Source organism: Streptomyces sp. NBC_01476, assembly GCF_036227265.1.
GTDB lineage: Bacteria > Actinomycetota > Actinomycetes > Streptomycetales > Streptomycetaceae > Actinacidiphila.
Genome location: NZ_CP109446.1, coordinates 1,053,394 through 1,111,064, shown reverse-complemented (window position 1 = coordinate 1,111,064; position 57,671 = coordinate 1,053,394). Strand labels below are relative to the sequence as shown.

At 71.3% G+C, this 57,671-nt stretch carries 43 protein-coding genes (2 of these 43 only partly in view); 15 read left to right on the top strand and 28 right to left on the bottom strand.

Translation table 11 applies throughout. The features are described from left to right. From OG552_RS04885 to OG552_RS04875, 3 genes are all read right to left on the bottom strand, one after another. On the bottom strand, positions 1-544 hold the 5' end (the start) of the coding sequence (locus OG552_RS04885; protein WP_329129903.1) for an ABC transporter substrate-binding protein. Its footprint begins 1,016 nt before the window's first position; only the first 544 of its 1,560 coding nucleotides appear in the window; the start codon lies at positions 542-544; its stop codon lies off the left edge, out of view. 424 nt (positions 545-968) lie between these two features. Next, entirely contained in the window at positions 969-1,928 is a 960-nt protein-coding gene (locus tag OG552_RS04880; RefSeq protein WP_329129901.1) for a DsbA family oxidoreductase, read from the bottom strand. Further along, positions 1,925-2,392 carry an RrF2 family transcriptional regulator gene (locus OG552_RS04875; RefSeq protein WP_329129899.1) on the bottom strand — a complete coding sequence of 156 codons (468 nt, stop codon included), beginning with the start codon at positions 2,390-2,392 and terminating at the stop codon, positions 1,925-1,927. Before OG552_RS04875 ends, OG552_RS04880 begins: the two co-directional genes overlap by 4 nt. Before the next feature lie 138 nt (positions 2,393-2,530). Here OG552_RS04875 and OG552_RS04870 point away from each other — a divergent pair, with 138 nt between their 5' ends. Beyond that, positions 2,531-3,046 carry a cupin domain-containing protein gene (locus tag OG552_RS04870; RefSeq protein WP_329129897.1) on the top strand — a complete coding sequence of 172 codons (516 nt, stop codon included), beginning with the start codon at positions 2,531-2,533 and terminating at the stop codon, positions 3,044-3,046. Positions 3,047-3,155: 109 nt separating this feature from the next. On the opposite strand, the gene OG552_RS04865 is transcribed toward OG552_RS04870, so the two are convergent. From OG552_RS04865 to OG552_RS04795, 15 genes are all read right to left on the bottom strand, one after another. Beyond that, positions 3,156-6,125, bottom strand: coding sequence for a glycoside hydrolase family 3 C-terminal domain-containing protein (locus OG552_RS04865; RefSeq protein ID WP_329129896.1), 2,970 nt, complete (start codon positions 6,123-6,125; stop codon positions 3,156-3,158). A 354-nt stretch (positions 6,126-6,479) separates the two neighbouring features. Further along, complete coding sequence (locus OG552_RS04860; RefSeq protein WP_443070867.1) at positions 6,480-9,125, bottom strand: discoidin domain-containing protein; 2,646 nt, start codon at positions 9,123-9,125, stop codon at positions 6,480-6,482. A 403-nt stretch (positions 9,126-9,528) separates the two neighbouring features. Next, positions 9,529-11,451 (bottom strand): alkaline phosphatase family protein, encoded by a 1,923-nt coding sequence (locus OG552_RS04855; RefSeq protein WP_329129894.1) that lies wholly within the window; start codon positions 11,449-11,451, stop codon positions 9,529-9,531. 233 nt (positions 11,452-11,684) lie between these two features. After that, positions 11,685-12,959, bottom strand: a complete 1,275-nt coding sequence (gene efeB / locus OG552_RS04850) for an iron uptake transporter deferrochelatase/peroxidase subunit (RefSeq protein WP_329129892.1) — start codon at positions 12,957-12,959, stop codon at positions 11,685-11,687. Next, positions 12,956-14,302: an EfeM/EfeO family lipoprotein gene (locus OG552_RS04845; RefSeq protein ID WP_329129890.1), complete on the bottom strand. Its 1,347-nt coding sequence runs from the start codon at positions 14,300-14,302 to the stop codon at positions 12,956-12,958. Before OG552_RS04845 ends, efeB begins: the two co-directional genes overlap by 4 nt. Positions 14,303-14,503: 201 nt before the next feature. After that, on the bottom strand, positions 14,504-15,511 hold the full coding sequence (locus tag OG552_RS04840; protein WP_329129889.1) for a cupin domain-containing protein: 1,008 nt from the start codon (positions 15,509-15,511) through the stop codon (positions 14,504-14,506). Positions 15,512-15,646: 135 nt separating this feature from the next. Then, positions 15,647-16,402 carry an SDR family NAD(P)-dependent oxidoreductase gene (locus OG552_RS04835; protein ID WP_329129887.1) on the bottom strand — a complete coding sequence of 252 codons (756 nt, stop codon included), beginning with the start codon at positions 16,400-16,402 and terminating at the stop codon, positions 15,647-15,649. Further along, entirely contained in the window at positions 16,399-18,192 is a 1,794-nt protein-coding gene (locus OG552_RS04830; RefSeq protein ID WP_329129885.1) for a hydantoinase B/oxoprolinase family protein, read from the bottom strand. The genes OG552_RS04835 and OG552_RS04830 overlap by 4 nt, the downstream gene beginning before the upstream one ends. Next, positions 18,189-20,267: a hydantoinase/oxoprolinase family protein gene (locus tag OG552_RS04825; RefSeq protein ID WP_329129883.1), complete on the bottom strand. Its 2,079-nt coding sequence runs from the start codon at positions 20,265-20,267 to the stop codon at positions 18,189-18,191. The genes OG552_RS04830 and OG552_RS04825 overlap by 4 nt, the downstream gene beginning before the upstream one ends. After that, positions 20,267-21,247, bottom strand: a complete 981-nt coding sequence (locus OG552_RS04820) for an NAD(P)-dependent oxidoreductase (RefSeq protein ID WP_329140536.1) — start codon at positions 21,245-21,247, stop codon at positions 20,267-20,269. Before OG552_RS04820 ends, OG552_RS04825 begins: the two co-directional genes overlap by 1 nt. 91 nt (positions 21,248-21,338) lie before the next feature. Continuing rightward, on the bottom strand, positions 21,339-22,178 hold the full coding sequence (locus tag OG552_RS04815) for an ABC transporter permease (RefSeq protein WP_329129881.1): 840 nt from the start codon (positions 22,176-22,178) through the stop codon (positions 21,339-21,341). Beyond that, positions 22,162-23,094 carry an ABC transporter ATP-binding protein gene (locus tag OG552_RS04810; protein WP_329129880.1) on the bottom strand — a complete coding sequence of 311 codons (933 nt, stop codon included), beginning with the start codon at positions 23,092-23,094 and terminating at the stop codon, positions 22,162-22,164. The genes OG552_RS04815 and OG552_RS04810 overlap by 17 nt, the downstream gene beginning before the upstream one ends. A gap of 96 nt (positions 23,095-23,190) precedes the next feature. Next, complete coding sequence (locus tag OG552_RS04805; RefSeq protein WP_329129878.1) at positions 23,191-24,216, bottom strand: ABC transporter substrate-binding protein; 1,026 nt, start codon at positions 24,214-24,216, stop codon at positions 23,191-23,193. A 424-nt stretch (positions 24,217-24,640) separates the two neighbouring features. Next, positions 24,641-25,999 (bottom strand): glycoside hydrolase family 3 N-terminal domain-containing protein, encoded by a 1,359-nt coding sequence (locus OG552_RS04800; RefSeq protein WP_329129876.1) that lies wholly within the window; start codon positions 25,997-25,999, stop codon positions 24,641-24,643. Positions 26,000-26,311: 312 nt separating this feature from the next. Beyond that, on the bottom strand, positions 26,312-27,274 hold the full coding sequence (locus tag OG552_RS04795) for a zinc-binding dehydrogenase (protein ID WP_329129874.1): 963 nt from the start codon (positions 27,272-27,274) through the stop codon (positions 26,312-26,314). A 258-nt stretch (positions 27,275-27,532) separates the two neighbouring features. Here OG552_RS04795 and OG552_RS04790 point away from each other — a divergent pair, with 258 nt between their 5' ends. After that, positions 27,533-28,057, top strand: a complete 525-nt coding sequence (locus OG552_RS04790) for a TetR/AcrR family transcriptional regulator (protein WP_443071140.1) — start codon at positions 27,533-27,535, stop codon at positions 28,055-28,057. A gap of 162 nt (positions 28,058-28,219) precedes the next feature. Here the strand turns inward: OG552_RS04790 and OG552_RS04785 are convergent, their stop codons facing one another. The 3 genes from OG552_RS04785 to OG552_RS04775 form a co-directional block, all read right to left on the bottom strand. Next, positions 28,220-29,449 (bottom strand): RNA polymerase sigma factor, encoded by a 1,230-nt coding sequence (locus OG552_RS04785; RefSeq protein ID WP_329129871.1) that lies wholly within the window; start codon positions 29,447-29,449, stop codon positions 28,220-28,222. Between the two features lie 77 nt (positions 29,450-29,526). Beyond that, entirely contained in the window at positions 29,527-29,856 is a 330-nt protein-coding gene (locus tag OG552_RS04780; protein WP_329129869.1) for a YciI family protein, read from the bottom strand. 169 nt (positions 29,857-30,025) lie between these two features. Then, positions 30,026-30,766 (bottom strand): YoaK family protein, encoded by a 741-nt coding sequence (locus OG552_RS04775; RefSeq protein WP_329129867.1) that lies wholly within the window; start codon positions 30,764-30,766, stop codon positions 30,026-30,028. Between the two features lie 164 nt (positions 30,767-30,930). Between OG552_RS04775 and OG552_RS04770 the strand changes: the two genes are divergently transcribed. The 7 genes from OG552_RS04770 to OG552_RS04740 all read left to right on the top strand — a co-directional run bounded on the left by OG552_RS04770 (position 30,931) and on the right by OG552_RS04740 (position 40,804). Then, entirely contained in the window at positions 30,931-32,484 is a 1,554-nt protein-coding gene (locus tag OG552_RS04770; protein WP_329129865.1) for an MFS transporter, read from the top strand. 173 nt (positions 32,485-32,657) lie between these two features. Further along, positions 32,658-33,671, top strand: coding sequence for a LacI family DNA-binding transcriptional regulator (locus tag OG552_RS04765; RefSeq protein ID WP_329129864.1), 1,014 nt, complete (start codon positions 32,658-32,660; stop codon positions 33,669-33,671). 107 nt (positions 33,672-33,778) lie between these two features. Continuing rightward, complete coding sequence (locus tag OG552_RS04760; RefSeq protein ID WP_329129862.1) at positions 33,779-35,029, top strand: sugar ABC transporter substrate-binding protein; 1,251 nt, start codon at positions 33,779-33,781, stop codon at positions 35,027-35,029. Between the two features lie 10 nt (positions 35,030-35,039). Continuing rightward, the gene (locus OG552_RS04755; RefSeq protein ID WP_329129860.1) at positions 35,040-36,014 is read left to right on the top strand and encodes a carbohydrate ABC transporter permease; all 975 of its coding nucleotides are present in this window, start codon (positions 35,040-35,042) and stop codon (positions 36,012-36,014) included. A gap of 116 nt (positions 36,015-36,130) precedes the next feature. Beyond that, entirely contained in the window at positions 36,131-36,892 is a 762-nt protein-coding gene (locus tag OG552_RS04750) for a carbohydrate ABC transporter permease (RefSeq protein WP_329140534.1), read from the top strand. Beyond that, the gene (locus OG552_RS04745) at positions 36,852-38,975 is read left to right on the top strand and encodes a glycoside hydrolase family 31 protein (protein WP_443070866.1); all 2,124 of its coding nucleotides are present in this window, start codon (positions 36,852-36,854) and stop codon (positions 38,973-38,975) included. Before OG552_RS04750 ends, OG552_RS04745 begins: the two co-directional genes overlap by 41 nt. Next, on the top strand, positions 38,972-40,804 hold the full coding sequence (locus OG552_RS04740; RefSeq protein WP_329129857.1) for a beta-xylosidase: 1,833 nt from the start codon (positions 38,972-38,974) through the stop codon (positions 40,802-40,804). Before OG552_RS04745 ends, OG552_RS04740 begins: the two co-directional genes overlap by 4 nt. Positions 40,805-40,956: 152 nt before the next feature. Here OG552_RS04740 and OG552_RS04735 read toward each other — a convergent pair whose 3' ends face one another. Continuing rightward, the gene (locus OG552_RS04735; protein ID WP_329129856.1) at positions 40,957-41,859 is read right to left on the bottom strand and encodes an RNA polymerase sigma factor SigF; all 903 of its coding nucleotides are present in this window, start codon (positions 41,857-41,859) and stop codon (positions 40,957-40,959) included. A gap of 280 nt (positions 41,860-42,139) precedes the next feature. Then, complete coding sequence (locus OG552_RS04730; protein WP_329129855.1) at positions 42,140-42,706, bottom strand: GNAT family N-acetyltransferase; 567 nt, start codon at positions 42,704-42,706, stop codon at positions 42,140-42,142. Between the two features lie 544 nt (positions 42,707-43,250). Here OG552_RS04730 and OG552_RS04725 point away from each other — a divergent pair. From OG552_RS04725 to glgC, 3 genes are all read left to right on the top strand, one after another. Beyond that, positions 43,251-44,930 (top strand): xylosidase, encoded by a 1,680-nt coding sequence (locus OG552_RS04725; RefSeq protein ID WP_329129853.1) that lies wholly within the window; start codon positions 43,251-43,253, stop codon positions 44,928-44,930. A 166-nt stretch (positions 44,931-45,096) separates the two neighbouring features. Continuing rightward, entirely contained in the window at positions 45,097-46,260 is a 1,164-nt protein-coding gene (glgA, locus tag OG552_RS04720; RefSeq protein ID WP_329129852.1) for a glycogen synthase, read from the top strand. Positions 46,261-46,334: 74 nt separating this feature from the next. Further along, positions 46,335-47,552 carry a glucose-1-phosphate adenylyltransferase gene (gene glgC / locus OG552_RS04715; protein WP_329129850.1) on the top strand — a complete coding sequence of 406 codons (1,218 nt, stop codon included), beginning with the start codon at positions 46,335-46,337 and terminating at the stop codon, positions 47,550-47,552. 60 nt (positions 47,553-47,612) lie between these two features. On the opposite strand, the gene OG552_RS04710 is transcribed toward glgC, so the two are convergent. After that, the gene (locus OG552_RS04710; RefSeq protein ID WP_329129848.1) at positions 47,613-50,336 is read right to left on the bottom strand and encodes a GH92 family glycosyl hydrolase; all 2,724 of its coding nucleotides are present in this window, start codon (positions 50,334-50,336) and stop codon (positions 47,613-47,615) included. Between the two features lie 358 nt (positions 50,337-50,694). Between OG552_RS04710 and OG552_RS04705 the strand changes: the two genes are divergently transcribed. Continuing rightward, entirely contained in the window at positions 50,695-51,693 is a 999-nt protein-coding gene (locus OG552_RS04705; protein WP_329129846.1) for a LacI family DNA-binding transcriptional regulator, read from the top strand. Between the two features lie 32 nt (positions 51,694-51,725). On the opposite strand, the gene OG552_RS04700 is transcribed toward OG552_RS04705, so the two are convergent. The 3 genes from OG552_RS04700 to OG552_RS04690 all read right to left on the bottom strand — a co-directional run bounded on the left by OG552_RS04700 (position 51,726) and on the right by OG552_RS04690 (position 54,192). Continuing rightward, entirely contained in the window at positions 51,726-52,493 is a 768-nt protein-coding gene (locus OG552_RS04700) for an SGNH/GDSL hydrolase family protein (protein ID WP_329129845.1), read from the bottom strand. Positions 52,494-52,612: 119 nt separating this feature from the next. Next, the gene (locus OG552_RS04695) at positions 52,613-53,206 is read right to left on the bottom strand and encodes a TetR/AcrR family transcriptional regulator (RefSeq protein WP_329129843.1); all 594 of its coding nucleotides are present in this window, start codon (positions 53,204-53,206) and stop codon (positions 52,613-52,615) included. Between the two features lie 212 nt (positions 53,207-53,418). After that, positions 53,419-54,192: an SDR family NAD(P)-dependent oxidoreductase gene (locus OG552_RS04690; protein WP_329129842.1), complete on the bottom strand. Its 774-nt coding sequence runs from the start codon at positions 54,190-54,192 to the stop codon at positions 53,419-53,421. A 307-nt stretch (positions 54,193-54,499) separates the two neighbouring features. Between OG552_RS04690 and OG552_RS04685 the strand changes: the two genes are divergently transcribed. Beyond that, positions 54,500-54,823, top strand: a complete 324-nt coding sequence (locus tag OG552_RS04685; RefSeq protein ID WP_329129839.1) for a plasmid stabilization protein — start codon at positions 54,500-54,502, stop codon at positions 54,821-54,823. Positions 54,824-54,901: 78 nt separating this feature from the next. Here OG552_RS04685 and OG552_RS04680 read toward each other — a convergent pair whose 3' ends face one another. Then, on the bottom strand, positions 54,902-55,738 hold the full coding sequence (locus tag OG552_RS04680) for an aldo/keto reductase (protein WP_329129837.1): 837 nt from the start codon (positions 55,736-55,738) through the stop codon (positions 54,902-54,904). Positions 55,739-56,094: 356 nt separating this feature from the next. Here OG552_RS04680 and OG552_RS04675 point away from each other — a divergent pair, with 356 nt between their 5' ends. Beyond that, a protein-coding gene (locus tag OG552_RS04675) for a SpoIIE family protein phosphatase (protein ID WP_329129835.1) crosses the window boundary here: on the top strand, positions 56,095-57,671 show its 5' portion. The gene runs 493 nt beyond the window's last position; only the first 1,577 of its 2,070 coding nucleotides appear in the window; the start codon lies at positions 56,095-56,097; its stop codon lies off the right edge, out of view.

The following is a 57,671-nucleotide window of genomic DNA, read 5'->3' as shown; positions in this document are numbered from 1 at the left end:
TCTTGCCGGCCAGCAGGTTGGGGAGCTGGTAGTCGGCGTGCGTGAGATCGATGACGACGGTGGCGGGGTCGGGCGCCGAGACCGCCTTCACCGAGGTGAGCTGCGGCGACACCAGCGACTTCGGGTCGGAGATGCCGCGCTCCAGGCTCTTCTTGACCGCGGTCGCGTCCAGCGCGCTGCCGTCGGAGAACGTCAGCCCCGGCCGCAGCTTGAAGGTCACCTGCGTGCCCTGGGGGTTGTAGGACCAGGAGCTGGCCAGGGCCGGTACGGCCGCGCCGTGCGGGTCGAGCTTGGTGAGCCCGGCGTAGACCAGGGACAGCACATGCACGTCCCAGCCGGCCGAGGAGAACACCGGGTCCCACGACGTCGGCAGCGACCAGCCCCACTTCAGGACGGACGAACCCGTCCCCGACCCGGAGCCGCCGGAACCGCTGCCGCCGCAGGCGGCCAGTGCGAGGGCGGCGCCGGCGCCGAGACCGAGGCCCAGGAAGGAGCGTCTGCCGAGTGAGGGGGTGGAGGAACTGGGCACGGTGGCACGGTTCATGACGATGCGTCACCTTTCGGGGATGTGCCGGGACAGCCTTCGGTGAGCGAGTGCTGGGGGCGGCGCGGAAGCGCCGTACGTGCGGTGAACCGCGTACGGCGGCGGTCGGACGGAGCCCGGCCGCAGGCGGCCGGGCTCGCCGGAGGAACGCTTGCGACAGCGGAGCCGGCCGACGGCGGCCGGAAGCGGCGGAGCTGTGACGGGGGATACGCGCGGGAGGGGTCGGCGGCGGTGCGCCGGACGGCGGGGCCTCGGTCAGTGACCGGTCAGGCGCCGCGGGGCCACGAGCGTACGGTCAGCGACAGAGAGCGCTGTTGGTACGCAGAAAGTCCACGTAGCGGCACACCACACCGGGGTGCGTCGTAAGCATGTGCCCATCCTTGCGGGCGGGGTGAGCCGATGTCAATGGACACCAAAAGGTGTCTCATTGGCTGGAACGGCCGCCGTCCCCGCGTCGGTGCTGGTCAGCGACTTCAGCGGGGGAAACCGGCAGCCACGGGGAGGCCGCCGCCTCGGCCGGGTGGAGCCACAGCGGGCCGTTCCCCGTGCCGGTCCGCACCGCCTGCGCGGGCGGCCGGCAACCCGGGGCGAGCAGCGCCCAGTCGGGTCCGCTGAGGCTGCGGTGCCACGCCAACAGGTCATCGGGTGAAGGGTGTTGGACAGCCGGCCGGACAGCCGGCGCGACCGCAGCGACCGCCGCCAGACAGCTCTCCAGCGGCTGCCTGCCCGGCACCAGCCGGTGTCCCGCCGGGCCGGTGACGACCAGCGTCGGCAGGGCGTACCGCAGCCGCCCGTCGGCGGTCTCCTTGGGGGTGCCGGGGTGCGGACCCGGGCCCGTGACGGCCAGCGCCTCAGGGAGCGGGTCCCGGGTCTCGCGGTGGTCCGCACGCACCGCCGCCAGCACCTCGGGGGAGGCCGCGTCGGCGGCCAGCCGTACGGCGTCCAGGCCCGGCACGCCGCGCGCCGCGGCCAGCGCAAGACCGAGGGTGTCCGCCGGCTCACCGGCCACGAACATCGACTCCCGCAGCCGGCGCAGCACCCGCCCGGCGACCGGCTCGCCCTGCGCCTCGGCGGCCTTGGCCACCAGCGAGGCGGGCCAGCTGGTCGCCGCCACCCGGCTCAGCCGCGCCGCGTGCGGGGCGCCGGTGTGCGCGCTGACCTCGCGGACGAAGCCCGCGTACCAGGCGGTCTCCGCGGCCGGGTCGGGCGCGGGGTCGTCATCGGTGTCGAAGAGGATGCCGTAGACCCGCCGCCACCGCGCCTGACCGTCCAGCATGCCGCGCAGCAGCCGGAAGACCGGCTCCGCGCCCCAGGCCCACGGGCAGAGCGGGTCGGTGTACTCGGTGATGCGCAGCGGCTGCCCGCCGGACCCGGCCCCGGTCATGCCACACCCGCGAGCCGGTCCTCCCCGGGGCCGGCCACTTCCCCCGTCCGCGACTGCTCACGGGCGTCGCCCGCCAGCAGCGCCGCGACGGTCACCGCGGCCAGCGCGGCGGCGGCGCCGGCCTCGATCGAGCGCCAGACGGCGGGCAGGGCCGCGGCCGGGCTGGGATAGGCGAGGCCGGCCAGCGCCTCGCCGCGCAGCGTGAAGACCTCGCCGTCGACGGCACGCACGACATCGAGCAGGGTGATCTGCTCGGCCGGGCGGCTGAGCCAGTAGCCGCCCTCGCAGCCGCGCTGGCTGCGGACCAGGCCGCCGCGGCGCAGTTCGCCGACCACGGACTTCAGGAAGCGGAACGGGATCTCCTGCGAGGAGGCGATCGCCTCACAGGTGAGCGGGCGGGCGGAGTCGCGGGCCAGTTCGACCAGGGCCCGAGCGGCGTAGTCCGCCTTCGCGGAGATATGCATGCGCCCAGTATCGCCCCGACAGTGGCCGCCGCGTGCCGATTCCGGCCGTAAGGACGCCGCCGGTGCGGACATCCGCGCAGGTCGACCGTAATGGACACCTCTTGACATCCTTTTGGCGGCCGCTCTAGCGTCCCCGGTATGACCGAGCACCCGACCATCGCAGGCGAGGGCTTCCACCCGCATCTGCCGGCCGGCCAGGACGGCCCGCCCCTCCCGCTGCGCAACCGGCTGCACCACATCCGCGCCGACGGCCTGGACGGTGACACCGCGCAGACCGGTGGGATGCGCCGGTTCGCGGCCATCAGCGGGAAGACCGTCGGCTCCGAGCGGCTGTGGATGGGCCAGACGCATGTCGCGCCCGCCACCGCCTCCTCCGACCACCACCACGGCGCGTCGGAGACCGCGATCTATGTGGTCAGCGGACGGCCGGAGTTCGTCTTCCTGGACGACTCCGGCGCCGGCGGCCCGCAGGAGATCCGGCTGGTGACCGGGCCCGGCGACTACATCTTCGTGCCGCCCTATGTGCCGCACCGCGAGGAGAACCCCGACCCGGACGGCGAGGCCGTGGTGGTGATCGCGCGCAGCACCCAGGAGGCGGTCGTGGTCAATCTGCCGGGGCTGTACGCACTGCCCGCGGACGGCGCCGCCGGCTGACGCGCGTATACGATCCGGCCGCCGTCAACTCCTGTACGCAGGCCGGGCGGTGGCCCCCGCCCCTGGATGCGGGACGGGGTCCACCGCCCCTGGCGGAACGCGCCGCGGTTCAGTCCTGGATCAGGTCGAACTCCTCCCAGGGGCCGATCGCGCCCCGGTTGGCGATCAGCGCCGCAGCGCCCGCGTTCTCCGCCGTCACATACTGGTTGTTGGAGTGGGCGCGCAGCGTCACCGCGCCGTCCGGGTCGTGGATCAGGTCGAAGGTCTCGGCCGTCCCCACGCCGGTACCGCTCGCGATGAGCGAGCCGGAGCCGTTGCCCGGCGTCGTCACGTACTTGCTGTTGGCGTGCGACCGCAGCGCCACCGTGCCGCCGCCGAGGTCGATCTCGTCGAAGGTCTCCCAGGGACCGATGGCCGCACGGTTGGCGATCAGTGCCGCGGCGCCCGCGTTCTCGGCGGTGACGTACTGGTTGTTGGCGTGTGCCCGCAGCGAGACCGCGGTGGTCTGACCGGGCGGGTTGCCGCCGCCGCCCGCCGTGACGGTGGTGCTGCCGGTGAGGCGGATGTCACGCGAGGAGGAGCCGACCGAGACGGTGTTGGTGCCGGCCGCGTTGGTCCAGCCGTTGTTCCAGAACTGGAAGCTGCGGGCGTCGAGGGTCAGCGAGACGTGCTGGGTCTGGCCGGGGTCGAGGCTCACCCGCTGGAAGCCGCGCAGGCTCTTGGGGGGTTCGCCGGTGGTGGCGGGCCGGCCGACATAGACCTGGGCCACCTCGGCGCCGGCCCTGGTGCCGCTGTTCCTGACGTCGAAGGCGACCGCGACGTTGCCGGCCGCGTCCGGCTGGCCGACCGTCAGGCCCGAGTAGGCGAAGGTGGTGTAGGACAGGCCGAAGCCGAACGGGAAGAGCGGTGTTTTGTTCTGGCTGTCGTACCAGCGGTAGCCGACGTTGACGCCCTCGGAGTACTGAACGGTGCCGTTCTGGCCCGGCCACTGCGCGGTGGTGTTCGCCGGGACATCGCTGAGGCTCTGCGGGAAGGTCACCGGGAGCTTGCCGGAGAAGTTCACATCTCCGTAGAGCAGGGCGGCGATCGCGTTGCCGTCCTCCTGGCCGGGATACCAGTTCTCGATGATGCCGCGGACGCTGCCCGCCCACGGCATGGTGATCGCCGAGCCGCTGTTGATCACCACGACGGTGTTGGGATTGGCCGCCGCCACATCGGTGACCAGCTGGTTCTGGTCGGCGGAGAGGTTGATGTCGCCGAGGTCGGCGCCCTCGCCCTCGGCCTTGTTGACGAAGACCAGCGCGGTGTCGGCGTCGCGGGCCGCGGTCACGGCCTGGCCGTGCAGATCCTGGTTGGGCACCTGCCAGCCCAGCTCCAGCTCACTGCCGCCGCCGTCGTTGAAGTAGTCGACCTCGATGCTCACCTGCTGACCCGCGGTCAGCGTCACCGTGCCGGTCTTGGTGGTCCGCGGCTGGTTCGCCCAGTTGTCGATGAGCTGCTGCCCGTTGATGAACAGCCGGCTGCCGTCGTCACTGCTGAGCGCGAAGGTGTACGAGCCGGTGCTCGGCGGGGTCAGCGTGCCGGTCCACTTCGCCGACCAGCCATTGGCGGGTACGCCGCCGGTCGGTGAGGCCCCGCCCCACAGGAAGTTGACGGTCGGGTCGACCCGGGAGGCCAGCGGTGTGCCGCCCAGCGAGGTCCCGTTGTAGAACTGCCCGTACAGCCCGTGCCCGCCGCCCTGCGCCGGGGTCAGATACGGGCTGTCGACGATCTCGCCGCCGGGTGAGGAGTAACCCTGCGCATAGGTGACGCTCGCGCCCGGACCGGCCCGCGACACCAGGGCGTTGAAGGGGGTGACGATCGAGGCCGAGCCGACGTGCGCGCTGCCGCCGCCCGCGGTCAGCGCGTTGGGTCCCGCGTCGTCGCCGATCACCGCGATCTTCTTGTTGGCGGCGCCGAGCGGCAGCGCCGCACCGGTGTTCTTCAGCAGCACACTGCCCTCCTCCGCGACCTGCCGGGCGGTGGTCTGGTGGGCGGCGGTACTGACCGGGGTGGTGATGGTGCCGGTCTGGGTGGTGTCGAAGAGCCCGGAGGCGAACATCGAGACAAGGATGCGGCGGACATGGCCGTTGAGGTTGGCGATGGAGACCTGGCCGCTGTTGACCGCGTTGGTCAGTGCCGTGCCGTAGAAGTCGCTGCCGTTCATCTCCTGGTCGAGACCGGCGTTCGCCGAGGCGACGGTGGAGTGCGTGCCGCCCCAGTCGGAGGTGACGAAGCCGGTGAAGCCCAGGTCGCCCTCCAGAACCTGCTGGATGAGCTGGGCGTTCTCGCAGGCGTAGGTGCCGGCCACCGAGGCGTAGGAGCACATCACCGAGAACGCCTGGCCCTGCTTGACCGCGGCCTCGAACGCCGGCAGATAGATCTCCCGCTGCGTCCGGTCGTTCATGATGACGTTGTCCTGCGCGTTGTTGCGGTTGGTCTCCTGGTTGTAGTCGGCGTAGTGCTTCACCTGCGCCATCGGACCCTGGCTCTGGATGCCCTGGATGTCGGCCGCGCCCAGTTCGGCCGCCAGATAAGGGTCTTCGCTGAGTGATTCGAAGGCGCGGCCCCAGCGCGGGTCGCGCACGATGTTGATGGTCGGGCCGAGTACGATGTTGGCGCCCTTGTTCCACGCCTCGTTCCCGATCACCGTGCCGTAGCTCTTGGCCAGATCGCGGTCGAAGGAGGCAGCGGCGGCCACCGGGGCGGGCAGCTGGGTGACCCCGCCGGCCCCGTCGGCGACCCCGGCCGGGCCGTCCTGGAGCCGTAACTGGGGTATCCCGAGGCGGGTGTTGGCGTCCACACAGGCGCCCCAGGCGCACTGCGCGCCGCCGTGCATCATGGTGATCTTCTCGGCCGTGGTCATCTGTGCCAGCAGGGCGTCGGCGCGCTGCGCCGGGGTGTCCGCGGCGACCGTCCACGGTCGTGCGGGAGCCGCCGCGGCGGACTGCGCGGGCAGGGTGCCCGCGGTCAGCGCGGCCAGCGCGGCGACCGCGAGGGCCACCGCGCCGGACAGCCGGCGTCGTCGTCTGATTGCCACTCGGTTACTCCGTTCGGGATCGGCGGGCGGCGCGCGGCCGCCCGGGCCATGGGGGGATGGAGCCCTGGAAGTGCGAGGTGCGCCCATGAGAATTGTGCTCAAGTTACGCAGAGGTCAAGGGATATTGCAGACATGAACGCGCCTTATTGCGCGAACCTGACCACTGCTGAGGTCAACGACCCTCTGCCGCCGCGGAATTACGTACGATCCCGAACTGCTCCGCCCCGCCTGCCGCCGCCGGTGGCGCCGACCGGGAGCGCCCACCGGGTGCGGCGGTGGGAAATGGCGGAGGGCCGCCGTCCCCCACGGGACGGCGGCCCTCGCCTCACTCGGTCGACCGCGGCAGGCGCGCCCTTACGGGTACGACACCACGATCGACGGCACCGTGGACGTACCCGACGTCCCCGGCCCGGTGTTGTTGATGACATGGGCGTATTGGCCCATGCCGCCGAGCGACACCACCAGCAGGTCGTGGAACTTGACCCCCGGCGTCGTCGGTGCCTCGAACCCGTGATCCTGGATGATCGTCGGGTCCGCGGTGTAGTTGCAGTAGCTGCCCAGGCCCCAGCCCTCGTGCGTGGTGACGTTGTCGTCCACCTTGTACGCGGCGAAGCCCCGGATACTGCCGTTCTGTACCGCGGCCTGGTTCGGGGCGTCGTACGCCTTCTCGTTCTGGAAGAAGATCGTCCGGCCGTTCTGACCGTGCCACTCCACGTCGTACTTCTTGAAGTGCTCCACGAACAGGCCGGTGGCCAGCACGTTGTTGCCGTTGACCTTCAGACCGATGTCGGCCGGGTTGACGTTCCAGCCGGTCGGCGAGGCGCCGTGGTCGGCGCGCCAGATCCAGGTGTGGTCGATGATCACGTCGTTGCTGTTGACCTCGAACGCGGTCTGCGCCTGTGCGGGACCGGCGCCGCCGACCCGGGCGAAGACGTCCTGGACGGTGGTCGGGTTGGCCGCGTGGCTCGCGGTCGAACCGGCCGCGCCCACCTGGAGCAGCTGCGGCGAGTTGCCCGCACCCGCGTCGATCAGGAAGCTCGCCAGCCGCACACCGTCGACGTCCGCGACCTTCACCGCGTCCACGCCGCCGTCCGGGATGACGGTGGCGTAACCCAGCCCGAGAACCACGGTGTTGGCGCGGGTCACGTTGATCGGCTGGTTCACGTGGTAGATGCCCGGGGTGAGCAGCAGGTTGAGCCCCTGGGCGAGCGCCGCGTTGATGGTCGCCGCGGAGTCGCCCGGGTGCGCCACGTAGAACTGCGACAGCGGGATCGAGGTGCCCGGGGTGTTGGGCCACGAGACGCCGCTGGCGTTGGTGCGCAGACTCGGCACGAAGACCGAGTAGTTGTTGCCGTCCAGGTACAGGTACGGCTTCTCCCGCGACTCGGGAGTGGTGGCGAGCGTCGTGTACTTGGTGGAGTCCGAGAAGTTCTGCGCCGGAGCGCCCTGGACACCCGAGAACACCATGTTCCACACGCCGTTGGTCCAGCCGCCGATCTGGCTGTCACGGGTGTACCACTGCTGCTGCGAGTACGGGCCGACGGTGCCGTCGATCTTGCTGTCGGCGATGTAGCCGCCACTGGCCCAGCCGTAGCCGTTCGGCGCCAGGTTGAGGCCGCCCTCGACATGCACCCGGCGGAACGGAGCCGCCTGCGCGACCGCCCACCGGTCGTCGCCGCTCACCGGCCTGATCGCCAGGTTCTCCACCGAACGCCAGAAGTTCTGGGTGGCGTTGCCGTTGAACCAGCCGGCGTCCACCGTGATGTCGCCGTTGATCTGGACGTCGTCCGGGTTCTTGCCGAGGCCGGAGACCGAGGTGTAGAAGCCGACCTGGTCGTTGAGCCCGTTGTAGGTACCCGGCTTGAAGAAGACCTGGTAGCGGGCGTCACCGAACTGGTTGGACTCCTGCTGGGCGAAGATCTGGTCCAGCTGGCCCTGGATGTTCGGGGTCGACGGGTCGAAGACCTTCACGTTCGGGCCGAGGTCGCCGCCGCCCTGGATCGGGCCGGTGCCACCGGTGCCGCCGCCCGTGCCGCCGCCGTCACCGCCGCCGGAGGTGCTGCCCGCGGTGCCGTACACCTGGAACTCCCACAGGGAGTAGCCGTATCCGGTGCCGCGGACGGTGCCGTAGACCCGCACGTAACGGCCGGAGCCGGAGACGTTCAGGGTCTGGTTGCCACCGGTGCCGGTGGTGGTGGAGTAGATGTCGGTCCAGGCCGAACCGTCGTTGGAGGTCTGGATCTTGAAGGACTTGCCGTACGCGGCCTCCCAGTTCAGCACCACCTGGCTGATGGTGGAGGTGCTGCCGAGGTCGACCTGGAGCCACTGCGGGTCTGCGGCGGCCGACGACCAGCGGGTGCCGGTGTCGCCGTCGACGGCCGCCGAGGCGGGGGTGCCGGCGTTCTCGGTGGAGGACGCGGTCGCGGTCTTGCCCTGGGAGAGCAGGGTGCCCGCGGCCGGCGGCGTGCCGCCGCCGGTGGTGCCGAAGACCTGGAACTCCCACAGCGAGTAGCCGTACTGAGTGGCGCGGACCGTCCCGTACAGCCGGACATAACGCCCGGAACCGTTTACGGAAACCGTCTGGTTTCCACCGGTGGCCGTCGTGGTGGAGTACACGTCCGTCCAGTTGGTGCCGTCGGCCGACACCTGGATCTTGAAGGACTTGGCGTACGCCGCTTCCCAGTTGAGGGTGACGGAGTTGACCTGCGCGGTGGCGCCGAGGTCGACCTGGAGCCACTGCGGGTCTGCGGCGGCGGACGACCAGCGGGTGCCGGTGTTGCCGTCGACGGCCGCCGAGGCGGGGGTACCGGCGTTCTCGGTGGAGGAAGCCGTTGCGGTCTTGCCCTGTGAGAGCAGGGTGTCGGCCGCGTGCGCCGAGCGCATCGGTACGAAGAGCAGCAGTGAGGCGGCGAGCGCCGTGAGGATCACCGCTACGATGTTTCGCCGGCCCGAGAGCACCGATGTTCTCAGTGCGGGCGGGCCGGTGGGGGGAGCGAGCATGAGCAACTCTCCTGGTTCCACAGGTGGGGGCAGAAGGGGGCTGTCGTCCCGCCCGACATCAGCGGAACGACGAGATGCCGTGGTCAGCGCGAACTATGGGCGGGCGCACTCCAGTTGCTGAGTGAGAGCGCTCTCCCGATGCACACCGCGATGTTTCTCCCTGTGTTTCATCCATGTCAAGAGTTGTGCACAAAGCCGCGGACGGTAACCGGAGAAGCCTCGCCAAATCCGGCAATCCGGGCCGGTGGTACTGATGGGGCCTGATATGTCTTCAGTTCCTGAACACATGACCATCTTCGCCGGTGCTCCGCCCTTCGACGTCCGCCGCGGCACACCGGAGGCCGCCCCGGCGATTGCCGGGGCGGCCTCGTGGAGCCGTACTGTCAGGCCGTCAGCGGGCCCGTCAGGCGGCGGTGTCGCTGTTCGTGCGGCGGTGCTTGCGGGCGTACCAGAGCGCGCCGCCACCGACCACCAGGACGCCGGCGGTGATGCCGAGCGGCAGGGCCGGCGAGGAGCCACCGGTGGCGGCCAGCTGGTCGCCGCTGCCGTCCGTACCGGGGTTGTTGCCGCCGGCGGTGCCGGTGCCCGCGGTGCCGCTGCCGGTGCTGCCACCGGCGGTGGACCCGCCCGTGGTGCCCGAGCCGGTGGTCCCACCGGTGCTCGGCGTGGTCGGCGGGGTCTGGCCGGAGATGTCCTTGACCGACTTCACCGAACCGTCGGCGTTCAGCAGGACCTGCTTGTTGTTCGGCTTGGAGAAGTCGAACGCGCCGGTCAGGTTGTTGGCGCGGGCGTCGAAGGACGCGTCACCGATGCCACCGGTCTGCCAGTTGCTCTCGATGAACTTGGTGATCGAGGCCTGCTCGGTGCGGGTGTGGTCGACCGAGTTGACCTTGCTGTAGGGCGAGATGACCAGCAGCGGCTGCCGGGTGCCCGGGCCGCAGCGGTCGGCGTAGCCGCCCGCGGAAGCCGGACCGGCCTGGCAGGCCGGGCTGTCGGTGGTCTTGCCGTTGGAGCCCACCGTGGTGTCCTTGGAGCCGTTCTGCGGCGTCGCGAAGGCGTGGTCGTACCAGCCGTCCGAGTCGTCGTACGCCACGACGACCGCGGTGTCCTTCCACTCCGGCGAGGACTGGATGGCGTTGATCTGCTTGACCAGGAAGTTCTGCTCGTCGGTCGGGTCGGAGTAACCGGCGTGACCGTCCTGGTACTCGGCGGCCTTCAGGAAGCTGACCGCCGGCAGGCTGCCCGCGTCGAGCGCGGCGTTGAAGTCGGTCAGGTCGTAGTTGTGGTTCGCCTGGCCGTCGTGACCGATCTCGGCGGTGTTCTTCGGCGCGAGGTGGTGCGGGTTCGCTGTGGACTTGTAGTACTGGAACGGCGAGTGGTGCGGGCTGTAGTCGACCGAGGAGGCGCCGCCGACGTTGGTGTGCGTGGTGTTCTGGCAGCTGGCGTAGTCGCCCTGCTTGCCGTCCCACGCGGTCGACGGACGGAAGCCGCCCTGGAACCAGCCCCAGCTGACGTTCTTGGCGTTCAGCAGGTCACCGATGTTCTTGCCCTGCATGGCGGCCAGCGCGTTGGTGCTGGTGTGGCTGTTGTCCGAGCAGTCGTCGAAGGCCGGGTCGGGGTCGTTGATGACCGTGCCGACACCCTTGGCGTCCGGGGAGACCACCGTGTACGCGTCCGGCGTCGCCGTCTGCTTGGGGTCCTCGGTGCCGCTCTTCGGGTCGACCGAGATCACGCCGTGCGTCTGGCCCGAGATCAGGTTCAGCGCGCCCGGGGTGGAGGGGCCGTACGTGCTGCTGTAGGAGTTGTCGCCGAGCGAGTAGTGCTGGGCGTAGTTCCACAGACCGGTGACGGTGTTGCCGTCGTAGTAGTCCATCACCAGGCCGGGCTCGCCGAACAGGCCGCCGGAGCAGGTGCTGGTCTCGGTGTTCTGCACGTACGAGTCGGCCTTGCCGCCGTTGCCCGCGTACTGCTCAGGACCGTAGGAGTGGTTCTGGTCGCAGGTGACGGCCTTGTCCGGACCGAGCCGCTTGGGCGCGTACTGGTTCGGGTTGTTCTTGAGCAGCCCCGCGTGGCTGAGGGTGTCGACGTCCTTCGGCGTGCCCGCGGCGGCGGTGAACTTGGTGCCGTCGGTGTTCGCCGCCTCCGGGTAGGTGCCGAAGTAGTGGTCGAAGGAGACGTTCTCCTGGAAGATGACCACGACGTGCTTGATCGGGGTGGTGGTGTTCGCGTCACCGCTCGCCGGCGTGGCCGCGTTGGCGGGCGCGGTGCCGCCCAGCAGTACGAGCGCCGCAGCCCCGGCGAACGCCCCCCAGCGCGCGGTTCGCATGCGCGCGCCCGCCCTTCTTGACTTGCCCGTACCGCCTGTGGTGCTCATGTGTGGTCTCAGCCTCCGCTAAGTGGCGCTTTACTCGTGCCGCTGTGGATTCGTGCACGGTGTCGAACGCGATCGTTCTGGCGAACCGCGACATGACAAAGGCACGTTGGTGGCGACGGGGTGAACAGCGGGTCAGGGAATCCTGAGGAAGTCTTGACCTGCGCTTTGCTCGCAGCGAGGCGTGGTCAGGCGAGCAGTGCGCTGCCGAGCCAGTCGGACCGGTCGCGCACCCCCGGCAGGGCGAAGAAGTAGCCGCCGCCGTAGGGCGAGATGTAGTCCACCAGCGGCTCACCGGCGAGCCGCTTCTGCACGGTGGCGAACTGCCGCTCCAGATCCTGCTGATAGCAGACGAAGATCAGCCCCATGTCGAGGTTGCCGTTGCTGTCCATCCCCCGGTCGTAGTTGTAACCGCGGCGCAGCAGGCGGGAGTCGGCGCTCTGGGCGGTCCGCGGATTGGCCACCCGGATGTGGCTGTCCAGCGGGATGATGTCGCCCGTCGGGTCCTGGTCGAACTTCGGTGTGTCGAACTCGTGGGCGCCGTCCAGCGGCGCACCGGTGTCCCGCTCGCGGCCGAACATCCGCTGCTGCTCGGTGATGGACACCCGGTCCCAGAACTCCACCAGCATCCGGATCAGCCGCACCACCTGGTACGAGCCACCGGTGGTCCAGGACGGCTCGCCGCCGCCGGTCACCCACAGCAGCCGGTCGGCGACCGCCGGGTCGGTGACGTCCGGATTGGACGTACCGTCCTTGAAACCCATGTGGTTGCGGGGGGTTCCGCTGGGCCGCGGCGGGCTGGTGAAGCCGTCCATCCGCCAGCGCACCTGCATGCCGCCGCGGGTGTGCCGGGCGATGTCACGGACCGCGTGCAGCACCGTGTCGGCGTGCGGTGCGCTCAGCTGCAGGCTCAGGTCGCCGTGGCACCAGGCCGGCTGCAGATCGTCGTCGTCGAAGGCGGGCATGGTGCTCAGCCGCAGCGGCTTGCGGTCCCCCAGACCGAACCGGTCGTCGAAGAGGGACGCGCCGACGCCCGCGGTGACCATCAGGCCGTCGGCGGGCACCCGCGGGCCGAGGGTCCCGCTGTCGGAGGGGGAGTCGGTGATGCCGAGCGCCGCGGGGGTGCCGCCGGTGGCCAGGAAACGGGCCCGCTCGGTGATGGTGTGCAGCAACTCGGTCAGCTCGCGCCGGTCGGCCGCGGTGACGTCGAAGGAGAGGAAGGCGGTGGACTGCGTCACCGGCTCCACGATGCCCGCCTGGTGGGCCCCGTGGAAGCCCGGCGCGGCCGGCCGGGCCGGGGTGCCCGAGGGGGCCGGGGTGGCCGCGGCGGCCGTGCCGCCGCCGGCCAGGGCCGCGGCGCCGCCGGCGACCGCGCCGACCGCTCCCACACTCAGCGCGGCGCCGCGCAGGAACCCGCGCCGCCGCAGATCGCCCGCGCCGGTCGGCTCGTGCGTGTCGGTCATGCCGTCCTCCGTACTTCGAAGATCGACGCCACGGGGGCGAGTTGTTCCAGCAGATCGCCGAAGTCGGCGTTGATCCGCTCGCGCTGAGCCTGCGTCAGCTCGGTCAGGGGGGTCCAGGTGCCGCCGTGGTCCTGGGCGTCCAGGTCGGCCGCGGCCCGGTCCAGTGCCGCGTTGAGCGTGGCCAGACCCGGATCGCGCGGCGCCACCAGGGAGTTGAGCTTGGCCAGGATCTCGCGGGTGCCGTCGATGTTGGCCCGCGCGGTGGCCAGGTTGCTGCCGCTGCCGTAGTCGGTGCGGCCGGTCAGCTCGAACTGCTCGGCGTTCTCGATGATCTCGTGGGCGCGCAGGCCCATGTTCGCCGGGTCCATCCGCTCCTGCGGCCAGGCCGCGCGCAGCGCGCCGACGTCCTTGACCAGCCGGGCCGCCGGGCCGCTGAGCGACGTGGCGGACTCGCCGTGCCACAGCCCGTACTCGATCCGGTGGAAGCCGGTGAAGTCCGGGTCCTTGACCGCGTCCGGGTCCCGGGAGACGGTGCCGTTGATCGCGCCGTCCGCGTCGCCGAAGGTGTCGTACGCGGCGCCCATCCGCTCGTAGACCAGGTGCGCGGTGAGCCAGTCGCGGCGGGCCGCGGTGAGGTCGCCGTTGTCGATGTCCTTCTTCAGCGTGCCCGCGCGGCCGGCCAGTTCGGCGACCCGCTCGCCCACCCACTTCTGGTAGTCCAGTGTCGGCGGGATCAGGTCGTGCTCGGTGACCGGCAAGGTGGCGGGGCCCTGCGGCACGGAGCCCGGTACGGTCACCGTCGGTCCGGTGACCGCGTCGGTGTCCTCCTGCACGCACTTGAAGGCGTAGGTGCCGCTGCCGAGGTCCACCACCATGGTCCGGGTGGTGCCGGGCGCCAGGCCCTCCACCTCGGAGAAGATCCGGCCCGACCTCGGATCGGTCAGATAGACCTCGGTGGCGCTCGCTGCGGGGTTGAACAGGTCGAATGCCTGGGTGCCGGCGTGCGGACCGACCCAGCCCTTGCCGCACAGGCTCGGCGAGACCTCGACGGAGGTGTGGGCGAGGCCGTCGGAGGCGGCGGCCGCGGTGTGCCGGGTGGCGGAGCCCCCGCTGTTCGCGGCGAGCACTCCGCCGGTGACCGCGGCGGCGACGACGACCGCGACGGCGGCCACTTGCCGGCCGCGGGCGCGGCGGCGCGGGTGCGCCGCGGCTATGCCGCCGGCTTCTGGGGCGGGATCGGACGGAGCCTCGGCGGGGGAGCCGGCGGCGCTGCCGGCCGCCGGCTCGCTGTCGGTCCCGTCGGCGGGTTCGGTGTCGGGTTCGGTGTCGGGTTCGGCGGACACACCGGACCTCCGGATTTCCGTGCGGTGGATCGTGGGTGCCGCTCATGCTAAGCACCTGTTGGTACACGCACCCACCTGCACGGAGGCCGGGAAACACAATTCCCCCGCAGTTCACCCGACCGACACTGTAAGGGTGCCCTAAGCAACCCTTTCGGCCGGGAAACCGGCGATTGAGCGCTTGTGAAAAGCGGGCCTTCCGGATCAGGACGCGCCCTGGGGCGGAGCCGGTTCGAAGTAGTGCACCCGGTCGTACCCGAGGTGCTTGAAGAGGCGGTTCTGCGCGGAGAGCAGCCGCAGCGGCGTGCCGTCCGCGGCGAAGTGCTGGGCGACGGTGTTCTGCGGGACGTAGAGGGTGTCGCCCTTGGTGATGTCGTGCCGGGTCGGGGTGCGGGCGATCCGGGCGTGGTAGCGGTCGGCGATCTCCTCCTGCACCTCCCAGTGCAGCGAGTAGCCGGCGCCGTCCAGTACGTAGAGGACCTCGTCGGCCATCTTCCAGTGCCGTCCTGAGCGGCTGCCCGCCGGGACGTCGAGCTCGAAGACGTCGACACTGAACTGCCGGTGCCCGGTGTGCGCCGGGCTGTTGCGCACCCGTACCCGGCCCAGCGGGGTGTCCTGCCAGGCGCAGTCCTCCGGCCGGACGATCTTCTTGCGCTCCCGTACCCCCTCGGTCCAGATCAGCGACCAGTCCTCCCGCTCGCCGAACTCCTCGGGCCGCTCGACCGGTCCGCCCCGGCCCTGCTGCAGCAGCCCGAGGAACATCCAGGTCGTCTTGGCCTTGACGACCAGACAGACCGCCTTTTCCTCATAGGGGTTGACGTGCTGGTGCACCGAGTCGGTGTGCACGAAGGCCAGGTCGCCGGCGCGCCAGTCGTAGCGCAGCCCGTCGTGGATCTCGTAGCCGGCGCCTTCGAGGATGTAGAACGCGGCCTCGTTCTGGTGGCCGTGGCCCTGGTTCTCGCTGTGCGGCGGGAGTTCGACGAAGTGGACCTGCAGGGTCTGGGTGAGGAACTCCTCGTCGCCGGGGGCCAGCCGCCAGCGGACGTCGGCGGCATCGCGGTGGTCGCTGGAGTAGCCGGCCCCGGTGCCGGTCGCCACCACCACCGAGTCGTCACGGACCCGCGCGGCGGCCAGCTGGGCCCGCCGGAACTCCTTGAGGCCGTACGACTCCGAGCTGATTCCGCGCAGGAAGACCCGTTTCCGGTCTGACATGCGAACGCCTCGCTTTCGGGCACTGCGGTACGGACGGGTTGAGTGGACAGGGCGGGACGGACGGGGCGGTGCGGAGGGCGGGGCGGGGGACAGAGCCGGGCGGACCCGGACGGAGCGGCGGGGTGCCGCGGCGGCTCAGTCCATGACCCCGTTGAGCACGCCGCCGTCCACCACCAGGTCGGTGGAGGTGATGAAGCCGGCGTCCTGGGAGGCGAGGAAGAAGACCGCGGCGGCGATGTCGTCGGGCCGGCCGCCGCGCCCCAGCATGTTGCCCTTGCGGGGCCGGTCGGGCGGCTCCTCGTCCCGGCCGACCGGGGAGCCCACCTTGTTGGGGGTGACCGAGTTGACCCGGATGCCGTGCGGCGCCAGTTGCGCGGCCATCGACCGGGTGACGTTGATGACCGCGGCCTTGGCGGCCGGGTAGGCCAGCGCGTTGGGCCGGGCCCGGTAGCCCGAGGTGGAGCCGATGTTGACCACCGCGCCGCCCCTGCCCTGCGCGACCATCTGCCGTCCCGCGTACTTGGTGACCAGGAAGACACTGGTGAGCGTCACCTTCAGCACCCGGTCCCACTCCTCCTCGGCCAGATCGAGTACGGTCGCGCCCCGGTCGGTGACCGCCACGTTGTTGACCAGGATGTCGATGCCGCCGAGGCGTTCCACCACCTCGGTCACCAGCCGCTCCACCGCGGCGCGTTCGGAGACGTCACAGACGAAGGCGGCCGCCGCGCCCGGCACTTCCTCCCCGATGGCCTTCACGGTGAGCCCGGCCCGCTCCCGGTCCAGGTCCACCACCGCGACCTTCGCGCCCTCCCGGGCCAGCCGCAGCGCGATGGCCGCGCCGACATTGCGTCCTGCCCCGGTGACCAGGGCCACCTTTCCGTCGAGCGTCATGCCGTCACCTCCGTCCTGCCCGCGGCGCCGGCCGCTCCGCCGTCCGCCCGTGCGCGCGACGCCGCCCGCAGCCGCGCGGTGGCCTCCTCGTCCAGTTCCGGCCGGCCGCCTGGCGCGGTGCCCGGGCGCAGCGCCACCCCGTAGTCGGCCGCCGCGCCCTCCGGCGAGACGTAACCCGCCCGGACGTCGGCGAGCACCAGCAGCGGATCGCGCTCCAGCGGGGAGCCGAAACCGCCGCCGCCGGGCGTCTCCAGCACGAAGCGGTCGCCCGGGGCCAGCGGCAGATCCGCGTAACGGGACGGCAGCACCCGCTCCCGGTCGGTGCCCGGGTTGACGGTCAGCCGGCCGATCCGGCCGTCCCCGCCGCCGTTTACCCCCAGCGGGGCGATCTTGTGCCGGGTGGAGCGCAGCGAGAACCGGGCCGGCTCCAGCACCTCGTACTCGCGCCGGATGCCCAGGCCCCCGCGCTGCCGCCCGGCGCCGGCCGAGTCCGGGATCAGCTCGCAGCGCACCACCCGGGTCGCGTACTCGCTCTCCACGATCTCGATCGGCGCGATCTTGCCGTTGGTGTGGTTCACCGAGGAGCCGGAGACCCCGTCGTGGTCGGGGCGCGCCCCGGTGCCGCCGCCGAAGAGCTCGTACTGGACGTAGGCGCGGGTGCCGGGCACATGGCCGCCGCTCATCACGAAGGACCGGCTGGCGCAGCCGTCCGCCCGGCCCCGGCCCGGCACCAGCCGGCTCATCGCGTCGAAGACCGCGTCCACCACCGCGTGCACAGTGGGGTTGTAGGTGTTCACCGCCGCCGGGAAGCGCGGGTCGACCACACTGCCGGGGCGGGTGATCAGCTCCAGGGAGTCCAGCAGCCCGGAGTTGACGTAGGTGTCGGTGCCGAGCAGCGAGATCACCACATAGGCGCAGGCGGCGCGGAGCAGCGGCGGCCTGATGTTCGCCGGACCGGCCGTCTGGTCGTCGCTGCCGGTGAAGTCGAAGGCGAGCCGGTCACCGCTCTTGCGCACCGTCACCGCGATCCGGAAGGAGCGCTCCAGGTCGATCCCGTCGTCGTCCACGAAGCGCTCCGCAGTGGCCACGCCGTCCGGCCAGCCGGCGAACGCGGCCCGCACCCGGGCCTGCGAGATGTGCAGCAACTCGCCGAAGTACTCCCGCAGTCCGGCCAGGCCGTGCTTGGCGGCGATCTCCCGCAGCCGGCGCTCACCGAGGCGCACCGCGCCGAGCTGGCCGCGCATGTCGCCGACCACCACCTCGGGCGTACGGCTGTTGGCGGCGACGATCCGCTCCAGCTCGCGGACCGTCCGGTAGCCGCGCTGGTAGCGGACGGCGGGCAGGTGCAGTCCCTCGTTGTAGATCTCGGTCGCCCGCGCCGAGCAACTGCCCGGCACCGGGCCGCCGATGTCGCCCTTGTGGGCCATGCTGGCGGCGAAGCCGAGCAGTTCACCGTCGGTGAAGACCGGGCAGATGATGAAGAAGTCCGGCGCGTGCGGGCTGGCGCCCTCGTAGGTGTGGTTGATCAGGTACGCGTCCCCTGGCCGCAGCCCTTCGCCGTACTCGGCCAGCACCGCGGCGGCGCAGGCCGGGAAGGCGCCGATGTGCAGCGGCAGGACGACATGCTGGGCGACGACCTTGCCGGCCGGGTCGAGCAGCGCGCACGAGGCGTCCTGGGACTCCCGGATGATGGTGGAGAAGCCGGTCCGGAAGAGGGCGAACTGCATCTCCTGCACCACCCCGGACAGCCGGGCGCGCAGCACCTGGAAGGTGATCGGGTCGGTACTCATCGCGGGTCCCCCTCAGGGGCGGCCGGGGCCAGGAACAAGTTGAGCCACTGGTCGACGGTGACCTGCTGGCCGGGCAGTACGACCACGGTGGTGTCCTCCTGATCGATGACGGCGGGGCCGGTGAACACCGTTCCCACGTCGAGGCGTTCACGGGCGTAGACCGGGCAGTCCAGCAGTTCGGCGCCGAAGCGCACCGGCCGCCGTTCCACCTCGGCGGCGGCCAGGGGCGTGCCGGCCGGCGCGTACTGCGGCAGCCGGACCGGCGGCACCAGGCCGCGGCCGGTGACCCGGTAGGAGACGATCTCGGCGGCCTCGCCCAGGGCGGCGTGCCCGAAGCGCTCCAGGTGCTCGTCGTCGAAGGCCTTGCGGACGATGTCGAGGTCGCCGGCGTCGAGCGCGTCCGCGGGGACCGGCACGGTCACCTCGTACCCCTGGCCCGCGTAGCGGATGTCGAGGGCGCGGTCGATCTCGATCGCCGCCGGGTCGAAGCCCTCGGCGCGCAGTTCGGCGGTGGCGGTCGCCGCCAGTTCGTCGAAGACCGCACGGACCCGGGCCGGCCGCAGCCCGGCCAGCGGATCGAGCCGGGAGCGTACGTGGTCGTGCTGCACGTCGGCCATCAGCAGTCCCAGCGCGGAGAACACACCGGGGTGCGCGGGCACGATGACGCCGGCCATGTGGAGTTCGGCGGCGAGCGCCGCGGCGTGCACAGGACCGGCGCCGCCGAACGCGACCAGGACGAAGTCCCGCAGGTCGTAGCCGTGCATGGTGGAGATGCCCTTGATCGCCTCCTGCATCTGGGTGTTGACCACGTCGACGATGCCGCGGGCGGCGTCCTGCGGGTCGAGCCCGAGCGGGCGTGCGACATGCTCGCGCAGCGCGGCCAGCGCGGCGCCGGTGTCCAGTGCGAGCGAACCGCCGAGCCGGGACCGCTCGCTGAAGTAGCCGAGGGCGAGATTGGCGTCGGTGACGGTGGGCCGCGTCCCGCCGCCGCCGTAACAGGCCGGCCCGGGCACAGAACCGGCGCTGTCCGGGCCGACCTTGAGCACCCCCTGGGCGTCGACGGAGGCGAGTGTGCCGCCGCCGGCCGAGACGGTGTCGATCTCCAGCGCGGTCAGGCCGACCTGCCGCCCGCCGATAAGACCGCCGTGACCGAGCCGCGGCCGGCCGCCCTCGATCAGCGCCACATCGCAGGACGTGCCGCCCATGTCGAAGGTGATCACCTTGTCGATGCCGTACATCGCGCTGATCCGCGCGCCCGCCGTCACCCCGCCGGCCGGCCCGGACAGCAGCGTCGCGGCGGCCTTCTCGGCGGCCTTGCCGAAGGTGGCGGTGCCGCCGTTGGACTGCATCACATACGCCTGTCCCGTGGTGACACCCAGGCCGTGCAGCCGTTCGCGCAGACTGGTCAGATAACGCTGCACGATCGGCTGCAGATACGCGTTGACCACAGTGGTGCTCAGCCGGGTGTACTCGCGGATCTGCGGCAGCACCTCGGAGCTCAACGACACGTAGCAGCCGGGCAGTTCCTCGCGGACCAGCTCCAGCACCCGCCGCTCGTGCGCCGGATGGAGGTAGGAGAAGAGCAGGCAGACGGCGATCGACTCGATCTGCCGGCCGCGCAGCCCGCGCAGGGTCGCGCGCAGCGCGTCCTCGTCCAGCGGCAGCAGCACCTCACCGCGGTGGCCGACCCGCTCACGGACCTCGCCGGTCCGGAACTCCGGGGCCAGCAGCGCGGGTTTGTCGTAGGCCAGGTCGAACAGGGCGGGGCCGTGCGGCCGGGACTGCTCCATGATCTCGTAGATGCCGCGGAAGCCCTCGGTGACCAGCAGCCCGGTGCGGGCCCCCTTCTCCTCCAGCAGGGCGTTGGTGCCGACCGTGGTGCCGTGGCAGAAGGACGACACGGTGCGGCCGGCCGCCTCGTCCAGGAAGCGCCGAACACCGGCGATCACCGCGACCGACGGATCGGCGGGCGAGGAGAGGATCTTGGCGATGGAGACCTCGCCGCTGCTCTCGTCGAGCAGTACGAAGTCGGTGAAGGTGCCGCCGGTGTCGACGGCTATCCGGTGGGCCCCCATCAGCGCACCGCCTGCCGCCCCGGCCCGGCGTCCGTCCCCTGCCCGGGTCCTGGCTCCGGCCCGGCGTCCGTCCCGTGCCCGGGTCCTGGCTCCGGCTCGGCGTACAGGGCGGCGATGTCGGCGACGGTGATGTGCTCCATCGCCTCCCGTACGGTCGTCGCCACCGGGAGTTCCTGGCCGGCCGACGCGGCCATCAGCATCGCGTTGGCGAGGTCCTTGCGGTGCCAGGTCAGCCGCATCAGCTCCATCTCGGCGATGGTGCGGCTCGCCGCCGGGCCGTCCAGCAGGGCGGCGCGCAGCTTGGTGGGGGAGACCCCGAGCGCCCGGCCCAGTCGCAGCGCCTCCACGATCGCCGACAACTGGCCCCAGTGGCAGAGGTTGTTGACCGTCTTGCCGACCTGCCCCGAGCCCAGCCCGCCGAGGTGGTGGACGGTCTTGGTCCAGGGCGCGAGTTCCGGGCGGATGCTGTCCAGGATCAACTCGTCGCCGCCGACCAGCAGGTTGATCTCGCCGGCTTCGGCGGCCCTGACCCCGCCGGTGAGCGCCGCGTCCAGCACCTCCACACCGGCCGGCGCCGCCTGGCGCGCTACCAGGGCGCAGGTGTCCGGGGTGACCGAGGAGCAGATCAGCACCACCGAGCCGGGCGCGGCGGCGGAGAGCACGCCGGTCTCGGGGGAGCAGACGTCGATCACGTCCTGGTCGGAGGGGACCATCAGCACGATCACCTCGCTCGCGGCGGCCAGTTCCGCGATCGACCCCTTCGGCCGTACCCCCTGGGCGGCCACCCGGTCCATCACCTCCCGGTCCTCGTCGTAGCAGTACGTGTCCAGGCCCGCCTTGGCGAGGAATGCGGCGGCGGGACGGCCCATGGCGCCGAGTCCGATCAGGCCGACCGGCTTCCGTCCGGCCGGCTGCCCGGTCGGGCCGGGGCGTTCCGAATGCGACATCGTTCCTTCTTTCGCTTTTCTGGACCAGAACAGGGAGGACGCACGGGCGGCGTGGCACGGGATTTCCTGAACCGGATGCGCCGGCCGCCGTATTGCCGTACGGGGCGTACGGGGCGTACGGAATTCAGGAGCGCTGCCAGCGCAGCAGCCGGCGTTCCAGCAGGGTGACCAGACCGACGCCGATCATCACCAGCGCCATCAGCAGCACGATTCCGGCATAGACACCGGGGGAGTCGAAGAGGTCGGTCGAATTGCGCACGTAATAACCGAGGCCGCTGTTGGCCGCGACGAACTCACCGACCACCACGCCGATCATCGCGAAGGAGACGCCCGCCTTGAGACCGGCCAGGATCGGCACGGTCAGCTGCGGCAGAATCAGCCGCCGGATCAGCAGGTAGCGGCTCGCGCCCATGATCTGCATGGTGGCGAGCAGCCCCCGGGGAATCGTGTTCATCCCCATGTAGGCGTTGTAGAACATCACGAAGAAGACGGTCATCGCGGCGATGGCGACCTTTGAGCCCAGGCCGATGCCGAACCAGAGCAGGAACAGCGGCGCCAGGGCGATCTTCGGGACGCTGTTGATGGCGGCGAGCAGCGGTTCCAGTACTGCGGCGGCTGTCTTCCAGGTGCCCAGCACCACGCCGACGAACAGGCCGCCGACCACCCCGATCGAGTAGCCGAGCAGCAACTCCTCGGTGGTGATGCCCAGATCGCCCCAGACCTTGCCGGAGGAGAAGAGGTCGTAGAGCCGCCGCACCACGTCACCGGGGTCGCTGATCATGTACTTCGGGATCAGGGTGCCGCTGGCCAGCTGCCAGGCGACCAGCACCACCACCACGATGCCCAGCCGGCCGAGGTACACCCCCGCCCCGCCGCGTATCCGCAACCGCCGGGCTCTGCGGCCCAGTTCGACGTCGGCGCCCTCCGCCGCCGAGGCCCTCGGCTGCTCACTCACCACCGCCATGACCGGCTCCCTTCCGTGCGTGCCTGCTGTCGCGGTCGGCGGACGCGGCATACTTCCCGCCGTCCTCCGCCTTGTCGATCTCGGTGTGGAAGTAGTGCCACAGCTCCTGGTGGAGTTCGCCGAACTCCGGTGTCCCGGCGATCTCGTAGACATTGCGCGGCCTGGCCAGCGGGATGTCGACGACCGCCTTGACGGTGCCGGGCCTGCGGGTCATCACCACGACCTTGTCGGACAGCGTGATGGCCTCGTTGAGGTCGTGGGTGACGAAGATGACGCTCTTGCGCTTGGTGGACCACAGGTCGAGCAGCACCTCCTGGAGCACCGAGCGGGTGATCGCGTCGACCGCGGCGAACGGCTCGTCCAGCAGCACCACACCGGGGTCGTAGCAGAGCGTGCGGGCGATCGAGCAGCGCTTCTGCATGCCGCCGGAGAGCTGGTGCGGATAGGAGTCGGCGAAGCCGCCGAGCCCGACCAGCTCCAGCCACTCGTCACTGAGGCGGTGCCGCTCGGCCTTGGCGTATCCCTTGATCTCCAGGGCGAGTTCGATGTTCTGCCGGGCGGTCATCCAGGGGAAGAGATGGGAGTCCTGGGAGACGTAGCCGATACGGGTGTTGACGTCGGTGACCTGCCGGTCCTGGACGAAGACCTGGCCTGAGGTGGGCCGGATCAGTCCTGCGGCCATGTTGAGCAGCGTGCTCTTGCCGCAGCCGCTCGGGCCGACGATGGAGCAGAACTCCGTGTCGGCGATGGTCAGATCCACGTCGTGCAGTGCGGTGAACGGTGAGCCGGTGGCCGGCGCGAAGTGCTGCCCCACCGCGGTGAAGCGGATGGCCGGCCGGGGCCCGGCGGCGTCCGCCGCGGCGCCGGCTCCGGTGTCCGTGTCGTCCCTGGTGGCAGAGGCTGCCGTCGAATCCATGGTCGGTGCTGTCCTCTCGCTCGGTCGGCGGGCCCCGGTCCGCCCGCCGGGAACGCCGGCCGGCGCGGCCGTCCCCGGCGGCGTCCGCTGCCGTCGCTACGGCTTCTGGGCGGCGGCCCTGTCGATGTACTGATTCGTCCACAACGTGCCTTCGGAGACGTCCACATCGCCGCCGAGCTGGCCGGTGTCCTTGGTGACGGCCAGCGCGTCGTTCCACATCGCCTGGGTGAACTGCCCGTCCGGTGACCACTGCACGTTCTTCAGCGCCTTGAGCAGATCGTCCTGGCTGTAGCTGGGGAAGTGCTCGGTCTCCAGCGCGAGCACCGCCCGCGGATCGGTGCGCATCAGGTTCTCCGCCCGGGCCATGGCAGTGGCGACCGCCTTCGTCGCCTGCGTGTTCCTCTGGGCATAGGACGGTGTGGTGACCAGCAGGTCGTAGGCCATGTTCTTCCACTCCGGGACCTCGGAACCGCCGGCGAGGATCTCGGCGCCGGCTTTCCTGGCGATGTAGTACGAGGCCGGGGGCGAGCCGACGAAGATCTGCAGCGTGCCGTGCTGGAGCGCGGCGGCGCCCGCCGCGTCCGAGCCGACGGTCACGTACTTCACCGATGAGGTGGGCACACCCGACTGGGTGAGCAGCAGCTTCAGGAACTGCGTACCGGTGGAGGAGATCGCCGCGTCCTGCGCGCCCCTGAGCCCCTGGATGCGCTGCTTGAGCGGCTGTTGCGCGGTGATGCCCTTCTTGGCCATCCAGTCCTTCGAGACCACGAACTGGATCGAGGCGCCGTAGTCCAGCGAGGCCACGGCCTGCAGCTGGACGCCCTGACTCGTGGCCAGCAGAAGGGCGTTGGAGGAGAGCGTGGCGAGCTGGATGCTGCCGCCCTGCAGGGCGGCGTTGGTCTGGCTGCTGCCCTGCAGCAGCACCGTCTTGACGTTGACGCCCGCGTCCTTGAAGTAGCCCTTGGCGATGGCCACATCGACGGCGCTGAAGCCGACCGTGTCGACCGCTTTTCCGATGGTGACGGTGGGTGCTCCGCCGCCGGCCCCTGACGTCGATCCGCATCCGGCGACCAGGGCCCCGGTCAGCAGGACCGATCCGGCGATCGCGGTAACCGCTGTCATACGGCGGCGGGTTGGCCCGAAGCCGTGCGCTGAGCTGCTCGGTGGTCGTGACATTCGTCGATACCGTCCGTTTCTGAGCCGGCCTCGTCGCAGGCTCGGGACATGCCCGTGTCGAAGGTCATTCGGAGATCAAGGGAGCGGAGATAACGCGGCGCGATGGCCTTTCGGCCATGCGGAGCGGCGTTGCTGACGCTGTGCCGGCGGCGCCGGGTACGGATTCCCTCGGCGGGGCGGCTGAACTTCGGCCAGGATGGATTGAGGGTCATACCATTGTCAATGGTTACGCCCGGATTGCATTTTGATGGCGGGAGATCGATCACATGCCGCGGCCCGACCGGAGCGGATCCGGTCGGGCCGTGCCCGTAAACCACGAACAGCGCACGTGGCCGGGGTGCTTTGGCTGACATGGTTCAGCCGGAACGGTTTATCCGCACGTCAGCAGACCCGCGTTGCGCTTCGCGGTGAGAACCCGGTGCACGCTGTCGTTCACCGCCGTGCGGAAGGCGGTATTGGTCGCCATCCGGCTGATCACCGCACTCGTCATCGGCACGATGTCGGCCGGGGTGACGGTGAGCACCATGGTGCCGCCGGCCGCGAGGAAGTCCACCGCCCGCTGCGCCGGGGTGTGGTCGCTGACCGCCACCGCCTTGCCCAGGTCGTCGGAGATGATCGCGCCCTTGAAACCGAGCGTGTCGCGCAGCAGACGCATCACCGCGGGCGAGAAGGCCGCCTGGTGAGCCGCGTCGATCCGGCTGTACTTCGCCGACGAGACCATCACGAACGGCACTCCGGCCTGAATCGCGCTGCGGAACGGCTGGAGAAAGGGATCGGTGCGGGTGGTGGTGCCGTCGACCACGTCGGCGCTGAGGTCGGTGTTGCCGGTCACCCGGCCGAGGCCCGGGAAGTGCTTGACGGTCGGCACCACCCCGGCCTGCAGCATGCCGTTCAGGAAGGCCGTGCTGTGGGTGGCCACCGTCGAGGGGTTGGTGCCGAACTCGCGGTCCAGCCTGCCGATCGGCGCGTTGACGTTCACCAGGTCGGGCGGCACCGTGTCGCCGACCGGTGCCAGGTTCATATTGACCCCGGCGGCCTTGAGCTGCCGTCCCCACTGGGCCGCGCTGCTTTTCAGCCGGGACGCCGACCACTGACCTTGCGTCACCGCGCTCGGGATCGCGCTGAAGCCCGGGCCGTTCAGCACCTGGACCTGGCCGCCCTCCTGGTCGGTGGAGACCAGCATCCGTACCCGCGCGCCCTTCACCGTGGGCGCCAGCGTCTGCACCCGGTCGGTGACCGGCTTGACCACCGAGGTCCCGCCCGAGGTGTGCGTGATCAGGATGACAGAACCGACCCGCCCCCGGCTGATCGCGGTCACCTCGGCGCTCGTCATTCCGGTGCTGGTCACGGCCGTCATGAACAGCTGCCCGACCTGCTGCGCCCGCGACATCGCGCTCACGGCCCGGTCCACGCAGCTCGCCGGTTGGGTGCTGCCGGACTGCCTGGTGGTCGGCGCCGGCGGTACGGCGGTGGCGCTGCGCGACGGTGACGGTGAACTCGCGGTGGGGCTGCCGGTGGTGGACGCCGGGGTCGAGGGCGTCAGGGAGGAGGTGGACGGCGCCGACGTCGCGGGGGTGTCGTCGCCCCCGTTGCCACAGGCCGCCACGGTGACCAGCATGCCGAGGGCCAGCGCGGAGAGCGCCGGCCGGCGGACCGGGCGTCTGCGCCGCCCCGGCCGGGATGCGAGGGCCGCCGGAACGGTCGGCGCGCTGCGGGCGGTGGTCGGCACACGGGGGACGTTCGGCTGGCGCACTGCGGAACCTCGCACCTCATCGGTCGTTCGGAACAGGGCCGGGCAACAGGGTCCTGCCCCCACTCCCTGCCCCCTGGGACAGCGGTTGTCCCAAGAGGCAGGAGAAAACCCTCGTCAGGGGGCCAAGGATGCCCCGAGCGGTCCTGTCCCGCATCTCCGAAACCCGCTTCGCGCGGTCCGCCACCGCTCCGTGCGGTCCGCCACCGCTCCGTGCGGTCCGCCACCGCTTCGCGCGGTCCGCCACCGGCCCGCGCGGTCCGCCACCGCTCCGTGCGGTCCGCCACCGCCCTACGGTGTCAGCACGATCCGGCCGAACACCTCGCCGGCGTCCATCTTCCGGTGCGCCGACACGGCCTGCTCCAGCGGCAGCACCTCGTGCACCACCGTGCGCAGCTCGCCGCGGCCGGCGGCGGCGAACTGCTCCGTCCGCACGGCATGCCGGCCGGCTCCGCTCACGGTGGCGGCACTGAAGGTGGCGAAAGACAGCGACTTCTGGAACGCCGCCATCATCGTCATGCCGAAGTCGGCCGGCGGTTGGCCGCCGACCGCGCCGACGGCCACCATGCGGCCGTTCGGGTTGAGCCGGGCGAAGAAGGACGGCATGTCCGCACCGGCCACGACGTCCACGATGACGTCGTAGCCCGCGGGGGAGTCCCCGCCCGGCGCGCCGGCCCGGTCCAGCACGTGGGTCGCGCCGAGTTCGCGCAGGCGGCCGCCCCGCTCGGCCGAGGACGTCGTGACCGCCACCGCGGCGGCGCCGCCACGGGCCGCGAGCTGGACGGTCATGATCCCGATGCTGCCGGCCGCCCCGCGCACCAGCACGGCCTCGCCGGGAGCGAAGTGCGCGTGCGCGAGAGCGAAGTGGGCCACCACCCCTGAGCTGCCGAGCGTCACCGCGCCGACGGCGGACAGGTGCGCGGGGAGGGGGAGGACCTCCTCGACCGGGGCGACCGCCTGTTCGACGTAGCCGCCGCCCACGCCGGTGGCCGCCCACACGCGCCGGCCGATCCACGACGGATCGACGCCGCGGCCGGCCGCGGTCACGGTGCCGGCCACCTCGCCACCGGGGATGAGGCCCTCCTGGAAGCCGTAGGCGGCCAGCGCACCGCTGCGGATGACGGTGTCGACGCCGCCGACGCCGATCGCCTCGGTGGCGATCAGGACCTGTCCCTCGGCGGGTGCCGGGGCGGGGAGGTCGATGACCGCCAGACCTTCGGGAGGTCCGAACCGCTGAATCGTGACTGCCTTCACTGGCGTTTCTCCATGTTCCGGGATCGATACGTTGCGGGTCTGACAGGTCTGACGGGTCTGACAGGTCCGAGAGGGTCTGCGGGACCGGCCTGGCGCCGGCCGGTGGGCCGCGACGTACGCCGGTGGCCGGGGTGCGGATCCGGGGGACCGCACGGCCGTACTCCGGGAAGCGCGGTGCCCCCACGCGGTCGGACGTTAACGGACGCCCCCGTCCGTTTGGCTAAAGTGAGAGCGGTGACCGACCGTTTGAACGTGCCGATGCGGGAGATCGCCCGGCGCGCCGGGGTCGGCCCGGCCACGTTGTACCGCCGGTTCCCGACCAAGGAGACGCTGGCCACCGAGGCATTCAGGGACCAGCTGGGCGCGTGCCGCGCCATCGTCGACGAGGGGCTGGCCGACCGGGATGCGTGGCACGGCTTCTGCCTGGTGATCGAGAAGATCTGCGAGCTGCACGCACGCGACCGGGGCTTCACCGGGGCCTTCATGTCGTCCTTCCCCCGCGCGATGGATTTCGCCGCGAGCCGCACCTACACGCTGGACGCGGTCGCCGAACTCGGCCGCCGCGCCAAGGCGGCCGGCCGGCTGCGCCCGGACTTCGTCCTGGACGACCTGATCCTGGTCCTCATGGCCAACAGCGGCATCCAGGCGACGTCACCTGCCGCGCGGATCGCCGCCTCCCGCCGCTTCGCCGCCCTCGCGATCCAGGCGCTCCGGACTTCCCCCGAGCACGCCCCGCTGCCGCCGGCGGCACGGCTGCTGCCCGCGGTACGCGCGGACGAGTGAGCCCACCACCGCGAGCCGGGCGAGGACAAGGACCCACCGGCCCGCTCCCACCGTGGCGGCCCCGCGCTCCTGGCCTGGCACGCCCGCCGCGTGTCCGGGCGGGCCGAGGGGCCGGTCCGTGTCCGGCGTGGCCCGCCTGCTCCGCGGGCGGCCGGTGACCTTCTAGCCGCCGGTCTCCGCCAGTCGGCGGGCCAGGAAGCGCCGTTCCGCCTCGGTCGGGGCCAGGCGCAGTGCCTCCCGGTAGGCGGCGGCAGCCTGTTGGCGCTCGCCGAGCCGGCGCAGCAGGTCCGCGCGGGTGGCCGGCAGCAGGTGGTAGCCCGCCAACCGCCCCGCTGCCGCGAGGGATTCCACCAGCTCCAGGCCCTTGCGCGGCCCCTCGGCCATGGCCACCGCGACCGCCCGGTTCAGCTCCACCACCGGGCTCGGCGCCATCCGCGCCAACTCCCCGTAGAGCAGGGCGATCTGCGGCCAGTCGGTGGCCTGCGCGGTCTCCGCCCCCGCGTGACACGCGGCAATCGCGGCCTGCACCTGGTACGGCCCCGGCTGCCGTACGGCCAGCGCCTCGTCCAGTACGGCGGTGCCTTCCGCGATCCGTTCCCGGTCCCACCGGCCGCGGTCCTGCTCCTCCAGCGGCACCAGATCACCGGCCGCGTCGGTCCGGGCGGCGCCGCGCGCGTCGTGCAGCAGCATCAGCGCGAGCAGCCCGGCCGCCTCCGGCTCCTGCGGCAGCAGCCGTGCCAGCAGCCGGCTCAGCCGGATCGCCTCCGCGGTGATCCGCCGCTGGTCGGGGCCGGCGGCACCGGGGGCGTACCCGGCGTTGAAGAGCAGGTAGAGCACGGCGAGTACGGCCGAGGTGCGCTCCGGCAGCAGTTCGCGGGGCGGTACCCGGAACGGGATGCCCGCGTGCCGGATCTTGTTCTTGGCGCGGGTCAGCCGCTGCGCCATGGTCGGTTCCGGCACCAGGAACGCCCGCGCGATCTCTGCGGTGCTCAGCCCGGTGAGCGTGCGCAGGGTCAGCGCGACCTGCGCGGCCGGCGGCAGCGCGGGGTGGCAGCAGGTGAAGATCAGCCGCAGCCGGTCGTCCGGCACGGCCCCGTCGGCCGGCACCGGCGCCGGCCCGGGCGCCAGCCGGGCCGCCTCGCGCAGCTTGGCCGTCTCGTTGGCCCGCCGGCGCAGTACGTCCAGCGCGCGGTGCCTGGCCGTCGTGGTCAGCCACGCCCCCGGCCGTCCCGGCACCCCGTCCCGCGGCCACCGCTCCAGTGCCCGCTCGAACGCGTCCTGCGCGCACTCCTCGGCGAGATCCCAGTCCCCGGTCTGCCGGATCACCGCGGCCACCACACGTCCCCACTCCTCCCCCCAGGCGTCGGCGACGGCTTCCTTCACCCGGTCCACGAGACTCCTCTCCTCCGGGCGGCGGCCGGCGGCCGGTACCCCGTTCCGTACCCCGGCCGCCGTGCCCCGGTGCGCGGTCAGTCCGTCCAGAACGGGCGGATCTCGATCATTCCGTAGCGCGCGACCGGGTGCTTCGAGGCGATCTCGATCGCCTCGTCGAGGTCGGCGCAGTCGATGATGTCGAAGCCGGCCATCTGCTCCTTGGTCTCGGCGTACGGGCCGTCGGTGACGAGCTGGGCGCCGTCCCTGACCCGGACCGTGGTGGCGTCGGCGGCCGGACGCGTGCGGTTGCCGGTCAGCCGGACCCCGCGCCCGTCCATCTCCTCGACCCACGGCCCGGCGTCCAGCTCCTGCTCGGTCGCGTCGTAGCCCTCGCCCTCACTGCAGATCAGCAACAGGTACTTCATGGCGGTACTCCCTGGTGTGCGGTGTGGTGCGGTCCGCTGCGTGCGGTGTGCGGACCACTGCGTACGGTGCGGTGCGGCGCCGTGGGTGTCCGGCACCGCCACCTGTTCCTACGACGACCGGGAACCGCCCGGATCGACATCCGCGCCGGCATCCGCCGCGGAGAAATCCTCACTGCGTCCAGGCGAGCGTCGAACGGCGGTGCGGCAGCAGGCCCGCGACCACCAGCGTCAGCGCCACCCAGGCGAAGAGCAGCGGCAGATCGGCGTGGCCGTGCCCGATCAGCGCCGCCCCGGCCAGCGCCCCCAGGAACATCGCCAGCGCCGACAGCAGCCGCCGGCCCGCCTTGCTCGACGTGCCTCCCGCCAGCCGCGCGTCCGAGGCGATGCCGGTGACCGTCATCGTGAGCACGGTGGTGGTCAGATCGGGTACCGCCAATCGGCGGACCACCGCGTTCTGCAGGCCCATCGCCAGCCCGAGCACCACGATCAGCGCCCAGCGGTCGCCGCCGCCGGCCGGCAGGCCGACCCAAAGGCCGATCAGCCACGCGGCCAGCACCAGCACCACCTGGAGCCCGGTGCCCGCCAGCAGGAGCTTCCCGCGGTGCGTGGTCACCCGGTGGATCAGCAGCCCGCCGCCCGCCGCCCCGACCGCGAAGGACACCAGCGACAGCACCGACGCCAGCACCGAGAAGCCGCTCGCCCCGGCCAGCGAGAAGGCCATGAAGACGACGTTTCCCGTCATGTTCGCCACGAAGACATGACCCAGCGCCAGATAACTGAAGGCGTCGACCAGCCCGGTGACCACGGTCAGTCCGAGCATCAGCGGTGGCAACGGCCCGTGCCGCCCGCCGAGATCGGGGACCAGCGTGTCGTGGGCCTCCTGGAGTGTCGTCCGAAATGCGATCTGCACGGTGTCTTCCTTCCGGGATGCGTACCGCCCACCGTTCGGGACAAACGTACGGCCGGGGAACGGCGGGCTGCTCCACCATGGTGGCGGCCCTCCTCCCCTAGAAGCGGCCGCCGCGCGAGGGCGGACGGCCGGTGTGAGACTGACCGGCAAGGAGGTGATCTTCCATGGCCCAGACGTCCGCACCGCAACCGGCGTCCGCCGGCCCGGTACTCGGCACCATCACCACGGGCGTTCCGGCCCGGCTCGACCGCCTGCCATGGTCGCGCTGGCACTGGATGATCGTGATCGGACTCGGGACGGTCTGGATTCTGGACGGTCTTGAGGTGACGACGGTCGGCAACATCGCCGGGCGCCTGTCAGAACCCGGCAGCGGTCTGAGCGTCACCTCGGCGCAGATCACCGGCATCGCCGCCGCCCTCTACGTAGCAGGCGCCTGCTCCGGTGCCCTCTTCTTCGGCTGGCTCACCGACCGGTTCGGCCGGAAGAAGCTCTTCATGATCACCCTCGCGGTGTATCTCACCGCGACCGCGCTGACCGCGGTCTCCTTCGCGCCCTGGTGGTTCTTCACCTTCCGCTTCCTGACCGGTTTCGGTATCGGCGGTGAGTACGCGGCCATCAACTCGGCGATCGACGAGCTGATCCCGTCCAAGTACCGCGGCCGGGTGGACCTGATCATCAACGGCAGTTACTGGCTCGGCGCGGTCGGCGGCTCGCTGCTGTCGATCGTCGCGCTGAACACCTCGATCTTCCCGGAGAACGTCGGCTGGCGGCTCACCTTCGCGCTCGGCGTGGTGCTCGGCCTGGTGATCCTGCTGGTCCGCCGGCATGTGCCGGAGAGTCCGCGCTGGCAGTTCATCCACGGCTACGGCGACGAGGCGGACCGTCTGGTCACCGAGGTGGAGAAGGAGGTGGAGCGGGAGAAGGGCGGGAAGCTGCCGTCCCCCGCGGGGACGATCACCATCCACCAGCGGGCCGGCATCGGCTTCGGGATCATCGCCAGGACCGTCTTCACCAAGTACACCCGGCGCTCGGTGCTGGGTCTGTCGCTCTTCATCGGTCAGGCGTTCCTCTACAACGCCATCACCTTCGGTTTCGGCGCCATCCTCACCACCTTCTTCGACGTCGGCACCGGCAGCACCGGCTACTACTTCGCGGTCATCGCGGCCGGCAACTTCCTCGGCCCGCTGCTGCTCGGCCGGCTCTTCGACACCGTCGGCCGGCGGGTGATGATCTCCTCCACCTATCTGATCTCCGGCGCCCTGCTCTTTGTCACCGCCTGGCTCTTCGACCGCGGTTCGCTCGACGCCACCTCGCTCACCGCCTGCTGGTGCGTGGTGCTCTTCTTCGCGTCGGCCGGCGCCAGCAGCGCCTACCTCACCGTCTCGGAGATCTTCCCGATGGAGACCCGGGCGATGGCCATCGCCTTCTTCTACGCGATCGGTACGGCGGCCGGCGGCATCACCGGCCCGCTGGTCTTCGCCGACCTCACCAAGTCGGGGAAGGTCGGCGACACCGTGCTGGCGTTCTGCATCGGCGCGTCCCTGATGTGCGCGGCCGGCCTGGTCGCGGCGTTCCTCGCGGTGAAGGCGGAGGGGCGCTCGCTTGAGGACATCGCCACCCCGCTCTCGTCGGCGGAGCAGGCGGACCCGGCGGACCCGGCGGACCCCGCAGGCCCCGCAGGCCCGGCCGAGCCGACCGAGCAGGCCGGCCGGCGCTGACCTTCCGCACTCCTCGCACACCGACTGGACCCGCCGGAACGGCGGGTCCAGAACCTTCTGCGCGATCTCTTGTAGCGGCCCTGGGGCGGTGCTAAGTTCACGGCCATTCGCCCCAGTCGAATCAGTTCGACACTCGGGGCGGACCGGTACGGCACGACAGGAGACACCCACCGATGACGGTGACGATCGCGGACGTGGCCCGGCACGCGGGCGTCTCCCGCAGCACGGTCAGCTATGTGCTCAGCGGCAACCGGACCATCTCCGCGGAGACCATCAAGCGGGTCGAACGCAGCATCGCCGTACTGGGGTTCCGGCCGCACGCCGGCGCCAGGTCCATCCGCACCCGCCGCACCGGGGTGATCGCGATGGCGCTGCCGATGGTCTACGGCCCGCACAACCAGGTGCAGATGCCGTACGTCTGGGCGGCCCTGACGGCGGCTCAGGAGAGCGGCCTGAAGGTCCTGATGCTCACCGACGACGACGGCGAGGCGGCGATCAGGGACGCGGTGGCCAGCGCCCTGGTCGACGGGGTGATGCTGATGGAGGTGCAGCGCAGCGACCCGCGCATCCCGCTGCTCACCCGTCTGAAGTGCCCCGCGGTCGTGGTCGGCACCCCTGACGACCCGCACGGACTGCCGCGGGTGGACTTCGACTTCGCGCTCGCCGCCCGGGCCTGCGCGGAGCACCTCGACGAGGCCGGCCACACGGCGGTCGGCTACCTCGGGCAGGCGCCGGAAGCCTTCGGACGGGACGTGGCGTACGCGATCCACGCCCGCGAGACGGTCACCGACGCGCTGGCCGCGCGCGGGCAGTCCAGTGTCTGGGCGGCCTGCGACACCGCGCCCGGCGGAGTGGTCCGCGCCCTGGACGACCTGCTGGCCCGGCAGCCCGACCTGACCGCCCTGATCGTCTACAACGAGCGGGCGCTGCCCCTGGTGATGGACCGCCTGGCCGGGCTCGGTCTGCGGGTCCCCGGCGACATCTCGGTGATCGCGATCTGTCCCGACGACGAGGCCGAGCGGTGCGATCCGCCGCTGACCTCGGTCTCGCTGCCCGCCGAGGAGCTGGCGCGGGCGGCCGTACGCAGTCTGGCCCGCCGGATCGAGGGGGAGGAGCTGCCCGCCGAGTCGCTGCTGGCACCCACCCTCAAGATCCGCGCGAGCACCGGTCCGGCCGGCCGCGGTTAGGCCACCCCGCCCCCCTCTGCCCCGAACCACCCACCACCCGCCGCCCGTTCGGCCCCCGCACTTCCGACGCACTGTCGAATCGATTCGAAAGGCACGTCATGAGCCGCATGCCCTCCCGTCGTTCCCGTCCATCGCACCCGATCGCCAGACCCGGCACGGCGGCCGTGCTCGCCGCCGCGGGCGCCCTGCTGCTGGCCGCCTGCGGCACCGGCAGCGGCGGCTCCGGCGGTGACGCCGGCAGCCTGACCGAGATGGACTACTACGACGCGGCCCCGCAGAACACCCAGCTGCCCGCGATCCTCGACGAGTGCGCCACCCAGGTGGGGGTGAAGATCAAGCACCAGCAGGTGCCGCGCGACCAGTTCCTGCCCAAGCTGCTCCAGCAGGCATCCGCCCGCTCGCTGCCCGACCTGGCCCTGATCGACAACCCCGATCTGCAGCAACTCGCCGCCACCGGCGGCCTGGTGTCGCTCTCCAAGGCGGGCCTGACCACCAGCGGCCTCTACCCGTCGATCGTCGCGGCCGGGCAGTACCAGGGCCAGACCTACGGCATAGCGCCCGGCGTCAACGGACTCGCCCTCTACTACAACAAGGACGCGTTCACCCAGGCCGGCCTGCAACCGCCCGCCACCTGGCAGGAGTTGAAGACCGACGCCAAGAAGCTCACGCAAAGCCCCCGCTACGGCCTGGCGTTCAGCGCGGTCGGCAACGAGGAGGGCACCTTCCAGTTCGAACCGTTCTTCTGGACCGCGGGCGCGGACCTCAAGCAGCTGGACTCCCCGCAGGCCGTGCAGGCGCTCAGCCTGTGGAAGGACCTGGTCGGCTCGGGCGCCGCGTCCAAGTCGGTGGTCACCTGGACCCAGGCCGACGTCAACGACCAGTTCCTGGCGGGCAACGCGGCGATGATGGTCAACGGCCCCTGGCAGCTGCCGACCCTCAACGCCAAGAAGGACCTCCACTTCGGGGTGGTGCCGATCCCGGTTCCGGCCGCGTCGGCGAAACCGGTCACCCCGCTCGGCGGCGAGGTGTGGACCGTCGGGCACAGCAACGCCGCCCGCGAGGCGAACGCCGTCAAGGTGGTCAAGTGCCTGCTCGGACACGACGAGAGCGCCACGTGGGCCAAGGACGCCGGCTACATCCCGAGCAACCAGCAGGCGGCCGCCCAACTCGCCACCAGCGACCCGCAGATGGCCGCTTTCGTCCAGGAGGTCGCCACCGCCAGGGCGCGGACCACCGAACTGGGCACCGCCTACCCCAAGGTCAGCCAGGCGCTCGCGGACGCGATCCAGTCGGCGCTGGCCGGGGGCAAGGACCCCAAGGCGGCACTGTCGCAGGCCCAGTCCGCGGCGAAGAACTAGGGACGGCCCGATGTCCACCACCGCGGCCCGGGCCGCACTGCGCCCGGCCGGCCGGACCGACGGCTCCCCGCAGGCCGGACCGACGGGCAACCACCGCCGGCACAGGGCCCGCTGGGCGGCCGTCGCCTTCGTGGTGCCCGCCTGGCTGTACGTCGCCGGCTTCTATCTCTACCCGCTGGCCGGCAGCATCCGGATGGGCTTCCAGAACTACACGGTCTCCTCCTTCTACACCGGAGTGGCGCCCTACGTCGGCTGGGCCAACTACACGGCCGTCCTGCACGACAGCCACTTCGGCCGCACCGTCCTCAACACCGCGCTGTTCACCGCCGGTTCGCTGGTCTTCCAGTTCGCCATCGGTCTGGCGCTCGCGGTCTTCTTCAACCGCCGGTTCCCGCTGGGCGGGCCGCTGCGCTCCCTGCTGCTGGTGCCGTGGCTGCTGCCGCTGGTGGTCTCCGGCACCGCCTGGCGGTGGATCCTCGACACCGACTCCGGCGTGCTCAACCACGTCCTGCTGCAGCTTCACCTGGCCAGTCACCCGATCCCCTGGCTGGCCAGCACCCATGACTCACTGATCGCCGTGACCCTGGTCAACATCTGGGTCGGCATCCCGTTCAACATGGTGATCCTCTACGGCGGCCTGCAGGCGATCCCCGGCGAGCTGTACGAGGCCGCGGCACTCGACGGCGCGAACGCCTGGCACCGGTTCCGGCACATCACGCTGCCGCTGCTGCGCCCGGTCACCGCGGTGGTGCTCACCCTCGGGCTGATCTACACGATCAAGGTCTTCGATGTGATCATGATCCTCACCCAGGGCGGCCCGGCCGGCTCCTCGCAGACGCTGACCACCTTCGCCTACAACCTCTCCTTCCAGCAGCTGCTCTTCGGCCGCGGAGCCGCGGTGGGCAATCTGCTGATCCTGGTGGCGGTGGTGTTCGCGGCGGTCTACCTGCGCAGCACCCGTGAGCAGCGGCAGGCCGGACGGTGAGCGCCACCGCCGGCCGCCGGTCCCGTACCGCAGGCGCCGGCGCCCGCCGCGGGAAACGTGCCCGCACGGCGCGCGGCCCGGTCAACACCGTCATCGGCGTACTGATCCTCGCGGTGATGCTCTTCCCGCTGTACTGGATGCTCAACGCCTCACTGCTGCCCTCCACCGACCTGGTGAAGAGCTCGCCGACCTGGATCCCGCTGCACGGCACCCTCCAGGGATACCGCAACGCCTTCTCCAGCCAGGGCGGCCATCTGCTGGTCAGCCTCGGCGTGTCCGCGGGCACCGTCGTCCTGGTGCTGCTGATCGCCGTCCCCGCCGCGTACGGGATGGCCCAACTGCGCGCGCCCGGCGGGCGATCGCTCACCTTCGCCTTCCTCATCGCGCAGATGATCCCCGGGGTGGTGATGGCCAACTCCTTCTACACCGCGGCCAACACCCTGCACCTGCTGAACTCCCCCCTGGCGCTGATCCTCGCCGACTCCACGCTCTGCGTGCCCTTCGCCGCGCTCATCCTGCAGACCGCCATGCGCCAGGTGCCCGCCGAACTGAGCGAGGCCGCGGTGCTGGACGGGGCGGGGCGGATCAGGACGCTGCTGTCGGTGATCCTGCCGGTCACCCGGAACGCGGTGATCACCGCCGGCCTGTTCTCCTTCCTCTTCACCTGGGCCGACTTCCTCTTCGCGGTCACCTTGACCACCGACGACGACCGGGCGCCGGTCACCGTCGGCATCTACCGCTTCATCGGCGCCCACCTGAGCGACTGGAACAGCGTGATGGCCACCGGAATCATCGCGTCCCTGCCCGCCGCCGTCCTGCTGGTCGTCGCCCAGCGCTATGTCGCGGCCGGTGTCACCAGTGGCGCCGTCAAGGACTGACCCGGCGCCTTCGCCGTACACACCGCACCTGTCGCACGAACTCGCCGCACGCCCCTTCACCACCCGAGGAGACCCTTTGCCGTCCGCGTTCACCCGCACCCCCGACCGACTCAGGTGGCGCCAGGGCCACCACGTGCTGGAGATCGAGCCCTGGGGCCCGGACAGTGTCCGGATCCGGGCCGGTGTGCACCGCGTCGTCGACGGGCTGCCGGGCGCACTCCAGGCCCGGCCACCGGCCGCGCCGTGCACCGTCGAGGTCCACGCCACGCACGCCACCCTCACCAACGGCCTGCTGCGCATCACCGTCGCCGCCGACGACGGCCTGGTCAGCGCGGAACGCACCGACACCGGCGAGGAGTTGCTGCGCGAGGAGCCACCGCACTTCTGGTGGCCCGGCGCCCGCCACTTCGAGGCGGCCGGCGGCGACACGTACCGGATCGAGCAGCGCTTCGCCGCCTACGACGACGAGCGGGTGCACGGCCTCGGCCAGCACGGCCACGGCCGCTTCGACCAGAAGGGCACCGTCCAGGAACTCCAGCAGCGCAACGGCGAGGTGACCATCCCGTTCGCGGTCTCCAGCCGCGGCTACGGCTTCCTGTGGAACAACCCCGCCGTCGGGCGGGTGGAGTTCGCCGCCAACGGCACCCGCTGGGTCGCCGACCGGACCCGGCAGCTCGACTACTGGCTGACCGCGGGACGCACGCCCGCCGAGATCCTGGCCCACTACGCCGACGCCACCGGCCACGCCCCCGCCTTCCCGCGCTGGGCCTCCGGTCTCTGGCAGAGCAAGCTGCGCTACCGCGACCAGGCCGAACTCCTCGACGTGGCCCGGGAGTACGCCCGCCGCGGCCTGCCGCTCTCGGTGATCGTGGTGGACTACCTGCACTGGCGCAGCCTCGGTGACTGGGACTTCGACCGCCGGCACTGGCCGGACCCGCGCGCCATGGTGGAGGAACTGCGTACGCTCGGCGTCGAACTGGCCGTCTCGGTGTGGCCGTCGGTCAGCCCGCTGTCCGCGGCGTACGGCGAACTGCGGGACGCCGGGCAGTTGGTGGCCACGTACAACGGCGCCACCGTGCACGCCGACTGGCCGGACACCGACGAAGCCCCCGAAGGCATCGGCGTGGCCTTCTACGACGCCACCGACCCCGCCGCCCGCGCTGCCCTCTGGGACCGGCTCCAGGAGCACTACTACAAGCTCGGCATCCGCGCCTTCTGGCTGGACGCCTGCGAACCGGAGATGCGCCCGGGGCATCCGCACAATCTCAGCTATGCGGCCGGCCCCGGCTCCGAGGTCGCCAACCTCTACCCGCGCGAGCACGCCCGCGGCGTGTACGAACACCTCACCGAGCAGGGCGAGACCGAGGTGCTCTCCCTGGTCAGATCCGCCTGGGCCGGCTCCCAGCGGTACGGCGTCGCCCTGTGGTCGGGCGACATACCGGCGACCTTCGAGGCGCTGGCCGACTCCGTCCGGGCCGGGCTCAACGTGGCGATGAGCGGCATCCCGTGGTGGACCACCGACATCGGCGGCTTCCACGGCGGTGACCCGGACGACGAGGACTACCGCGAACTCATGGTCCGCTGGTTCCAGTTCGCCGTCTTCTGCCCGCTGCTGCGGCTGCACGGCCACCGCGAACCGCGGGTCTTCCAGGGACCGGTCGGCGTGGGCGGCGGCCCCAACGAGATCTGGTCGTACGGCGAGCGGGCGCAGGCGGCCATGACCGCGGGCCTGGCACTGCGCGAACGCCTCCGGCCGTACCTGCACGAGCAGTTGGAGGCGGGCCGGACCAGCGGGCTGCCGCTGATCCGGCCGCTGCTGCTGGAGTTCCCCGACGATGCCACCGGCTGGGACATCGACGACCAGTTCCTGTGCGGGCACGACCTGCTGGTGGCGCCCGTGATCCACCCCGGTGCGCGGGAGCGCCGGGTCTATCTGCCGGCCGGCGCCGACTGGACCCACCACGGCACCGGCGCCGTCCACCACGGCGGTCAATGGGTCACCGTCCCGGCCCCACTGGACGCCGTTCCCTTCTTCGTACGGGCGCAGGCCGATCCCTTCATCTCCTTCAGGGAGGAACGATGAACCCCCCACTCCGATCCCGTTTCCGGCCCGGCAGGCGCGGTAAGGCACGAGCCTCGCTGGCTGCCGCACTGGCCGTCGCGGCGGCAGCCGCGACGCTGGCGGCCACCGGGCTCAGCGCGTCGCCGGCCGCGGCCGCGAACACCACCGTCAGCGTCGACCTCGGCAACCAGGGCGCGGCTCCCACCGCCGTCGGCTCCGGTTTCCTCTACGGCCTCAGCCAGGACGGCTCGGCCCCTGCCGACAGTCTGCTGCAGCCGTTGAAGCCCGGCCTCTTCCGCGGCGGCGGCGCCCGGATCGACGGCGGGGGCTGGCTCGGCGACGGCTACCGCGCCGGCGACGGCTACCGGGTGCGGATCAACTCCGCGCTCTCGCAGGCCCGCCGGGTCACCGCGGCGCCCTACCACGCCACCTACCACCTGCTGGTCTCCGACGTCTGGGGCGCCGACACCACCCAGCCGGCCAACACCGTCTATCCCTGCGACAACGGCGACTGCTCCAACTGGAAGGCGTTCGTGGACCAGTTGGTCTCCGACGTGCAGGCGTCCGGTGTCCCCGTCTCGTACGACATCTGGAACGAGCCCGACGGCACCGGGTTCTGGCAGCGCGGCGTCAACAGCGAGCAGTACTACCAGATGTGGGACACCGCGGTCCGCGAGATCCGGCGCCTCGTGCCGTCCGCCCCGGTCGTCGGCCCGTCCTACAGCGGCTACAACCACGGGTGGCTCGACGGCTTCCTCGGCCGTACCAAGAGCGACAACACGCTGCCGAACGTCGTCAACTGGCACTTCGGCAACGACCCGGCAGCCGACGCCGCCGACGCCCGCGGTCTGCTCTCCGCGCACGGCGTCAGCGGATTGCCGCTCACCATCAACGAGTACCTGTTCTCGCAGCAGCAGAACTCCGCCTCCACCGCCTGGTTCCTCGACCGGCTCGCGGTGGCCGGCGTCAGCGGCGCCGCCCACGCGATCTGGTCCGACTGCTGCGGCGCCGGCACCCTCGACTCACTGCTGGTGAACGGCGCGCCCACCGGGCAGTGGTACGTCTACCAGGCGTACGCCCAGCTCAGCGGCCATCTGCTGGGCAGCACCACCAACGGCGGCACCGCGGTGGCCGCCGCGCTGGACAGCGGCGCCCACCAGGTCCGGGCGCTGATCGGCAACAACTCGGGCCAGGGCGGCACCGCGACGGTCGACTTCCAGAACCTGCCGGCCGCATCCTGGCTGCTCGGCAACGGCAAGGTGCACGCGAAGATCCAGCGGATCCCCGACGCCAATCCGCTCAGCGGCGGGCCGGTCACCGTCTTCGACAGCGATCTGACCCCCGACGGCAGCACCCTGCATGTGCCGGTCCAGGTCACCGGCGGCGCCGACGCCTACACCGTCACCCTCACCCCGGGCAACGGCTCCACCGGACCGGTCAACCAGACCGTGACCGTGGACGGCACCGCCACCGGCGCCGGCGATCCGGACCACTTCCAGTACGGCGCCGGCTGGGGAGTGACCAACGGCGTCTCCGACATGTACCAGCAGACCGCCAACTGGTCCTTCACCGCGGGCGCCCAGGCGAGCTTCCACTTCACCGGGACCAAGGTGGTGCTCTACGCGGTGCGCGACGTGGACCAGGGCATCATGACGCTCTCGCTGGACGGCGGCGCCCCGGTGGACGTCGACGGCTACGCGCCGGTCCGCAACGCCTCGGGCGCGGTGTGGACCAGCCCGCAGCTCGCGGCCGGCAGTCACACGCTGACCATCACCAACAGCGGCCGGAAGAACGGCGCCAGCAGCGGCAACAACATCGCCATCGACCGCGCGGACGTCACGACCTCCTGACGGCGCGGGCGGGACGCACGACGGCCGCGGTCCGGGAAAGGGGTCCGGACCGCGGCCGCCGGATGCGAACAGCCGGGTTCGATCAGGGGGTCACATCGCTGCTGAGGGGCCTCGGCGGAAGCGGCGGCTGCCGCCTCCGCCCGTACCCGGGCTCACGCCTGGGCGAACAGCCCCGCCCGTAGCTTGCTCAGCGTCCGGTTCAGCAGCCGGGACACATGCATCTGCGAGTAGCCCAGCTCCTCACCGATCTGCGCCTGGGTCATCTCCTCGCCGAACCGCATCTGCAGCAGCTTGCGGTCCCGCTCGGGCAGCTGCTCGATCAGCGGCGCCAGGCTGTGGAAGTTCTCCACCAGCTCCAGTGCCGGGTCGCACTCCCCGAAGGTGTCGGCGAGCGTACGGCCCTCACCGTCGGAGCCGCTGTCCGCGTCGCTGTACGGGGTGTCGAGCGAGCCGGCGGTGTAGCCGTTGGCGGCCACCAGTCCCTCGATCACTTCCTCCTCGGTGAGTTCGAGGTGGGCGGCGAGCTCGGCCACCGTCGGGTCGCGGTCCAGCAGCAGCGACAGCTGCTCCTTGGTCTTGCTCAGCTCCACCCGCAGTTCCTGCAGACGGCGCGGCACATGCACCGCCCACGAGGTGTCGCGGAAGAACCGCTTCATCTCACCGACGATGTAGGGGATGGCGAAGGTGGTGAACTCCGTCTCCCGGGAGAGGTCGAACCGGTCGATCGCCTTGATCAGGCCGATCGTGCCGACCTGGATGATCTCCTCGCGGTCGGTGGCCGGGCGGTTGCGGTACCGGCCCGCCGCGAAGTGCACCAGGGCGAGATTCATCTCGATCAGTGTGTTGCGCGCGTAACTGTAGGCGTGGGTGCCTTCTTCGAGCTCCTGGAGCCGGTCGAAGAAGAGCTTGGAGAGCACCCGGGCATCCTGGGGTGCCACTCCCGTCGCGTCGTCGATCCAGGGCAGCCCGCCGGTCGCGTCCTGTGACGCCGCCGACCACCGCTCGCCCGTCGCCGTGCCGTCCGTGCCTTCCGACTGCTGAACCATTGCGGTCACGTCATCGCCTCGCACTCAATCCGACTGTTCGCCGCCCGCCTGCCCCGGTCCGGGGAACGTATTCCAGTTTTTTTCCGGGATTCCCGGAGAGCCGTGGCGCGCGGCCGGGCCGCGCGCCACGGCACGGGGGACCGGACGAGCCGGCCGGTGGGTCGTACCGGTGCGCCGCTCGGCTGGATCAGCCGTTGCCGGGGTCGTTCCCGGCGCCGGGCCGGTCACGGCCGGGGTCGGTGGTGCAGCCGCCCTTGCGGCAGTTCACGTCGGGGCAGGACATCGTGATTCACCTCTTTTCCGCTGCCAGATCTTCCGGGACGCAGTCCAGGAGGAGCTTGTCCACGCGCTCCCCGTGCCACAGGGCCGCGTTGCGAAGCCGGCCGGCCGCACGGAAGCCGGCCTTGAGATAGGCGTTCACCGCCGGTATGTGCGGAGCCAGGACCGCCAGCCACACCGCGTCGAGCGACGCGATGGTGAACGCCCAGTCCAAGGTGAGTGCGGTGGCTTCGGCCGCGTAGCCCCGGCCGCGGTGCTCCGGGGCTATCACCAGGGTGAATTCCGCGTTGTTGACCGATTGATCCACGCTGAGGGACGTCGTTCCGACCGGAACCCCGTCCGTGACGGTGATCACTTCGAAGAGTTGGTAGTGGGACGAGGTGTGGATGCCCCGGAAGCGGGCCTGGAAGACGTCCCAGGAGACCGGCCAGCGGGCACCGAAGCCGACCACCGTCGCCGGATCGGTCTCCCACCGGTGGTACTCCTGCATCATGTCTTCCCTCGCCAGTGCCAGCGCCAACCGCTCTCCGGTGCGCAACGGCACGGATGCGGCGGCGTGGGGTGTGGTGGTCGTCACGTTGTTTCTCCCCTACGTGTGCCCGGGCCGGGGTCCTTGCAGCCGTCCATAAATCGTCAATCCGCAGGTCACTTCGGGGTACGGGATCGGCCGTATTCGCCACCCGGCGGCCGGTCATGTGCTTGGGCCACGTGACAGCCGCGCAGGTCGGGGGACGGGAGGGACGTCTGGCCGGATTCCGCGTCGACCGGGGTGGACTCGGCGGGAGCGGAGCCGCGCACAAGCAGTGAACCAGGTCATCCGATCTATGTCGCCAATGGGCGAGGGCTCAATGGTCCATTGGCCGGAGCAAATAGGTACATTCCAGACAAATATCCTAGTTGGTCTGGACCCTTGACGGCATGTTTGTTTCAGCAGTTGAATCCCTGCAGACCTCAAACCGCTTATGCAGAAGCGCTCAGCGTGGTGCGTGCCGAGAACCGGTACGTACCTCCCCCCACCGCAAGCCTGCGCAGATGAAGCGGAACACCTGGCATGCCGTTGTCGATCACGCACGGCCCGCCCCGGGGACGCTGAGTTCATCTGTTGAACATCGGAGTTTTCCATGGGTGTGTCACGTCGTATGTTCCTGGGCACGGCGGCCGGAGGTTCGGCCGCTGTGGGTCTGGCCGCGCTGGGTGTGGTCGGTCCGGTGTCGTCGGCCGGTGCGGCGCCGGCGGCGAGTGGTCCGGGTGATGTCGTCGGCAAGGTCTCGGTCGGGTATCAGGGGTGGTTCGCGTGCCCGGGTGACGGTGCGCCGATCAACTCCTGGTGGCATTACAGTGCGAACGGCGGGCAGCCGCCGGCGCCGTCGAACACCACGATCGTGGCGTGGCCGGATGTGCGGGAGTTCAGCCGGACGTATCGCTCGGGGTACGCGAATCTCGGCAACGGGCAGCCGGCGGACCTCTTCTCCTCCTACGACCAGCAGACCGTGGACACGCATTTCCTGTGGATGCAGCAGAACGGCATCGACACCGCGGCGCTGCAGCGGTTCAACCCGGTGGGCGGTGAGGGGCCGACGCGGGACGCGATGGCGGCCAAGGTGCGCAGTGCGGCGGAGTCGCACGGCCGGAAGTTCTACATCATGTACGACGTGACCGACTGGACGACCATGCAGTCGGAGATCAAGAACGACTGGACCGCCAAGATGAAGGCGCACACCGCGTCGTCGGCGTATGCCACGCAGAACGGCAAGCCGGTGGTGTGTATCTGGGGCTTCGGCTTCAGTGACGACAAGCGGCCGTTCGCGCCGGCGCCGTGTCTGGATGTCGTCAACTGGTTCAAGGACCAGGGGTGTTATGTGATCGGCGGGGTGCCGACCTGGTGGCGTACCGGTGACCGTGATTCCCGTCCCGGGTTCATCGATGTCTACCACGCCTTCCACGCGCTGTCGCCGTGGCTGGTGGGCCGGATCGGGAATGTCGGGGACGCGGACAACTTCTACAACGTGGCGACGGTTCCGGATCTGGCGGACTGTGCGGCGCACGGCATCGACTATCTGCCGTGTGTGCTGCCGGGTGCGGTGACGCTGCGGCAGCGGGCGCACGGGGATTTCATGTGGCGGCAGTTCTACAACATGAAGCGGGCGGGGGTGCAGGGGATCTACATCTCGATGTTCGACGAGTTCAACGAGGGCAATCAGATCGCCAAGACCGCGGAGTCCGCGGCGTGGCTGCCCACTGATTCGGGGATGCTGGCGCTGGACGAGGACGGTACGGCGTGCTCGTCGGACTACTATCTGCGGCTGACCGGGGACGGTGGCCGGATGCTCAAGGGACAGATCGCGCTGACCGCGACCCGCCCCACCCAGCCCGTCGTCACCGGCGGCGGGACCAGCCCGGGCACCGGCACCGTGATCAGCCTGCGGGCCCGCGCCAACAACCTGTTCGTGACCGCGGACGACGCCGGCGCCTCCCCGCTGATCGCCGACCGCCCGACCGCCCAGGCCTGGGAGCAGTTCGACCGGATCGACGCGGGCGGCGGAAACATCGCGCTGCGCGCCCACGCCAACGGTCTGATCGTCACCGCGGAGAACGCCGGCGCCGAGCCGCTGGTGGCCAACCGCGCCGCCGTCGGCCCCTGGGAGACCTTCCAGCTGATCCAGAACGCCAACGGGACGGTCAGCCTCAAGTCGCTGGCGAACAATCTGTACGTCACCGCGGAGAACGCCGGCGCCGACCCGCTGATCGCCAACCGGACCGCGATCGGCACCTGGGAGCAGTTCGACCTCAGCACCTCTTGAGACCGTGAGCACCTCGTGCGACCGTGGCCACCTGCTGATACGTGAACGGGCTGCCGTGACACCACGATCATCCGGACCGGATGATCCGGCCGCCTCCACGTGATATGCCTTGCCCCAACGGGGAAGGCAACGAGCAGACGCAAGCTGTCGAGAGCGGGAGGGCGCGGTGAAGGTCGGGCTGCTGACCCGGGAGTATCCGCCGGACGTGTACGGCGGGGCCGGGGTCCATGTGGAATTCCTCGCCCGCGAGCTGCGCGCGCTGGTGGACCTGGAGGTGCACAGCTGGGGAGAGGGCGCGGCGGACGGAGTCTTCCGGCACCGCGCCCCCGCCTCGCTGGACGGGGCGAACGACGCGCTGCGCACCTTCGGGGTGGATCTCCAGATCGCCGCCGCGCTGGAGGGCCGCGAGCTGCTGCACTCGCACACCTGGTACGCCAATCTGGCCGGCCACATCGGCAAGCTGCTCTACGGCATCCCGCATGTACTGACCGCGCACTCGCTGGAGCCGCTGCGCCCGTGGAAGGCCGAGCAGCTGGGCGGCGGCTACGCGCTGTCCAGCTGGGCCGAGCGGACCGCGATGGAGTCGGCGGACGCGGTGATCGCCGTTTCCGACGGCATGCGCCGCGACATCCTGGCCAGCTACCCGATGCTCGACCCGGACCGGGTCCAGGTGATCCGCAACGGCATCGACACCAGCACCTACCGGCCCGACCCGCGCACCGACGTCCTGGACCGGATCGGCATCGACCCGGACCGCCCGTACGTCCTGTTCGTCGGCCGGATCACCCGGCAGAAGGGCGTACCGCACCTGCTGCGCGCCGCCCGCCGGATCGACCCGGCCGCGCAGCTGGTGCTCTGCGCCGGCGCCCCCGACACCCCCGCTCTGGACCGCGAGTTCCGGGCGCTCTTCGACGAGCTGAGCGGGGTGCGCGACGGGGTGCACTGGATCCCGGCGATGCTGCCGCGCCCGGCCGTCGTCCAGCTCCTCACCCACGCCGCCCTCTTCGTCTGTCCCTCGGTCTACGAGCCGCTGGGCATCGTCAACCTGGAGGCGATGGGCTGCGGCACCGCCGTGGTCGCCTCCGCGGTCGGCGGCATACCCGAGGTGGTGGACGACGGGAGGACCGGGCTGCTGGTGCCCTACCGGGAGAGCCGCCCGGAGGAGTTCGAGGCCGGGCTCGCCGAGGCGATCGACCGGCTGATCGGCGACCCCGCGCTGGCCGCCCGGATGGGCGACGCCGGCCGGGACCGGGCGGTCATCGAATTCGGCTGGGACACCGTCGCCCGGCGCACCGCCGAGCTGTACGCGACGGTGCTCAAGGACGGCTGAGCCCGCGGGACTCGGCAGCAACCGGACGGCACCCGCCGGACACCGGAGAGCGGACATGATCTGAGGGGGCTTCGATGCGCGGTGGACCTTCGGTGCTGGGCATAGTGCTGGCCGGTGGCGCGGGGAAGCGGCTGATGCCGCTCACCGCCGACCGGGCCAAACCGGCGGTGACCTTCGGCGGCACCTACCGGCTGGTGGACTTCGTGCTGTCCAATCTGGTCAACGGCGACATCCTGCGGATCTGCGTACTGACCCAGTACAAGTCGCACTCGCTGGACCGCCATGTCAGCACCACCTGGCGGATGTCCAGCCTGCTGGGCAACTACGTCACGCCGGTGCCGGCCCAGCAGCGGCTCGGCCCGCGCTGGTACCTCGGCAGCGCCGACGCGATCCTGCAGTCGCTCAACCTCATCTACGACGAGCAGCCCGACTATGTGGCGGTCTTCGGCGCCGACCACGTGTACCGGATGGACCCCCGGCAGATGCTCGCCCAGCACATCGAGCACGGCGCGGGCGTCACCGTGGCCGGGATAAAAGTGCCCAGGGCGGACGCCTCGTCCTTCGGCGTGATCACCCCGGCCGGCGACGGCATCCAGGTGGACCGCTTCCTGGAGAAGCCCGAGGACCCGCCCGGGCTGCCGGACGACCCGGGCCATGTCTTCGCCTCCATGGGCAACTACCTCTTCACCACCAAGACGCTGCTGGACGCGCTGCACGAGGACGCGGAGGACCCGCACTCGGTCCATGACATGGGCGGCAGCATCCTGCCCCGGCTCACCGCCATGGGCGCCGCCCAGGTGTACGACTTCGACACCAACCACGTGCCCGGCGAGACCAGCCGCGACCACGGCTACTGGCGGGACGTGGGCACGCTCGACGCCTACTACGACGCGCACATGGACCTGATCTCCGACCAGCCGGCCTTCAGCCTCTACAACCGGCGCTGGCCGATCTACACCCACGAGGGCAGCCTGCCGCCGGCGAAGATCGCGGCCGGCGGCATCGTGGGGGAGTCGGTGATCAGCCCGGGCTGTGTGATCCGCGGCCAGGTCACCCGCTCGGTGCTCTCACCCGGCGTGGTGGTGGACGCCGGCGCTGTCGTCCAGGGCTCGGTGCTGCACGACAACGTACGGGTCGGCCGCGGTGCCATCGTGCGCGGCGCGGTGCTCGACAAGAACGTGGACGTCCCGCCGGGCGCCAGCATCGGGGTCAACGCTGAGCGGGACGCGGAGCTCTACACCGTGTCGAAGGCCGGTGTGATCGCGCTGGGCAAGGGACAGCGGGTGCTGTGACCGGCACGCGCCGCGGGCGGCCGCTCCCAGCGGGGAGACGACCGCCCGGTGGCGCTCGCGTCAGCTCCCGTAGACCTCCAGTTCGTAGATCCGGGCCGCGTCCGTGCCGTTGCCGGTGGTGTTCGCCGGCTGGGTGACCAGCAGCCGGGCGTAGCGGGCCTGCCGGGGCGAGACCGTGGTGTACGTGCGGCTGGCCCGTGAGCCGGTGACGGTCGCCGCGGTGGACCAGGCCGAGCCGTCGGTGCTGGTCTGCAGCTGGAAGGCGCCGGTGTTCCACGCGGTGTTCTCGCCGCCCAGGCCCGCGTGCTTGACCACGAACGACGACACGGTCCTGCTCGCCCCGAGGTCCACCTGGAGCGTCGCGTTGGCCGTCTTGGAGCACCACTTGCTGTTGTTCTTCAGCGAGTTGTCGACCGCCTTGTCACCGGACTCGGCGGTGGCGCAGGACGCCGACGCGGTCACCGGCCGCCCCTGGGCCAGATTCGCGCCGAGCGCGGGGGCCGCCGGCACCGGTGTGGCGCCGTCCTGGAAGGAGGGCGGTACGTCCGATGCGCCGGTTCCCCAGCTCGTGCTGGGCGTGGCGCCCATGGTGAAGTCCACCGTCCCGCCGGCCGCCAGATCCGGGTAGCGCAGGTAATTGTGGCTGGTGGCCGTTCCGTTGACCCTCAGTGCCTGCACATAGGTGCCGCTGCCCGAGGCGTTGACGGTGATGGCGCCGCCGGGCCGCTGGATGAGCACCGAGGGGAAGGCCGGCCCGTGGACGGCGAGGGTGTCCGCGCCGGGCGTCGCCGGGTACATGCCGAGCGCCGCCCACACGTACCAGGCCGAGGTGGCGCCGAGGTCGTCGTTGCCCGGCAGCCCGCCGGCGCCGGTGGTGTACGACTCGGTCATCACCTTGCGGACCGCGTCGGAGGCACCCGCCGGGTCACCGGCGAAGTTGTACGCCCACGGCACGCCGTGCTCGGGCTCGTTGCCGATGTAGTAGTACGGCTGCGTCTGCCCGGCGTTGACCTGGGTGAAGTGGTGGTCGAGCCGCTGCACCGCGGTCGGCCTGCCGCCCATGTCGTTGATCAGGTCGGCGAAGTCGTACGGCACCATCCAGGTGTACTGGGCGGCATTGCCCTCGGTGAAGTTGCTCTGGCTCGCCGGGTCCAGCGGCCATGACCAGCTGCCGTCGGAGTTGCGCGGCTGGATGTAGCCCGAGTCGGTGCCGAAGGTGTTCCGCCACCACTGGGCACGGGTCATGTGGGTGGTGTAACTCGCCGTGTTCCCGAGCGCCTTGGCGAACTGGGCGACCGCGAAGTCGGACGCCGAGTACTCCAGCGAGTCGGAGGGGGCGCCGCTGATGTAGTGCAGACTGGTGTACGCCGACTGATTGCCGCGGATGGGTGAGCCCTGCGCCGTACCGCCGTTGGACGCCTTCTCCATCAGGGACAGGGCACCGGCGGTGTCGAAGTCCCTGACCCCGAAGGCGTACATGCTGCTGATGACGATCGGACCCGGGTCCCCGGTCATCACGAAGTCCTCGTTGGTGGCCTGCGACCACTTCGGCAGCAGTCCGCCCTGCTGCCCGTCCAGCACCATGGACTTGGCGATGTCGGCCGCCTCGGTGGGTGCCACCAGGGCGATCAGCGCCGCCCAGGAGCGGTAGATGTCCCAGCCGGAGTAGTTCTGGTACACCGGCCGGGACGAGTTGTGCACCGCGTTGTCGAAGCCGCGGTAGTCACCGTTGACGTCGCTCTCGATGTTGGGGCTCTGGAAGACGTGGTAGAGCGCGGTGTAGAACTTCTTCAGATCGGCGGCCGAACCCCCGGTGACCTGGACCCGGTTGAGGACGCCGTTCCAGGCGGTGTCCGCCGCGGTGCGCACCGCCGCGAAGTCCCAGCCGTTGTTCTCCGCCGTCAGGTTCGCCTGCGCGCCCGCCACGCTGACATAGGAGATCCCCACCTTGAACTGGACGGTCCGCGCGCTGGTGGTGTCGAAGGTGACGTACGCCCCGGTGTTGGTGCCGCTTGTGCTCGCCGAGCCGCTGCTGACCGTGCCGCCCGACCAGGTGCCGAAGCCGGTCGGGGCCCGGTCGAAGCGGATGTCGAAGTAGATCTGGTAGGTCTTGGCCGAGCCGCAGAAGCCGCCCGCGGTCACGCTGCCGGTGACCTCGGAGCCGCTGATCCGCACCGAGCCGCTGCGGTTGCCGGTCGCGCTGCGGCTGGTGTTGATCAGCAGCCCCGCGGTGGTGGAGGACGGATAGGTCAGCCGTCCCATCCCGGTCCTGGTGGTGGCGGTGAGTTCCACATCGGTGGCGTACTTGTCCAGCCGGTTCTTGTAGTAGCCGGGCGCCGCCGTCTCGTTGGCCTTGGTGTACGACGACGCGTACGACGTCCAGTTGCTGCCGGGGGAGGTGCCCAGCGCCCCGGTGACAGGCAGCAGCGGCAGGTCCTCGTTGTTGGGGCAGCCGGCGCCGTCGAAGTGGGTGAGGCTGACGTCCTCGATGCTGGTGTCGGAGTACCGGTAGCCGGAGGGCGACCCGGTGGGGGTGTCGGGGCTGAACTGCACACCGCCGAAGGGCACCACCGCGCCCGGGTAGGTACTGCCGCCGGCGCCGCCGGGCACCGGGTTGGGCGCCGAACTGTCGTCGGTGCCGACGAACGGGTCGGCGTACTGCGTGAGGTTGGCGGCCGCCGCGGCGTGCGCCGGGGCCGGCACGAGGCCGCCGGCGGTGAGGGCGGCGAGTAACAGGGCGCTGAGGGCACCCGCGGTTCGCAGACGGAGCAGGGCAGGAAGCATGGGGGGATCACCTTCTCGCGGAAGGCCCGGCGTCGCGCTGGCGCGTGGGCCTTCAGGGGCACGGGCTGCCCGAAGCGTGTGAACGGTACCGGGACAGTGCGGAGTGTTGACGTGTACCTGATGTATGTCAAGGGTGTGTGCACGGACGCCGATCCGGCATCGGCGGGCCCGTACGGCCTGGTCGGCAGCGTATCCGCGCGACCGTCCGCGATGGCCGACCGGCATATTGACATGCCGTCAGTTCGCCCGTACCGTGCACCGATTTCTGGGAACGTTATCCGCTTCCCGGGATCCGGCCGGTCCGCCGTCACCGGAGCGACGGCGGACCGGCGGACCCGCGGCACACCGGAGGAGGCCCGTGAAGCGCCCGACGATGAAGGACGTGGCCCGCGCCGCGGGGGTCAGCCCGATGACCGTCTCCCGGGTCGTGTCCGGCGAGGCCGGTGTGTCACCGGCCACCGCGGCCAAGGTCGAACGCGCGGTCCGCCGGCTCGGCTACCAGCGCAACGACAACGCACGCCACCTGCGGCAGAAGAACCCCGCCACCGCAACCATCGGTCTGGTGGTCGACGACCTCGCCAACCCCTTCTACGCACTGATGGCCCGCTCGGTCGAGGACGAGGCCCACCGCCGCGGCTGTGTGGTGCTGGTCGCCAGCACCAATGACGAGCCGCGCCGCGAGCGCGAGGTGATCGCCGCCTTCACCGCCCGCCAGGTGGACGGTCTGATCATCGTGCCCACCATCGGGGACCACGGCTTCCTTCAGCGGCCGATGGCGAACGGCACCCGGGTGGTCTGCGTGGACCGTCCCGCCAGGGGCCTCGCGGTGGACACCGTCACCGTCGACAACCGGGCAGGCGCCCAGCGCGCGGTGACCCATCTGCTCGGCCACGGCCACACCCGGATCGCCTTCCTCGGCGACCGCTACGAGATCTGGACGCAGGCCGAACGCCACGCCGGCTACCTCGACGCCCTCACCGCCCACGGCATCCCCGCCGACCCCGCCCTGGTCCGGCACGGCCTGCGCACCCGCGCCGCGGCCACCGCCGCCCTCGCCGAGCTGCGCCGGCTGCCGCAGCCACCGACGGCCCTGTTCACCAGCAACGACCTGATCACCTTCGGGGTGCTCGACGGCCTCGACCACTCCGCCCCGCCGGCCGTCGTCGGCTTCGACGACCTTCCGCTGGCCGAGCGGCTCAGCCCGCCGCTCACCGTGGTCAGCCAGGACCCGGTGGCGCTCGGCAGCACCGCGGCGCACCTGCTCTTCTCCCGGATAGCGGGCGACCGGTCGGCGCCGCGCGACGTGGTGCTGCTGACCCGTCTGGTGGTCCGCGGCTCGGGGGAGTTCCGCGGCTGACCCGTACCGGAGCGCGGTGGCCGGCGGTGCCGTCAGAGGGGCGGCGCGGCGGAGGCCGACGCCGGAGCGAGCCGGCGCATCCGGTCCCGCACCGCGCTGTTCAGCGCCGGGAAGAACACCGCGGCCATCTTCCGGTACCCGGCGTCGTCGGGATGCACGCCGTCGGCCATGTCCGGGTGGCCGAGCCGCGGCGGGGCCACGTACCAGAACGCCCGGCCCCTGCGGCGCTCGGTCCCTTCCAGGGCGGCGGCCTTCCGGTTGAAGGCGGTGGTCTGCGCCCGCTGCCGCACCGTGTTGGGCAGCAGTCCCATGTACACCACCGAGACCCCGGGCCGGTCGGCGTAGATCCGGTCGACCAGCGCCGCCAGCCGCTCGGGGGCGTGCGCCGGGTCGTGGTGGTGCAGCAGGTCGTTGATGCCGAGGTGCAGCAGGACGACCTCGGGCCGGTACGCCGCCAGCCAGCCGTCCAGCCGGGACCGTACGCCGTCGATGGTCCAGCCCCGGTGGCCCTCGTTCGCCGGATCCGGCAGATCCCCGTTGCGCTGCGAGCCGACGAAGTCCACGGTGTACCGCGACTGCCGCCCGGTCACCAGGTCCCAGAGCGGCTTGCGGTAACCCGACCTGGTGGGGCTGCCCTGGCCCCAGGTGATGGAGTCGCCGAGCGGCATCACCCGCACGGTGTACGGGTGGGCCCCGACGGCCGGTGTGCCGGCGGTGAGCAGCGCCACCGTGATGGCCAGCGCGACGGTGACCGCCGCAGCTACGACGCTGTAGGCATGTCCGGCCCGGCCGCGTGCCATGACTGCCCCTCCCTGCGGTGCTGCGACGGCCCGGGAGCCCCGTGCGGCCCGGCCGCGGGACCCCCGTTCGGTTCCGGCCACTGTATCCCGGGGGTCCGGTGGGGGCTGGACGTGTCCGGTCAGGGCCGGACGCGCAGCTGGTCCAGGGTCAGGTCGAGCGCTGCCTCCAGGGAGGCGGAGCGGCCGGTGACGATCAGCACCAGGGCGCCGCCCTGCACCGCGGCCAGCAGCGCGTCCGCGGCCCGGTCCGCGCTCAGCCCACGGGTCATCAGTTCGTGCTCCTGCATATGGCGGACCCCGGCGGCCAGCTTGCCCTGCCAGCGGTCCATCAGGTCCACCTGCACCGCCCTGGCCGCCTCGTCGTCCGGGGCGAGCTGGCTCATCACCACCCGCAGCGGGCAGTGGGCGCCCTGCCGCCGGTAACGGGCCACCACCGTGTTGCGCCAGGCGTGCCAGGAGCGCCAGCTGGTCAGGTCGTCCAGGTGCGGCTGCTGGTCGGCGAGGATCGCGTCCGCCTCGTGCGAGGCCACCGCGAGCACCAGTTGCTCCCGTCCCTGCGGGAAGTAGTGGAAGAGCTGGCTCTTGCTGGTCCTGGTGGCGTCCCGGATCTCGTCCAGCGACACCCCGGCCCCGGACTGCCGCATCAGCGCGGCGGCCCCCTCGATGATCCGCAGCCGTGTGGCGGCGCCCTTGGTCGTCAGCCCCTGCGGCACGCTTTCCGCCTCCCGAACGATCTGGACTTCCCGGTCCAATAGTACGGGTCCGGTGGCCCGGGCCGGCGGGGGCGGTGGGGCGGTCGGGGTCCGGTGGCCCGGGGCCGGTGGGGGAGCGGCGGTCGGGGCCCGTAGGGAAAGGGGGCGGCGCGGCGCCCTCACCGGGGTGCGCGGCGCCGGCCGCCCGGCGTACCGCGCACCCGATGAGGGGCTCACGCCCCCTTGATCACCGCGACCCCGATCCGGCCGCCGTCCACGTCCAGCACCGTGCCGTGGACGAAGGAGGCTTCGTCGCTCGCCAGGTAGACCGCGGCCTGGGCGATGTCCCCGGGGTCGCCGGTGGTGCCGGCCGGCGTGCCGTGCATCATTCCCTCGGCCGGGTGCGGCTGGGACGGGTCCAGGTCGGGGGTGCGGATCACCCCGGGGGCGATCGCGTTCACCCGTACCCCGGACGGTCCGAACTCGGCGGCCCAGGCCCTGGTCAGCGTCTCCACCGCGCCCTTGGTCGAGGCGTAGAGCGCGCCGACCGGAACACTGAGCCGGGCCACCCACGAACCCAGGTTGATGATCGTGCCGCCGCCGGCCGCCACCATGGCAGGCGCCACCACCGCGGTGAGGAAGAACGGGGCCTTCACATTGACCCCGTACACCTGGTCGAACATGGTCTCGTCGACGGTCGGGGTGGTCGAGCCGGGGAAGATGCCCGCGTTGTTGACCAGGATGTCGATCCGGCCGCCGAGCACCTCGGTGGCCCGCTCGGCCAGCCCGTGGCTGGCCGCCGCGCTGCCGTCGAGGTCGGCGGCGACGAAGTCGGCCTTGCCGCCGGCCGCCCTGATCCCGGCCACCACCTCGGCGCCGCGGGCCTCATTGCGGCCGGAGACCACCACATGTGCGCCCTCGGCGCCGAAGGCCACCGCGACGGCCCGCCCGATGTTGCTCGTGGCCCCTGTGACCAGCGCTGTCTTGCCCTGCAGTCGTGCAGTCATGCCTGTTCCGACCTCTCCCACAATGGACTGTGCGGTTCAGAAAAACCGTAACACGACTCTGGACCGTGAGGTCCAGAGTGAGTCGTCCACTGCCACGGACGGTGTCGGAGGCGCCCCCGGATGGACCAGGCCGGGTCGCCTGCGGAGCCCTCCTGGCGGCAACACTGGAAAGGACGCGCCCGCCCGTGCCGCGGCAGGGCAGGCGTCCACCCATGGCAGCGGCCGTCCCGACGGTTCACCGGCACACGCGGTGGCGGCGAGCGGACCGGCGGCCAAAGCAGCAGCGACGGCAGGAGAGGCGGGCACGATGCCCAGAGGGTCGAGCGCCAAGCGAGAACGGCAGTACGAGCACATCAAGGACAGCGCGAAGGAGCGCGGCGAGTCCGACAGGCGGGCCAAGGAGATCGCCTCGCGCACCGTGAACAAGGAGCGCGCCCGCACCGGCGAGTCCAGGACCGCCGGCCGCACCTCCACCCGGGACATGCCGTCCTCGCGGCGCGGCGGACAGCGTTCGCACTCCGGAGCGCAGGGCCCCACCAGGGACCAGCTCTACAACGAGGCCCGGCAGCGCGACATCAAGGGCCGCTCGAACATGACCAAGTCCCAGCTGAGCAGGGCGCTCGGCCGCTGACGGCCGGGTCCGGCCGCGACCGGGACGCGCGCCGGCCCGGCAGCACCCGCTGCCGGGCCGGCGCGCGTCCCGATGTCCCTACTGGGGGACGTAGTTGAAGGTGTCCGGGTCCGGGCCGGTCCGCTCGCCGCGGTCCAGGGCGGCGATCACGGCCAGGTCCTCTTCGGAGAGTTCGAAGTCGAAGAGCCGGAAGTTCTCCTCCATCCGCGAGCGGGTCACGGACTTGGGGAAGATGATGTCGCCGCGCTGGAGGTGCCAGCGCAGCGTCACCTGCGCCGGCGTCCGCCCCACCCGCTCGGCCACCTCGGCGATCACCGGGTCGTTGAGCACCTTGCCCTTGGCGATCGGGGACCACGCCTCGGTGGCGATCTCGTGCTCGGCGTTGAAGGCCCGCACGTCCTCCTGGGTGAGGTACGGGTGGACCTCGATCTGGTTGACCGCGGGGACCACCTCGGTCTCCTGGAGGAGCCGGTTGAGGTGGTGCGGATTGAAGTTGGACACGCCGATCGCCCGGGACCGGCCGGAGCGGTAGATCTCCTCCATCGCCTTCCAGGTCTCGGTGAAGTCGCCCACCTTCGGCAGCGGCCAGTGGATCAGGAACAGGTCCAGCTTCTCCAGGCCCAGGTCGTCGAGCGAGCGGGCGAAGGCGGCGAGCGCGTCCCCGTAGGCGTGGTAGCCGTTGTTGAGCTTGCTGGTGACGAAGATGTCGTTCCGGTCAAGGCCGGACTCCCGGATGGCCTGTCCCACCTCCTTCTCGTTGCCGTACATCTCCGCGGTGTCGATGTGCCGGTAGCCGGTCTCCAGGGCGGCGAGCACCGCCTCCTTGGTGTCCCTCGGCTCGATCTGGAACACGCCGAAGCCGAGTTGGGGGATTTCGACGCCGTTGTTGAGAGTGATCAGAGGTACCTGGCTCATATCCGCGACTTCCTTGCTCGGTCGGCTCTGCTGCGGGCGGAGGTTCCATCCGCAGGCCCGCTGAAGGTCCGGTCGGTCACCCCGAGTGGCGATACCCGGCCGAACCGGGACGATACCCGCGGCGGGTCCGCCGCCGGGCCTTCCCCCGACGTGTCGGCGGAGCCCGCGGCGTCCGTGCGCCTGCCCGTCGTGGCGCCGTCCACACCCCTCGGCGGATCGCCCCGGTGGCCCCGGGAGCCGCCGGCGTCACGCCTGTAGTGGCCGGAAAGCGCTCTCCCAGGTCGCGGAACAAACAATCGTACGAGTCCCCCCGTGTTCGGCGCGCCCCGTGCCGCCCGGCGCGCGATGATCGGAGGATGAGGTCGACGGCCGACGATGTGAACGTGCCCGAGTTCGAACCGGAAGTGTTCGACCGCGCCATCGTGGCCGTCGTGCTCACCGCGGGTCCCGAGCACCGGCTGGTCTACTACAACGAGGCTTTCAGCCGGCTCTTCGGCCCCCGCAAGCTGGGCTCCCCCGCGGCCGAGGCCTTCGACGAACCCCGGGCGGTCCGCTTCCTGCGGATGCTGGACGGCGTCTTCCACGACCGCACCGCCCGCCAGGTCACCGCCCCGCGCACCACCGAGGGCACCCATCCCGGCGCGCCCGGCCGCCGCCACTTCATGTACAGCGCCTCCCCGGTCATCTCCCGGTACGGCCCCGGCGTGCTGGCCATCGCCGTCGACACCACCGCCCAGGTCGAGACGGCCCGGCGGGCGGAGGAGCAGTCGGAGGAGCGGCACCGCACCCTGCAGCGGTACGAGGCGCTGATGTCCGCCGTGCCGCAGATCGTCTGGCTGATGAAACCGGACTGGTCGATCACCGAGCTGGTCGGCGGCTTCGAGGAGTTCACCGGCATGCCGTGGCGGCCGGTGATCGACGCCGAATGGCTCGCCGCCGTGCACCCCCACGACCGCACCGACCTGGTGCGGACCTGGAAGGAGGCGGCCGAGGGCACCCCTTCGTTCTTCGTCTGCACCTTCCGGATGCGGACCGCCTCGGGCGAGTACCGCCATGTGCAGTCGCGCGCGGTGCCGGTCCAGCGCGGGGGAGTGACCGTCGAATGGGTCGGCTCGTCGGCGGACGTCGAGGACCAGTGGCGCAACCGCCTGCGGGAGCGGCTGCTGGCCCGGGTCGCCACCGTCGCCGCCGCGGGCGACGTACCGCAGGCGCTGGCCGCGGTGGCCGCGGCCGTGGTGCCGGAGCTCACCGACACCTGCGCGGTGTTCATGCTGCCGTCGCCCGAGCTGACCGGGGCGGGCGGTCCGCTGACCGCGACCCGGGTCGCCTCCTCGGCCCGTACCGGCCTGCCGCCGCTGCCGCCGATGAGCGGGAAGGCCCGGCCGGTCGGGCCGCTCGCACGGCAGGTGATCGAGAGCCGCCGGCCCCAGCTCCTGACCTTCCCGGCCGGCGAGCCCCCGGCCGGCGCCGTCCCCGACGTGTCGGTGGAGTGGCTGCGCGAGGCGCGGGCGACCAGCCTGACCATGGTGCCGCTGGTGATCGACTCGACGGTGGTGGCCTACGCCGTCGCGGCCGGCTGCGCCGACAGCCCGCCGCCGGGCTCCGCGGACCTCGCGCTGCTGCGCGAGGTGCTGCACGAGGTGCGCGACCCGCTCCGCCAGGCGATGGAGCTGCAGCGCACCCGGCGCACCGCGCTCACCCTCCAGCGGGCGCTGCTCACACCCACCCCGCTGGTGCCCGGCGCGGAACTGGCCGCGCACTACCAGCCGGCCAGCAAGACCGCGGAGATCGGCGGCGACTGGTACGACGCACTGGTGCTGCCCGACGGCTCGGTCACCCTCACCATCGGTGACATCGCCGGCCACGACCTGGAGGCCGCCACCTCGATGAGCCAGCTCCGCAGCATGCTGCGGGTCATCGCCTACGACCTCTC

Excerpts from the sequence above, each read along its gene's own strand:
- OG552_RS04840 (WP_329129889.1), bottom strand. The coding sequence starts at position 15,511 with ATGTCAGACCGGAAACGGGTCTTCCTGCGCGGAATCAGCTCGGAGTCG.
- OG552_RS04880 (WP_329129901.1), bottom strand. The coding sequence starts at position 1,928 with ATGACCGGGGCCGGGTCCGGCGGGCAGCCGCTGCGCATCACCGAGTAC.
- glgC (WP_329129850.1), top strand. The coding sequence starts at position 46,335 with ATGCGCGGTGGACCTTCGGTGCTGGGCATAGTGCTGGCCGGTGGCGCG.
- OG552_RS04855 (WP_329129894.1), bottom strand. The coding sequence starts at position 11,451 with ATGCGAACCGCGCGCTGGGGGGCGTTCGCCGGGGCTGCGGCGCTCGTA.
- OG552_RS04755 (WP_329129860.1), top strand. The coding sequence starts at position 35,040 with ATGTCCACCACCGCGGCCCGGGCCGCACTGCGCCCGGCCGGCCGGACC.
- OG552_RS04810 (WP_329129880.1), bottom strand. The coding sequence starts at position 23,094 with ATGGATTCGACGGCAGCCTCTGCCACCAGGGACGACACGGACACCGGA.
- OG552_RS04860 (WP_443070867.1), bottom strand. The coding sequence starts at position 9,125 with ATGCTCGCTCCCCCCACCGGCCCGCCCGCACTGAGAACATCGGTGCTC.
- OG552_RS04815 (WP_329129881.1), bottom strand. The coding sequence starts at position 22,178 with ATGGCGGTGGTGAGTGAGCAGCCGAGGGCCTCGGCGGCGGAGGGCGCC.
- OG552_RS04740 (WP_329129857.1), top strand. The coding sequence starts at position 38,972 with ATGAACCCCCCACTCCGATCCCGTTTCCGGCCCGGCAGGCGCGGTAAG.
- efeB (WP_329129892.1), bottom strand. The coding sequence starts at position 12,959 with ATGACCGACACGCACGAGCCGACCGGCGCGGGCGATCTGCGGCGGCGC.
- OG552_RS04830 (WP_329129885.1), bottom strand. The coding sequence starts at position 18,192 with ATGAGTACCGACCCGATCACCTTCCAGGTGCTGCGCGCCCGGCTGTCC.
- OG552_RS04870 (WP_329129897.1), top strand. The coding sequence starts at position 2,531 with ATGACCGAGCACCCGACCATCGCAGGCGAGGGCTTCCACCCGCATCTG.
- OG552_RS04685 (WP_329129839.1), top strand. The coding sequence starts at position 54,500 with ATGCCCAGAGGGTCGAGCGCCAAGCGAGAACGGCAGTACGAGCACATC.
- OG552_RS04750 (WP_329140534.1), top strand. The coding sequence starts at position 36,131 with ATGCTCTTCCCGCTGTACTGGATGCTCAACGCCTCACTGCTGCCCTCC.
- OG552_RS04835 (WP_329129887.1), bottom strand. The coding sequence starts at position 16,402 with ATGACGCTCGACGGAAAGGTGGCCCTGGTCACCGGGGCAGGACGCAAT.
- OG552_RS04690 (WP_329129842.1), bottom strand. The coding sequence starts at position 54,192 with ATGACTGCACGACTGCAGGGCAAGACAGCGCTGGTCACAGGGGCCACG.
- OG552_RS04725 (WP_329129853.1), top strand. The coding sequence starts at position 43,251 with ATGGGTGTGTCACGTCGTATGTTCCTGGGCACGGCGGCCGGAGGTTCG.
- OG552_RS04780 (WP_329129869.1), bottom strand. The coding sequence starts at position 29,856 with ATGAAGTACCTGTTGCTGATCTGCAGTGAGGGCGAGGGCTACGACGCG.
- OG552_RS04805 (WP_329129878.1), bottom strand. The coding sequence starts at position 24,216 with ATGACAGCGGTTACCGCGATCGCCGGATCGGTCCTGCTGACCGGGGCC.
- OG552_RS04760 (WP_329129862.1), top strand. The coding sequence starts at position 33,779 with ATGCCCTCCCGTCGTTCCCGTCCATCGCACCCGATCGCCAGACCCGGC.
- OG552_RS04680 (WP_329129837.1), bottom strand. The coding sequence starts at position 55,738 with ATGAGCCAGGTACCTCTGATCACTCTCAACAACGGCGTCGAAATCCCC.
- OG552_RS04790 (WP_443071140.1), top strand. The coding sequence starts at position 27,533 with ATGCGGGAGATCGCCCGGCGCGCCGGGGTCGGCCCGGCCACGTTGTAC.
- OG552_RS04745 (WP_443070866.1), top strand. The coding sequence starts at position 36,852 with ATGTCGCGGCCGGTGTCACCAGTGGCGCCGTCAAGGACTGACCCGGCG.
- OG552_RS04825 (WP_329129883.1), bottom strand. The coding sequence starts at position 20,267 with ATGGGGGCCCACCGGATAGCCGTCGACACCGGCGGCACCTTCACCGAC.
- OG552_RS04765 (WP_329129864.1), top strand. The coding sequence starts at position 32,658 with ATGACGGTGACGATCGCGGACGTGGCCCGGCACGCGGGCGTCTCCCGC.
- OG552_RS04875 (WP_329129899.1), bottom strand. The coding sequence starts at position 2,392 with ATGCATATCTCCGCGAAGGCGGACTACGCCGCTCGGGCCCTGGTCGAA.
- OG552_RS04710 (WP_329129848.1), bottom strand. The coding sequence starts at position 50,336 with ATGCTTCCTGCCCTGCTCCGTCTGCGAACCGCGGGTGCCCTCAGCGCC.
- OG552_RS04770 (WP_329129865.1), top strand. The coding sequence starts at position 30,931 with ATGGCCCAGACGTCCGCACCGCAACCGGCGTCCGCCGGCCCGGTACTC.
- OG552_RS04700 (WP_329129845.1), bottom strand. The coding sequence starts at position 52,493 with ATGGCACGCGGCCGGGCCGGACATGCCTACAGCGTCGTAGCTGCGGCG.